Annotated in this window: 52 protein-coding genes, 1 tRNA gene and 1 pseudogene (2 of these 54 cut by a window edge); 28 read left to right on the top strand and 26 right to left on the bottom strand. The window is 72.6% G+C overall.

The window, feature by feature from the left end; all coding sequences use genetic code 11:
• Positions 1–165: the start of a GntR family transcriptional regulator gene (locus tag ACWD11_RS13665; RefSeq protein WP_451283031.1), read on the bottom strand. The gene continues 585 nt to the left of window position 1, outside the view; only the first 165 of its 750 coding nucleotides appear in the window; it begins with the start codon at positions 163–165; its stop codon lies off the left edge, out of view.
• A 27-nt stretch (positions 166–192) separates the two neighbouring features.
• Positions 193–1509, bottom strand: coding sequence for a homogentisate 1,2-dioxygenase (gene hmgA, locus ACWD11_RS13660; RefSeq protein ID WP_451283029.1), 1317 nt, complete (start codon positions 1507–1509; stop codon positions 193–195).
• A gap of 162 nt (positions 1510–1671) precedes the next feature.
• On the opposite strand from hmgA, the gene ACWD11_RS13655 reads away from it, so the two are divergent.
• The 11 genes from ACWD11_RS13655 (at position 1672) to ACWD11_RS13605 (ending at position 15246) form a co-directional block, all read left to right on the top strand.
• Positions 1672–2250 carry a hypothetical protein gene (locus ACWD11_RS13655; RefSeq protein WP_451283027.1) on the top strand — a complete coding sequence of 193 codons (579 nt, stop codon included), beginning with the start codon at positions 1672–1674 and terminating at the stop codon, positions 2248–2250.
• Positions 2247–2864: a TetR family transcriptional regulator gene (locus ACWD11_RS13650; protein ID WP_389419439.1), complete on the top strand. Its 618-nt coding sequence runs from the start codon at positions 2247–2249 to the stop codon at positions 2862–2864. Before ACWD11_RS13655 ends, ACWD11_RS13650 begins: the two co-directional genes overlap by 4 nt.
• 149 nt (positions 2865–3013) lie before the next feature.
• The gene (locus tag ACWD11_RS13645; RefSeq protein WP_451283025.1) at positions 3014–5248 is read left to right on the top strand and encodes a molybdopterin oxidoreductase family protein; all 2235 of its coding nucleotides are present in this window, start codon (positions 3014–3016) and stop codon (positions 5246–5248) included.
• A 135-nt stretch (positions 5249–5383) separates the two neighbouring features.
• Positions 5384–6772 carry a CitMHS family transporter gene (locus ACWD11_RS13640; protein ID WP_451283023.1) on the top strand — a complete coding sequence of 463 codons (1389 nt, stop codon included), beginning with the start codon at positions 5384–5386 and terminating at the stop codon, positions 6770–6772.
• Positions 6773–6796: 24 nt separating this feature from the next.
• Positions 6797–8053, top strand: coding sequence for an MFS transporter (locus ACWD11_RS13635; RefSeq protein ID WP_389419436.1), 1257 nt, complete (start codon positions 6797–6799; stop codon positions 8051–8053).
• Between the two features lie 101 nt (positions 8054–8154).
• Positions 8155–8757 carry a hypothetical protein gene (locus ACWD11_RS13630; RefSeq protein ID WP_389419435.1) on the top strand — a complete coding sequence of 201 codons (603 nt, stop codon included), beginning with the start codon at positions 8155–8157 and terminating at the stop codon, positions 8755–8757.
• Entirely contained in the window at positions 8747–10555 is a 1809-nt protein-coding gene (locus ACWD11_RS13625) for a class F sortase (protein ID WP_451283021.1), read from the top strand. Before ACWD11_RS13630 ends, ACWD11_RS13625 begins: the two co-directional genes overlap by 11 nt.
• Before the next feature lie 173 nt (positions 10556–10728).
• Complete coding sequence (locus ACWD11_RS13620; protein WP_389419433.1) at positions 10729–12078, top strand: ABC transporter ATP-binding protein; 1350 nt, start codon at positions 10729–10731, stop codon at positions 12076–12078.
• A gap of 19 nt (positions 12079–12097) precedes the next feature.
• Complete coding sequence (locus ACWD11_RS13615; RefSeq protein ID WP_451283019.1) at positions 12098–12601, top strand: DUF3574 domain-containing protein; 504 nt, start codon at positions 12098–12100, stop codon at positions 12599–12601.
• Between the two features lie 162 nt (positions 12602–12763).
• Entirely contained in the window at positions 12764–14149 is a 1386-nt protein-coding gene (locus ACWD11_RS13610) for an aldehyde dehydrogenase family protein (RefSeq protein WP_451283018.1), read from the top strand.
• 14 nt (positions 14150–14163) lie between these two features.
• Entirely contained in the window at positions 14164–15246 is a 1083-nt protein-coding gene (locus ACWD11_RS13605) for a Zn-dependent alcohol dehydrogenase (protein ID WP_451283016.1), read from the top strand.
• Positions 15247–15265: 19 nt separating this feature from the next.
• On the opposite strand, the gene ACWD11_RS13600 is transcribed toward ACWD11_RS13605, so the two are convergent.
• The 3 genes from ACWD11_RS13600 to ACWD11_RS13590 form a co-directional block, all read right to left on the bottom strand.
• Positions 15266–16306, bottom strand: a complete 1041-nt coding sequence (locus tag ACWD11_RS13600; protein WP_451283014.1) for a DMT family transporter — start codon at positions 16304–16306, stop codon at positions 15266–15268.
• Between the two features lie 76 nt (positions 16307–16382).
• Positions 16383–17093: an ArsR/SmtB family transcription factor gene (locus tag ACWD11_RS13595; RefSeq protein WP_451283012.1), complete on the bottom strand. Its 711-nt coding sequence runs from the start codon at positions 17091–17093 to the stop codon at positions 16383–16385.
• A 132-nt stretch (positions 17094–17225) separates the two neighbouring features.
• Positions 17226–17867: a TetR/AcrR family transcriptional regulator gene (locus ACWD11_RS13590; protein WP_389419427.1), complete on the bottom strand. Its 642-nt coding sequence runs from the start codon at positions 17865–17867 to the stop codon at positions 17226–17228.
• Between the two features lie 75 nt (positions 17868–17942).
• Here ACWD11_RS13590 and ACWD11_RS13585 point away from each other — a divergent pair, with 75 nt between their 5' ends.
• The 3 genes from ACWD11_RS13585 (at position 17943) to ACWD11_RS13575 (ending at position 20124) form a co-directional block, all read left to right on the top strand.
• Complete coding sequence (locus tag ACWD11_RS13585; RefSeq protein WP_451283010.1) at positions 17943–19094, top strand: acyl-CoA dehydrogenase family protein; 1152 nt, start codon at positions 17943–17945, stop codon at positions 19092–19094.
• Positions 19095–19181: 87 nt separating this feature from the next.
• Positions 19182–19427, top strand: coding sequence for a YiaA/YiaB family inner membrane protein (locus ACWD11_RS13580; protein ID WP_389419426.1), 246 nt, complete (start codon positions 19182–19184; stop codon positions 19425–19427).
• Positions 19428–19500: 73 nt separating this feature from the next.
• Positions 19501–20124 carry a TetR family transcriptional regulator gene (locus ACWD11_RS13575; protein ID WP_389419425.1) on the top strand — a complete coding sequence of 208 codons (624 nt, stop codon included), beginning with the start codon at positions 19501–19503 and terminating at the stop codon, positions 20122–20124.
• Positions 20125–20134: 10 nt separating this feature from the next.
• On the opposite strand, the gene ACWD11_RS13570 is transcribed toward ACWD11_RS13575, so the two are convergent.
• Positions 20135–20596 (bottom strand): MaoC family dehydratase, encoded by a 462-nt coding sequence (locus ACWD11_RS13570; protein WP_389419424.1) that lies wholly within the window; start codon positions 20594–20596, stop codon positions 20135–20137.
• Between the two features lie 101 nt (positions 20597–20697).
• On the opposite strand from ACWD11_RS13570, the gene soxR reads away from it, so the two are divergent.
• On the top strand, positions 20698–21174 hold the full coding sequence (soxR, locus tag ACWD11_RS13565) for a redox-sensitive transcriptional activator SoxR (protein WP_389419423.1): 477 nt from the start codon (positions 20698–20700) through the stop codon (positions 21172–21174).
• 52 nt (positions 21175–21226) lie between these two features.
• Here the strand turns inward: soxR and ACWD11_RS13560 are convergent, their stop codons facing one another.
• The 5 genes and pseudogenes from ACWD11_RS13560 to ACWD11_RS13540 all read right to left on the bottom strand — a co-directional run bounded on the left by ACWD11_RS13560 (position 21227) and on the right by ACWD11_RS13540 (position 26704).
• Positions 21227–22294, bottom strand: a complete 1068-nt coding sequence (locus ACWD11_RS13560; RefSeq protein ID WP_451283007.1) for an RNA ligase (ATP) — start codon at positions 22292–22294, stop codon at positions 21227–21229.
• Positions 22295–22384: 90 nt separating this feature from the next.
• The gene (locus ACWD11_RS13555; RefSeq protein WP_451283005.1) at positions 22385–23110 is read right to left on the bottom strand and encodes a 3-keto-5-aminohexanoate cleavage protein; all 726 of its coding nucleotides are present in this window, start codon (positions 23108–23110) and stop codon (positions 22385–22387) included.
• Positions 23111–23164: 54 nt separating this feature from the next.
• Positions 23165–23770, bottom strand: coding sequence for a hypothetical protein (locus ACWD11_RS13550; protein ID WP_389419420.1), 606 nt, complete (start codon positions 23768–23770; stop codon positions 23165–23167).
• 285 nt (positions 23771–24055) lie between these two features.
• Positions 24056–25378, bottom strand: a pseudogene (locus tag ACWD11_RS13545) (serine-threonine protein kinase).
• Between the two features lie 81 nt (positions 25379–25459).
• A complete protein-coding gene (locus tag ACWD11_RS13540; protein WP_451283003.1) occupies positions 25460–26704 on the bottom strand; it encodes an exo-beta-N-acetylmuramidase NamZ family protein in 1245 nt (414 codons plus the stop codon).
• A gap of 162 nt (positions 26705–26866) precedes the next feature.
• Here ACWD11_RS13540 and ACWD11_RS13535 point away from each other — a divergent pair, with 162 nt between their 5' ends.
• Genes ACWD11_RS13535 through ACWD11_RS13525 form a run of 3 tightly spaced genes read left to right on the top strand, consistent with a single transcriptional unit; the run spans position 26867 to position 29912 of the window.
• Complete coding sequence (locus ACWD11_RS13535) at positions 26867–27631, top strand: SDR family oxidoreductase (protein WP_451283001.1); 765 nt, start codon at positions 26867–26869, stop codon at positions 27629–27631.
• Positions 27628–29292, top strand: coding sequence for a class I adenylate-forming enzyme family protein (locus tag ACWD11_RS13530; RefSeq protein ID WP_389419416.1), 1665 nt, complete (start codon positions 27628–27630; stop codon positions 29290–29292). Before ACWD11_RS13535 ends, ACWD11_RS13530 begins: the two co-directional genes overlap by 4 nt.
• A 26-nt stretch (positions 29293–29318) precedes the next feature.
• On the top strand, positions 29319–29912 hold the full coding sequence (locus ACWD11_RS13525; RefSeq protein ID WP_389419415.1) for a TetR/AcrR family transcriptional regulator: 594 nt from the start codon (positions 29319–29321) through the stop codon (positions 29910–29912).
• Between the two features lie 6 nt (positions 29913–29918).
• Here ACWD11_RS13525 and ACWD11_RS13520 read toward each other — a convergent pair whose 3' ends face one another.
• The 3 genes from ACWD11_RS13520 to ACWD11_RS13510 form a co-directional block, all read right to left on the bottom strand.
• Entirely contained in the window at positions 29919–31133 is a 1215-nt protein-coding gene (locus ACWD11_RS13520) for an acyl-CoA dehydrogenase (protein WP_451282999.1), read from the bottom strand.
• 6 nt (positions 31134–31139) lie between these two features.
• Entirely contained in the window at positions 31140–32162 is a 1023-nt protein-coding gene (locus ACWD11_RS13515; protein WP_451282997.1) for a phosphotransferase family protein, read from the bottom strand.
• Between the two features lie 165 nt (positions 32163–32327).
• The gene (locus tag ACWD11_RS13510; protein WP_389419412.1) at positions 32328–32624 is read right to left on the bottom strand and encodes a hypothetical protein; all 297 of its coding nucleotides are present in this window, start codon (positions 32622–32624) and stop codon (positions 32328–32330) included.
• A gap of 112 nt (positions 32625–32736) precedes the next feature.
• On the opposite strand from ACWD11_RS13510, the gene ACWD11_RS13505 reads away from it, so the two are divergent.
• On the top strand, positions 32737–33699 hold the full coding sequence (locus ACWD11_RS13505) for an NADP-dependent oxidoreductase (RefSeq protein ID WP_451282995.1): 963 nt from the start codon (positions 32737–32739) through the stop codon (positions 33697–33699).
• Here ACWD11_RS13505 and ACWD11_RS13500 read toward each other — a convergent pair.
• The 4 genes from ACWD11_RS13500 to ACWD11_RS13485 all read right to left on the bottom strand — a co-directional run bounded on the left by ACWD11_RS13500 (position 33696) and on the right by ACWD11_RS13485 (position 36166).
• Complete coding sequence (locus tag ACWD11_RS13500) at positions 33696–34022, bottom strand: DUF202 domain-containing protein (protein WP_451282994.1); 327 nt, start codon at positions 34020–34022, stop codon at positions 33696–33698. The genes ACWD11_RS13505 and ACWD11_RS13500 overlap by 4 nt on opposite strands.
• Positions 34010–34402: a YidH family protein gene (locus ACWD11_RS13495; protein ID WP_451120786.1), complete on the bottom strand. Its 393-nt coding sequence runs from the start codon at positions 34400–34402 to the stop codon at positions 34010–34012. Before ACWD11_RS13495 ends, ACWD11_RS13500 begins: the two co-directional genes overlap by 13 nt.
• A 10-nt stretch (positions 34403–34412) precedes the next feature.
• Complete coding sequence (locus tag ACWD11_RS13490) at positions 34413–34937, bottom strand: NUDIX hydrolase (RefSeq protein WP_451282992.1); 525 nt, start codon at positions 34935–34937, stop codon at positions 34413–34415.
• A gap of 332 nt (positions 34938–35269) precedes the next feature.
• Positions 35270–36166, bottom strand: a complete 897-nt coding sequence (locus ACWD11_RS13485; RefSeq protein ID WP_389419407.1) for a DMT family transporter — start codon at positions 36164–36166, stop codon at positions 35270–35272.
• Between the two features lie 366 nt (positions 36167–36532).
• On the opposite strand from ACWD11_RS13485, the gene ACWD11_RS13480 reads away from it, so the two are divergent.
• The 4 genes from ACWD11_RS13480 to ACWD11_RS13465 all read left to right on the top strand — a co-directional run bounded on the left by ACWD11_RS13480 (position 36533) and on the right by ACWD11_RS13465 (position 40497).
• Positions 36533–37480, top strand: a complete 948-nt coding sequence (locus tag ACWD11_RS13480; protein WP_451282990.1) for a hypothetical protein — start codon at positions 36533–36535, stop codon at positions 37478–37480.
• 64 nt (positions 37481–37544) lie between these two features.
• Positions 37545–39089, top strand: coding sequence for an APC family permease (locus ACWD11_RS13475; RefSeq protein WP_451282988.1), 1545 nt, complete (start codon positions 37545–37547; stop codon positions 39087–39089).
• Positions 39090–39158: 69 nt separating this feature from the next.
• Positions 39159–39893, top strand: coding sequence for a molybdopterin-dependent oxidoreductase (locus ACWD11_RS13470; RefSeq protein ID WP_389419404.1), 735 nt, complete (start codon positions 39159–39161; stop codon positions 39891–39893).
• Complete coding sequence (locus tag ACWD11_RS13465) at positions 39877–40497, top strand: cytochrome b/b6 domain-containing protein (protein WP_451282986.1); 621 nt, start codon at positions 39877–39879, stop codon at positions 40495–40497. The genes ACWD11_RS13470 and ACWD11_RS13465 overlap by 17 nt, the downstream gene beginning before the upstream one ends.
• Before the next feature lie 78 nt (positions 40498–40575).
• On the opposite strand, the gene ACWD11_RS13460 is transcribed toward ACWD11_RS13465, so the two are convergent.
• Together ACWD11_RS13460 and ACWD11_RS13455 are read right to left on the bottom strand one after the other, a co-directional pair.
• A complete protein-coding gene (locus ACWD11_RS13460) occupies positions 40576–41973 on the bottom strand; it encodes a GntP family permease (RefSeq protein ID WP_451282984.1) in 1398 nt (465 codons plus the stop codon).
• 50 nt (positions 41974–42023) lie between these two features.
• A complete protein-coding gene (locus ACWD11_RS13455) occupies positions 42024–42551 on the bottom strand; it encodes a gluconokinase (protein ID WP_389419530.1) in 528 nt (175 codons plus the stop codon).
• Between the two features lie 143 nt (positions 42552–42694).
• Here ACWD11_RS13455 and ACWD11_RS13450 point away from each other — a divergent pair, with 143 nt between their 5' ends.
• Entirely contained in the window at positions 42695–43402 is a 708-nt protein-coding gene (locus tag ACWD11_RS13450; protein ID WP_389419401.1) for a FadR/GntR family transcriptional regulator, read from the top strand.
• 20 nt (positions 43403–43422) lie between these two features.
• On the opposite strand, the gene ACWD11_RS13445 is transcribed toward ACWD11_RS13450, so the two are convergent.
• The 4 genes from ACWD11_RS13445 to ACWD11_RS13430 all read right to left on the bottom strand — a co-directional run bounded on the left by ACWD11_RS13445 (position 43423) and on the right by ACWD11_RS13430 (position 49835).
• Positions 43423–43794: a YchJ family protein gene (locus ACWD11_RS13445; protein WP_389419400.1), complete on the bottom strand. Its 372-nt coding sequence runs from the start codon at positions 43792–43794 to the stop codon at positions 43423–43425.
• The gene (locus ACWD11_RS13440; protein WP_451282982.1) at positions 43791–45170 is read right to left on the bottom strand and encodes a M1 family metallopeptidase; all 1380 of its coding nucleotides are present in this window, start codon (positions 45168–45170) and stop codon (positions 43791–43793) included. Before ACWD11_RS13440 ends, ACWD11_RS13445 begins: the two co-directional genes overlap by 4 nt.
• Before the next feature lie 65 nt (positions 45171–45235).
• Positions 45236–49090, bottom strand: a complete 3855-nt coding sequence (locus ACWD11_RS13435) for a Pls/PosA family non-ribosomal peptide synthetase (RefSeq protein ID WP_451282980.1) — start codon at positions 49088–49090, stop codon at positions 45236–45238.
• A 657-nt stretch (positions 49091–49747) separates the two neighbouring features.
• A tRNA-Leu gene (locus ACWD11_RS13430) sits at positions 49748–49835 on the bottom strand.
• A 185-nt stretch (positions 49836–50020) separates the two neighbouring features.
• Here ACWD11_RS13430 and ACWD11_RS13425 point away from each other — a divergent pair.
• The 3 genes from ACWD11_RS13425 to ACWD11_RS13415 all read left to right on the top strand — a co-directional run bounded on the left by ACWD11_RS13425 (position 50021) and on the right by ACWD11_RS13415 (position 52718).
• Positions 50021–51346, top strand: a complete 1326-nt coding sequence (locus ACWD11_RS13425; protein WP_451282978.1) for a M20/M25/M40 family metallo-hydrolase — start codon at positions 50021–50023, stop codon at positions 51344–51346.
• A gap of 130 nt (positions 51347–51476) precedes the next feature.
• On the top strand, positions 51477–51710 hold the full coding sequence (chpH, locus tag ACWD11_RS13420; RefSeq protein WP_389419395.1) for a chaplin ChpH: 234 nt from the start codon (positions 51477–51479) through the stop codon (positions 51708–51710).
• Between the two features lie 171 nt (positions 51711–51881).
• Positions 51882–52718 carry a chaplin family protein gene (locus ACWD11_RS13415; protein ID WP_451282976.1) on the top strand — a complete coding sequence of 279 codons (837 nt, stop codon included), beginning with the start codon at positions 51882–51884 and terminating at the stop codon, positions 52716–52718.
• A gap of 64 nt (positions 52719–52782) precedes the next feature.
• On the opposite strand, the gene ACWD11_RS13410 is transcribed toward ACWD11_RS13415, so the two are convergent.
• Positions 52783–52971: a DUF5703 family protein gene (locus tag ACWD11_RS13410; RefSeq protein WP_005485166.1), complete on the bottom strand. Its 189-nt coding sequence runs from the start codon at positions 52969–52971 to the stop codon at positions 52783–52785.
• 47 nt (positions 52972–53018) lie between these two features.
• Here ACWD11_RS13410 and ACWD11_RS13405 point away from each other — a divergent pair, with 47 nt between their 5' ends.
• The gene (locus tag ACWD11_RS13405; RefSeq protein WP_389419393.1) at positions 53019–53723 is read left to right on the top strand and encodes a hypothetical protein; all 705 of its coding nucleotides are present in this window, start codon (positions 53019–53021) and stop codon (positions 53721–53723) included.
• A gap of 356 nt (positions 53724–54079) precedes the next feature.
• Here ACWD11_RS13405 and ACWD11_RS13400 read toward each other — a convergent pair whose 3' ends face one another.
• Positions 54080–55620 carry the 3' portion of a helix-hairpin-helix domain-containing protein gene (locus ACWD11_RS13400; protein WP_451282974.1) on the bottom strand. 586 nt of this gene lie beyond the right edge of the window, so only the last 1541 of its 2127 coding nucleotides appear in the window; its start codon lies beyond the right edge, outside the window; it ends in the stop codon at positions 54080–54082.

The raw sequence follows: 55620 nt of genomic DNA, 5'->3' as shown, positions 1-55620 counted from the left end.
CAGCACGCTCACGCCGTAGTGCCCCGCCAATTGCTCCTCGGTGGGCAGGCGCAGCGGGTCCTGGGGCCGGCGGCCGAGGATCGAGGCGCGCAGCGACTGCGACACCTGGTACCACAGCGGCAGCTTGCGGTTCAGGACGATGGAGTCCGGGGCGAAGGAGGTCACGTGGCCATCCGTACCGGCATGAGTTGATCAGTGCAAGGGGCGGAAGTGGCGTTCGAGACCCTGCCACACGTCGTCGTAGCGCCGCTGCAGGTGCTCCGCCTCGGCCGCATGCGCGGTCAGGGTCACCGGCCACCGGGTCTCGAACATGAACGCGAGCCCGTCGTCGATCTTCTGCGGCGTCAGCTCGGCGGCGCTCGCCCGGTCGAAGGTCTCCCGGTCCGGGCCGTGCGCCGACATCATGTTGTGCAGCGACCCCCCGCCCGGCACGAAGCCCTCCGCCTTGGCGTCGTAGGCGCCCTCGATCAGGCCCATGTACTCGCTCATCACGTTCCGGTGGAAGTACGGCGGCCGGAAGGTGTCCTCGCCCACCAGCCAGCGCGGCGCGAACACCACGAAGTCGACGCCGGCGAGACCGGGGGTGTCGCTCGGCGACGTCAGCACCGTGAAGATCGACGGGTCCGGGTGGTCGTACGAGATCGTCCCGATGACGTTGAAGCGGCGCAGGTCGTACACGTAGGGCACGTGGTTGCCGTGCCAGGCGACCACGTCGAGCGGGGAGTGGCGGTACGTCGCCCGCCAGAGGTTGCCGCAGAACTTGTTCACGACCTCCACCGGGCCCTCGACGTCCTCGTACGCGGCGACGGGCGCCCGGAAGTCACGGGCGTTGGCGAGGCCGTTGGCGCCGATCGGGCCGAGGTCGGGGAGCTGGAAGGGGGCGCCGTAGTTCTCGCAGACGTAGCCGCGCGCGGTGCCGTCCAGCAGCTCGACCCGGAAGCGCACCCCGCGCGGGATCAGCGCCACATGCCCCGGCTCGGCGTGCAGCAGCCCGAACTCGGTGCGCAGCAGCAGCCCGCCACGCTCCGGGACGATCAGCAGCTCGCCGTCGGAGTCGCTGAGGACGCGGTCCATCGAGGCGTTGGCGCTGTAGAGGTGCACGGCCATGCCGGTGCGCTGGGTCGCGTCGCCGTTGCCGCCGAGGGTCCACAGGCCGGCCAGGAAGTCGGTCCCGGGAGCGGGTTCCGGCAGCGGGTTCCAGCGCAGCCGGTTCGGATCGGGCACCGACTCCGTGAAGGGCGCGGTGCGCACCGGGCCGTTGTCCATGCGGGTGAACGCCGGGTGGGCCGCCGAGGGGCGGATCCGGTACAGCCACGAGCGGCGGTTGTGGGCCCGCGGCTCGGTGAACGCCGAACCGCTCAGCTGCTCCGCGTACAGCCCGAGTGGCGCGCGCTGCGGTGAGTTGCGGCCCTCGGGCAGGGCGCCGGGCACCGCCTCGGAGCCGTGTTCATTGCCGAATCCCTGGAGATACGACAGCCCCTCCGCGGTCTTCCGCGCGTCCCCGCTCATGATCGCTCCCTCGCCCTCAGTAATCCTATGCATCACCGTAGGATTGTGGCTCGGCGGACGCAAGAGGGGGACGGGTGGTACCCGGGTTCTCCTCATCAGGGACGACCGGAACCAGACCTCAGGGGGATCCGGGTTGTCGGACCGGTGTTCTACGCTCCGGGCATGTCGTGGACGCGGGCGCTGCTCGCCGCGCTCGCGGTCTGTGTCCTGCTGCTGACCGGATCCGTGGGCTGCGGCTCCAGTGGCACACAGGAACAGAAGAATGGCGAGTCGCCCTCGCCGGTCGGTGAGCTGCTCGACGACGCCGACGAGGAGGGCCGGCTCTACCGCGAGGTGGACGGGGACCAGGCGCCCGAGGTCGGCGTCGAGGTGCAGCCCAACGCCGACGAGAGCTGGGACGTGCGGCTGACCGTCCGCGACTTCCGCTTCTCGCCCGCCGGCACCAAGGAGGTGCCGGTCGCCGGACAGGGCCTGGCGCACCTCTATCTCGACGGCCGCCTGATCGCCAAGGTGCGCACCCCCGAGTACCGCCTCCCGGTCCACCTCGTCCCGCGCGGCACGCACCACGTCACCGCCCGGCTCTACGCGGACGACGGCACGGTGTGGGCGGTGGACGGGGAGCCGATCGAGAGCACGGCCGACATCACGGCCTCCGGAGCGGAGCCGGGACTGAGTGCAGGGGCCACCGGGGTCCGTACAGGAGGGCAAGGTTCACCGGACCGAGCCGGAAAGGCATCATGAAGCCCGTGCCCCACGCGACCTCGCTCCGCCGCGCGCCCGTCCAGCGACGCAGTGCCGAACGGCTCACCAGAATCCTCGACGCCTGCGCCGGACTCCTCGACGAGGTCGGCTACGACGGCCTGAGCACCCGCGCGGTCGCCCAGCGCGCCGGCGTCCCCATCGGCTCGGTCTACCGCTTCTTCGGCAACAAGCGCCAGATGGCCGACGCCCTCGCCCAGCGCAACCTCGACCGCTACGCCGACCGCGTCACCGAGCGCCTGGCGGGCGTCGGCGTCCGCGACTGGCGGACGGCCATGGACGTCGTACTCGACGAGTACCTGCTGATGAAACGCACCGCCCCCGGCTTCGCCCTGGTCGACTTCGGCAACCAGATACCGGTCGGCGCCCGCCGCGCGGAACCCAACCACCGAGTCGCCGACCGCCTCACCGACCTGCTGTCCGACTACCTCGACCGCACCCCCGACGAGGACCTGCGCCGCGTCTTCCTGGTCGCCGTGGAAACGGCCGACACCCTGGTCCACCTCGCCTTCCGGGTCGCCCCCGAGGGGGACGAACGGATCATCGGCGAGGCGAGGGAGCTGCTGCGGGCGTATCTGGCGAGGGTTCTGGACTGATCGGGGGGCGTGCCGCTGCCGGGGCTTCCCCGGGCTTCCCCGGGCGGGGTCTGCTCGACTGACCTCCACCAGCCCCTCCCCAGCATCCCTACCGGTCGGTATGCTCGCTCTCACGTCCGTGCGCCGCCGTCGCCGCCCCAGGAGGACCCGTGTCCCGCACCGCTCTGCGCATCTGTCCGCTGTGCGAGGCCACCTGTGGCCTGACGCTCACCGTCGAGGGAAGCCGGGTCACCGGGGCCCGGGGGGACCGGGACGATGTGTTCAGCCAGGGGTTCATCTGCCCGAAGGGGGCCTCCTTCGGGGCCGTCGACGGGGATCCGGACCGCCTCACCGGGCCCCTCGTGCGCAAGGACGGCGTCCTGCGCGAGGCCACCTGGGAGGAGGCCTTCGACGCCGTAGCCGCGGGGATCCGGTCCGTCGTGGAGCGGTACGGGCCGCACTCCGTCGGGATCGTCCTCGGCAACCCCAACGTCCACACCATGGCCGGCGGCCTCTACCCGCCCCTCCTGATCGGCGCCCTCGGCACCCACAGCCTGTTCACCGCGTCCACCGTCGACCAGATGCCCAAGCACGTGTCGAGCGGCCTGCTCTTCGGCGACGCCAACGCCATCCCCGTGCCCGACCTCGACCGCACCGACCATCTCCTCCTCATCGGCGCCAACCCCCTGGAGTCCAACGGGAGTCTGTGCACCGCCCCCGACTTCCCCGGCCGGCTCAAGGCCCTCAAGGCCCGCGGCGGCACCCTCACCGTCATCGACCCGCGCCGCACCCGTACGGCCAGGCTCGCCGACCGGCACATCGCCGTCCGCCCCGGCACCGACGCGCTGCTCCTCGCCGCCATGGCGTCCGTGCTGTTCGAGGAAGGGCTCGTGCGTACGGGGGAGTTGACTCCCCATCTTGAGGGGGTTGGCGAACTCCAGGAGGCGGTAAGGGACTTCACTCCCGACGCCGTCGCGGACGCCTGTGACGTCGACGCCGACACGATCCGCACGCTCGCCCGCGAACTCGCCGCCGCGCCGACCGCCGCCGTCTACGGCCGCATCGGCAGCTGTACGGTCGCCCACGGCACGCTGGCCAGCTGGCTCGTGGACGTCCTCAACATCCTCACCGGCAACCTCGACCGGCCCGGCGGCGCCCTCTTCCCGCAGGCGGCCACCGACCGCACGCTCCGCCCCGCCGGCCCCGGCCACGGCTTCCAGCTCGCCCGCTGGCACTCCCGGGTGAGCCAGTACCCGGAGGCCAAGGGGGAGTTGCCGATCTCCGCCCTCGCCGAGGAGATCGACACCCCGACCGAGCAGGGCGAGCCCGTCCGGGCGCTCGTCGCCATCGCCGCGAACCCGGTGCTCTCCACCCCCGACGGCGACCGGCTCGACAAGGCGCTGGACTCCCTGGACTTCATGGTCAGCGTCGACCCGTACCTCAACGAGACCTCGCGCCACGCCACGGTCGTGCTGCCGCCGCCCCCGCCCTCCCAGAGCCCGCACCACGACTTCGCGTTCAACACCCTCGCCGTGCGCAACCAGGTCCGCTACACCCGGGCCGCCGTCCCGCTGGAGCCCGGCCGCATGGCCGAGACGGAGATCATGGCCCGGCTGGTCCTCGCCGCGAGCGGGATGCACGGCGCCGACCCGGCCGCCGTCGACCAGCTGGTCCTCGACCAGACGCTCGGCAAGGCGGTCAAGGAGCCGCACTCGCCGGTCCACGGCCGCGATCCGCGCGAGCTGCAAACCCAGCTCAGCGGTGACTCGGGACCCGAGCGGCGGCTCGACATGATGCTCCGCCTCGGCCCCTACGGCGACGGCTTCGGCGCCCGGCCCGACGGGCTGAGCCTCGACAAGCTGCTGGCGCATCCGCACGGCATCGACCTCGGCCCGCTCCGGCCCCGGCTGCCGCAGCCGCTGAAGACCAGGAGCGGGAAGGTCGAGCTGCTGCCCCGGCCGATCGCCGACGACCTGCCCCGGCTCAGGCAGGCCCTGCGGCGCCGCCCCGACGACGGCCTCGTCCTCGTCGGCCGCCGCCATCTGCGCTCCAACAACAGCTGGATGCACAACGTGCCCGCCCTCACCGGCGGCAGCAACCGCTGCACCCTGCACATCCATCCCGACGACGCCGAACGGCTCGGCGTGCGGGACGGGGCGGACGTACGGCTGAAGGGGACCGGGGGAGAGGTCACCGCGCCCGCCGAGGTCACCGAGGCCGTGCGTCCCGGCGTGGTCAGCCTGCCGCACGGCTGGGGGCACGACCGGCCCGGGACCCGGCTGAGCCACGCGCGCAAGGAGCCCGGAGCCAACGTCAACCAGCTCCTCGACGGCAGCCTGCTCGACCCGCTGTCGGGCAACGCCGTCCTCAACGGATTCCCCGTCCAGCTCACCCCGGTGACCTGAGCAAAGCCCTGACCTGGAGTTTTGCGCTTATTGCTCGCACGTCAACGTCTTGTTAACGCGGTTTGCAGAGACCTAACGTCGTCGCACCGCCGGCCCTGGTGGGATGTTCAAGGGCGAACGTTAGGTATCCATTTCATGCTGACCATCCTCGGCTTCGCCATGATCGCGACCTTCCTGGTCCTGATCATGATGAAGAAGATGTCGCCGATCGCGGCGCTCGTGCTGATCCCGGCACTGTTCTGCGTCTTCGTCGGGAAGGGCGCCCACCTCGGTGACTACGTCATCGACGGCGTCACCAGCCTCGCCCCCACCGCGGCGATGCTCATGTTCGCGATCGTCTACTTCGGGCTGATGATCGACGTCGGCCTCTTCGACCCGGTCGTGCGCGGGATCCTGAAGTTCGCGAAGGCCGACCCGATGCGGATCGTCGTCGGTACGGTCGTCCTCGCGGCGATCGTCTCCCTCGACGGCGACGGCTCGACCACCTTCATGATCACGGTCTCGGCGATGTACCCGCTGTACAAGCGCCTGAAGATGAGCCTGGTGGTGCTGACCGGTGTCGCCGCCATGGCCAACGGCGTGATGAACACCCTGCCCTGGGGCGGCCCCACCGCCCGCGCCGCCACCGCGCTGAAGCTGGACGCCAGCGACATCTTCGTGCCCATGATCCCGGCGCTCCTGGTCGGCCTGCTCTTCGTGTTCGCCCTCTCGTACGTGCTCGGTCTGCGCGAGCGCAAGCGGCTCGGCGTGCTCACGCTGGACGAGGTGCTGGTCGAGGAGAAGGAGACCGAGACCGTGCTGGTCGGCGCGGGCTCCGGCCAGGGCACGCTGCCCACCGGCGCCCCCGGCCCCGGCACCGGCGCGGACGCCGAGGACGACGGCTTCCAGGGCCTCGACCCGAACCGGGCCACCCTGCGCCCGAGGCTCTACTGGTTCAACGCGCTGCTCACGGTCGTGCTCCTGACCGCCATGATCCTGGAGTGGCTGCCCATCCCGGTACTGTTCCTGCTCGGCGCCGCGCTGGCCCTCACCGTCAACTTCCCCCGCATCCCCGACCAGCGGGCCCGGCTCGCCGCCCACGCCGACAACGTCCTCAACGTCTCCGGCATGGTCTTCGCCGCCGCCGTCTTCACCGGCGTCCTCCAGGGCACCGGCATGGTCGGCAGCATGGCCACCTGGATGGTGGACGTCATCCCCGAGGGCATGGGCCCGCACATGGCCCTGGTGACCGGCCTGCTGAGCCTCCCGCTGACCTACTTCATGTCGAACGACGGCTTCTACTTCGGCGTCCTGCCCGTCCTCGCCGAGGCCGGTGCCGCGCACGGCGTCACGCCGCTGGAGATGGCCCGCGCCTCGCTGGTCGGCCAGCCGCTGCACATGTCGAGCCCGCTCGTCCCGGCCGTGTACGTCCTGGTCGGCATGGCCAAGGTCGAGTTCGGCGACCACACGAGGTTCGTGGTCAAGTGGGCCGCGGCCACCTGCCTCGTCATCCTCGGCGCGGGCATCCTCTTCGGCATCATCTGACCTACGGCCAAGGAGACTTCAATCATGGCGCCCGGTGGGAACCGCGGCTGGCTGCTCCGCCTCGTCATCGCCTTCAGCTTCGCGCAAGGGGCGGTGTCGATGGCCCGGCCCGCCGTCTCCTACCGGGCCCTGGCGCTGGGCGCCGACGAGCGGGCCGTCGGCGTCATCGCCGGGGTGTACGCGCTGCTCCCGCTGTTCGCCGCCGTCCCCCTCGGCCGCCGTACCGACCACGGCCGCTGCGCGCCCCTGCTGCCGGCCGGCGTGGTCCTGATCGCGGGCGGCTGCGCGCTGAGCGGACTGGCCGACTCGCTGGGGACGATGGCCCTGTGGAGCGGGGTGATGGGCCTCGGGCACCTCTCCTTCGTGATCGGCGCCCAGTCCCTGGTCGCCCGCCAGTCCGCCCCGCACGAACAGGACCGCAACTTCGGGCACTTCACCATCGGCGCCTCCCTCGGCCAGCTCGTCGGCCCGATCGCGGCGGGTGCGCTGATCGGCGGCCGGGACATGGCGGGCACCAGCGCGCTCGCGCTGCTCGTCGCGGGCGCGGGGGCGGCGGTCGCGCTCACCTCCCTGTGGCGCATCGAGGAGCGCCGTACGACGCCCAAGTCCCGTACGCGGCAAGGCGACCGGGTTCCCGTCCACCGCATCCTGCGCAGCCGGGGCGTGCCCGCCGGCATCCTGATCAGCCTGTCGGTGCTGTCCGCGACCGACGTCCTCACCGCCTACCTGCCGGTGGTCGGCGAACACCGGGGCATCGCCCCCTCGGTGATCGGACTGCTGCTGAGCCTGCGCGCCGCGGCCACCATCGCCTGCCGGCTGGTGCTGACGCCGCTGCTCCGGCTGCTCGGCCGCGCCGCCCTGCTGACGGTCACCTGTCTGCTGGCGGCCGTCCTGTGCGCGGGTGTCGCGCTGCCGGTGCCGGTGTGGGCGCTGGCCCTGATCCTCACCGCGCTCGGGTTCTGCCTCGGTGTCGGCCAGCCGCTCTCCATGACGACGGTCGTCCAGGCCGCCCCCGACGGCGCCCGCTCCACCGCCCTCGCCCTGCGGCTCACCGGCAACCGCCTCGGCCAGGTCGCCGCGCCCGCCACGGCGGGCCTGGTCGCGGGCGTCGCCGGAGTGGCGGCGCCGTTCGTGATGCTGGGCGCGCTGCTGCTGGCGTCGGCGGGGGTTGCCGCGCGGTCGCGGGGGGACGGGAAGGGTGAGCGCGGGGAGGGCGAGCGCGGGGAGGGCGCCTCGCCCCGCCGGTCCCGGGCGGCTGTGAGCCGTAAGAGGGATGACTGACGGGTCGTAGGGCGCGGCTTCGTCCCTTGATGCGCGAGATGTGACAAAGAGTCAGGTGCAGCGTGACTTGTACGACAATCATCTGACTCGGAGGACTGCGCATGCCCACCACGTCTCTGCCACGCCGCGCCGGAGCGCGCGCCGCCGCCCTCGCGGCCCTGACCCTCGCCGGGACGGCCGTAGGAGCCCCCGCCGCCCTTGCCCAGCCGGACATCGGGGACATCAAGATCCACAAGGTGGGCACCCCCCTCGACGACCAGCGCGACGAACCCCAGGTCTGCGACTTCTACCTCGCCGCGTTGAACTTCGCCCCCGGCGAGGTGGTCACCTGGACCGTCAAAACCCAGCCTCCGATTACGGGCGGCGGCCAGCTGCCCAACGCGTCGTACCCCGATAACACGGTCACCGTCGGGCAGACCCGCAGCGCGCAGACCATCCCGCTCGCTCTGCCCAACGGGCAGTACAAGCTCACCTGGAAGACCAACCTCGGTCACGGTGTGGGCAAGGAGAAGCTGTTCAACGTCAACTGCCCCGTGTCCAAGCCCACGGCGCCCCCCGTGCCGAACGGCGGTCCGCCGGCCGGTGGCGGCGGCATGGCGCGCGACGACGCCTTCGCCCCGGTCGCCGGCGCCGCCGCCGTGGGCCTGGCCGCGGTGAGCGGGGTGGTGTGGTTCCGACTCCGTCGCCGCCCGCATGGAGCGTAAGCGCTCCGCTGGGAGAGCCGGAGGCCGGGCCGGGGGTAGGAATGCCGGTACCGGGGCCAGGGGTGCCGGGGCCAGGAGTGGCGGTGCCGGGGCCGGGGGTGCTCAGGCCAGGAGTGGCGGTACCGGGGCCGGGAGAGCCGGGGCTGGGGCTGGGAGAGCCGGGGGCGGGGGTGCCGGTACCGGGGCCGGGGGTGCCGGGACCGGTGGGCGGTCGGGTGCGGCGCGGCCGTCGCGGTCGGCCGCATCCCACCGCGGAGCGGCACCCCGGCGCGGCCCCGCGCCCCTCGCGGGCGCCGGGCCGCGGGCCACCGCGCCGCGTCCGCCGGGACGCGGGCGCGGGCGCAAACCCTGGTTCCGGACGCGCGCCTACCGCCTGACGAGAACGGTCGCGTTGGCCGTCTCGCTGGTGGCGGGCGTCGCCTGGTGGGGCCAGGGCGAGGGGCCCGGCGGGACGGTGGCGGGCGGCGCGGCCGAGGCCGCCCGGCCGGGTTCCTTGCCGGGCTCCGGCGCGGCGCTGGTATCCGGTTCGTCGGCGGTCTCCGGTTCGTCGTCGGGCTCTGGTGCGCACCCGGATTCTGGTACGCAGTCGGGCTCTGGTTCGTCGTCGGGTCTCGGGGCGCGGGCGGGTGCCGGTGCGGTACCGGGCTCTGGTGCGCAGGCGGGTGCCGGTGCGGCAGCGGGCTCCGGTGCGCGGCCGGGCGCCGGGGATCGGACCGACGCGCGGGGTGCACCGCAGCAGCGACCCCAGGGGGCCGGTCAGCAGGGGGCGCCCTTGCAGCACCCGCTGGGGACCGACCCCAACGGGGTGGCGCGGCGCCCGGAGGGGACCCACGGGGGCGGGGCAGGCGCCCGGCAGCCGGAGGGGGCCGACCCGCGTGGGGCGGCCCGCCCCCCGGCAGGAGCCGACCCGCGTGGGACCACCCCTCGGCACCCCGCGGGAAGCGACCCGCGTGGGACCGCCCCACACCCGGGAGGGGCCGATCCGCGTGGCGCGGCCTCCCGGCACCCCGCGGGGAGCGACCCGCGCGGGACGGCGCCGCATCCATCAGGAGCGAACCCGCGTGACACGGGCCGCCTCCCGTCAGGAGCCAACCCACGTGACGTAGCCCGCCCCCCGGCAGGGGCCAACCCGCGTGACACAAGCCGCCCCCCAGCAGGGACCACCCCCCGCAACACGGCCCGCCCCCCGGCGGGGAGCGACCCGCGGAGTGGGGCGTCCCGGCCGTCGGTCGATCCGCGTCGCTCGGCCGCTCCGGCCTCGCCGGGGCCCAAGGCGAAGGCCGCCCCCCGCCCCCGGCCCGCGGTCCGGCCGCTCCCGCGCTCCCGGGCGACCCGCCTGTCCATCGGCTACCTCGACATCGACGCCCCGGTCATGGACCTGCGCCTGGACCGTCAGCACCGGCTGCCCGCACCCCCCGACGACGACCCCAACCTGGTCGGCTGGTACGCCGACGGGCCGTCGCCCGGCGAACAGGGCACCGCCGTCGCCGTGGGGCACCTCGACACCGACACCGGCCCCGCCGTCTTCTCCGGACTCACCGAACTGCGCCGCGGACGCACGGTCGAGATCCGGCGCGCCGACGGACGGACCGCCGTCTACGCCGTCGACGCGATCAAGTCGTACGAGAAGGACCGTTTCCCCAGCAGCGAGGTGTACGGCGCCCGCAGCCGCCCCGAGCTGCGGCTGATCACCTGCGGCGGGAACTACGACCGCAAGACCGGCTATTCGGGCAACGTGGTCGTCTTCGCCCACCTGGTGAAGGTCCGCGAGGCCCCGGCCGCCCCCGCCCGGCGCTGAATTCGGCCGTCCGCTTTCTCACTTGCTGGACGGCCACGTCCGATCCCGCCCATTCTCTTCCCCCGGCCGCCTACATTCCGTTAACTTCCGTGACCCACAGGCCCCGTACGACCCGCACGGGGTGTCAAGCCGCGGAGTACCAGGGCCGCACGTAGCCCCCGGGGGCACCCCTCATGACACGCGCCATCTCTCTGCACGACGTGAGCAAGAGTTACACCAAGGGCGTCCGCGTGGTGGACCGGCTCACGTTGGACATCGAGCCCGGCGAGTTCCTCGTCCTGCTCGGCCCCTCCGGCTGCGGCAAGTCGACGGTGCTACGAATGATCGCCGGACTCGAGGAGATCGACGAGGGCGAGCTGCGGCTCGACGGCGAATGGGCCAACGACCTGCCCCCGTCCGGCCGGGACATGGCGATGGTCTTCCAGAACTTCGCCCTCTACCCCAGCATGACCAGCCGCGACAACATCGGCTTCCCGCTGCGCATCGAGACTCCCGGCGAGGACCCCCGCCCCCGGGTGGACGCCACCGCCCGCATGCTCGGCATCGAGGACCTGCTCGACCGGCTGCCCGCCCAGCTCTCGGGCGGCGAACGCCAGCGCGTCGCCATGGGCCGGGCCATCGCCCGCCACCCCTCCGCCTTCCTGATGGACGAGCCCTTGTCCAATCTGGACGCCAAGCTCCGCAACCATCTGCGCGCCGAGATCACCAAGCTCACCCGTGAGCTGGGCGTCACCACGGTCTACGTCACCCATGACCAGGGCGAGGCCATGTCGCTCGGCGACCGGGTCGCCGTCCTGCGCGGCGGGGTGCTCCAGCAGATCGGCACCCCGCGCGAGGTCTACGCCCTGCCCCGCAATGTCTTCGTGGCCGCCTTCATCGGCATCCCGCGCATCAACCTGCTGCGCGGAGTCGTCCGCGCCCCGCTCGACGGGGCGATGACCATCAGCCTCGGCAAGCAGTTTCTGCGGTTGCCCGAACCCCTCTCCCAGGACCACCAGTTGCTCCGGGTCCAGCAGGGCCGCGAGGTCATCGTGGGCCTGCGCTCGGAGTCCGTACGGATCGCCAAGCCGGCGGAGGCCCGGCCGGGGGAGGTGCTGATCACCGGGCTGGTGGAGCATGTCGAGTTCCAGGGACACGAGGTGCTCGTGCACTTCAACACCGGGTCCCGCCCGGCCGTCGTGCCCGAGCTGGAGGCCCCGCGACCGCTGGGACGCGTACGGCGGCGCAGGCGGGACGGCGGCACGGTGCTGAACCGGCTCCGGGAGCGGGCGGGCGCGCTGCGGGCCGGGCCGGTGGTGGTGCTGGAGGACCCGCGTGACACCCGCCCCGAACGCCCGTCCGAGCCCGTCCCGCCCGAGGGCCGGCTGCCCGGCGACCTGATCGTCCGCACCACCCCCGACATCGACCTCCGGCACGGCATGCAGGTGCCGCTGCTGGTCGACATCGCCCACCTGTTCGTCTTCGACCAGCACGGCGAACGGATCTGCCCGGCACCGGCGCGGCTGCCGGACCTGGAGGAGTAGCGGCCGTAAGGGATGGGGCATGAAACTCCCCATGACACCCACCCCGCAGCCCGCCGCGAAGCCCACCCCGAAGACCGCCGTGACCCGCGGCCGCGCCGTCCTGGTGACCGCCGGCCTCCTGCTCGCCATGGCCGCCCCCACCGCGTACGCCACCCTCGACGACGGCGAGACCACCGCCGTCCCGCAGCGGGGCGAGCCCTACGTGGAGAGCAGGCTCCTGTTCGGCACCGAGCGCCCGGGCGGCGGCCCGGCCGTCACCGACGAACAGTTCATGAACTTCGTCGACGAGGAGGTCACCCCCGACTTCCCGGACGGCCTCACCGTCCAGACCGGCCGCGGCCAGTGGCGGGACGCGAGCGGCACGATCGAGAAGGAGCGGTCGTACGAGCTGATCCTGCTGTATCCGGTCGAGGCGGCGCGGACCAGTGACCGCAAGATCGAGGAGATCCGCCGGGCCTACGAGAAGGAGTTCGGGCAGGAGTCGGTGGCCAGGGTGGACGACCGGGCACGGGTCGACTTCTGAGCTCCTTCGGGGCAGGGTGAGCCGTGCCACGGCGGCAGCCCTGGTGCCGTAAAACTATCGGCGCTAGTTTAGGGGCGGTTCGCTGACGCCGGTAAGGGGCGCGGGGAACTGCGCGACCGGCCCCCACGCACCCGCAGCCGCACAACGCCCGGAAGGAACCCGATGAAGGCACACGACGGCTTCTACATCGACGGAGCCTGGCACCCCGCCCCCGGCCGGGACACGATCGACGTCGTGAACCCGGCCGACGAGCAGGTCATCGGCCTCGTCCCCGCGGGAACCGCGGAGGACGTGGACACCGCCGTACGCGCCGCGCGCAGCGCACTCTCGGGCTGGGCCGCCACCCCGCCCGCCGAACGCGCGGAGCGCCTCGCCGCGCTGCGGGACGTCCTCACCGCCCGCAAGGACGAGATCGCCGAGACGGTCACCGCGGAGCTCGGCTCGCCGCTCGCCTTCTCCCAGGCGGTCCACGCCTCCGTACCGATCGCGGTCGCGGGCTCGTACGCCGAGCTCGCGGCGACGTACGCCTTCGAGGAGAAGGTCGGCAACTCCACCGTCCTGCACGAGCCGATCGGCGTGGTCGGCGCGATCACCCCCTGGAACTACCCGCTCCACCAGATCGTCGCCAAGGTCGCCCCCGCGCTCGCCGCGGGCTGCACGGTCGTCCTGAAGCCGGCCGAGGACACCCCGCTGACCGCCCAGCTCTTCGCCGAGGCGGTGCACGAGGCCGGGGTGCCGGCGGGCGTCTTCAACCTGGTCACCGGTCTCGGCGGGGTCGCGGGCCAGGCCCTCGTCGAGCACCCGGGCGTCGACCTGGTCTCCTTCACCGGTTCCACCGCCGTCGGCCGGCAGATCGCCGCGACGGCCGGCGCCGCGGTCAAGAAGGTGGCCCTCGAACTCGGCGGTAAGTCCGCCAACGTCATCCTGCCGAGCGCCGACCTCGCCAAGGCGGTCAACGTCGGCGTCGCCAACGTCATGTCCAACTCCGGCCAGACGTGCAGCGCCTGGACCCGCATGCTCGTGCACACCTCCCAGTACGACGAGGCGGTCGCCCTCGCCTCCGCCGCCGCCGCGAAGTACGGCGAGCGCATCGGCCCGGTGGTGAACGCGCGGCAGCGCGAGCGGGTGTGCGGCTACATCGACCAGGGAGTCGTCGAGGGCGCCCGGGTCGTCGCGGGCGGCACCGAATCCCCGCGCGAGCAGGGCTACTTCGTCAGCCCGACGGTCTTCGCCGACGTCACCCCCGAGATGACGATCGCGCAGGAGGAGATCTTCGGGCCGGTCCTGTCCATCCTGCGCTACGAGGACGAGGACGACGCCCTGCGCATCGCCAACGGCACCGTCTACGGCCTCGCGGGCGCGGTGTGGGGCGACGAGACGGAGGCGGTGGCCTTCGCCCGCCGGATGGAGACCGGCCAGGTCGACATCAACGGCGGCCGCTTCAACCCCCTCGCCCCCTTCGGCGGTTACAAGCAGTCGGGCGTCGGCCGGGAGCTCGGCACGCACGGTCTCGCCGAGTACCTGCAGACCAAGTCCCTCCAGTTCTAGAGGAGTTCACCGCCATGGTTCGCGCCGCTGTCCTGCCCGCCGTGGGCGCTCCGCTGGAGATCGCCGAGATCGACCTGCCGGACCCGGGCCCCGGCCAGGTCCGCGTCCGGCTCACCGCCGCGGGCGTCTGCCACTCCGACCTCTCCCTGTCCAACGGCACGATGCGCCTGCCCGTCCCCGCCGTCCTCGGTCACGAGGGCGCGGGCACGGTGGTCGCGGTCGGCGAGGGCGTCACCCGGGTGGCGCCGGGCGACGCGGTCGTCCTCAACTGGGCGCCCGCCTGCGGCAGTTGCCACGCCTGCGGCCTGGGCGAGGTCTGGCTGTGCGCCAACGCCCTGAGCGGCGCCGCCGCTGTCTACGCCCACCGCGCCTCCGACGGCACCGACCTCCACCCGGGCCTGAACGTCGCCGCGTTCGCCGAGGAGACGGTCGTCGCGGAGTCCTGCGTCCTGCCCGCCCCCGACGGCGTCCCGCTCACCGAGGCGGCCCTGCTGGGCTGCGCGGTGCTCACCGGCTACGGCGCCGTCCACCACGCCGCGCAGGTGCGCGAGGGGGAGACGGTGGCCGTGTACGGCGTCGGCGGAGTGGGCCTCGCCGCGCTCCAGTCGGCCCGGGTCGCCGGCGCCTCGCGGATCGTGGCGGTGGACGTCTCCGCGGCCAAGGAGGAACTGGCCCGGGCGGCCGGGGCCACCGAGTTCGTGATCGCCTCGGAGAACACCGCCCGCGAGATCCGGGGCCTGACCGGCAAGCAGGGGGTGGACGTGGCGATCGAGTGCGTGGGCCGCGCGTCCACCATCCGCACCGCCTGGGACTCCACCCGGCGCGGCGGCCGTACGACCGTGGTCGGCATCGGCGGCAAGGACCAGGTGGTCACCTTCAACGCCCTGGAGATCTTCCACTGGGGCCGCACCCTCTCCGGCTGCGTCTACGGCAACGCGGACCCTGCGCGGGACGTCCCGGTGCTGGCCGAACTCGTCCGCGAGGGTCGCCTGGACCTCGGGATGCTGGTGACCGAACGGATCGGCCTGGAGGGCATCCCGGCGGCGTTCGACAACATGCTGGCGGGCAAGGGCGGCCGGGCGCTGGTCATGTTCTGAGGGCCTGGGGGGCGCCGGTTCAGTCGGTCCCGGCCCGTCCGGCGGCGGGCGACGAGGCCGGTTCAGAACCGACCGGGAGCCCGGGGACGACACCCTCGGCGCTCCCGGCGTCCTCGGTGCTGCCCGTGTCCTCAGCGCTCCCGGCGTCCTCCGTGCTCCCCGCGTCCTCCGCGCCCGAAGACGGCCGCGACCGCGACACCGCCACCCCCAGCAGGCACAGCGCCCCGCCCACCAGTGTCAGCGCCCCCGGCACCTCGCCCAGCGCCAGCCACGACATCAGCACGACCAGCGCGGGCACCGCGTACGTCGTCGCCCCCATCCGGCCGGCGGTCGTCCGCGCCAGGGCGTACGCCCACGTCGTGAAGGCGAGCGCGGTCGGAAAGACGCCCAGGTAGACCATGTTGAGCGTGGCCGACACCGGCGCCTCGGCCGCTTCCGTGACCAGCTGACCGGCGAACGGCAGGCACAGCACCGCGCCCACCAGGCATCCGAACGTCGTCACCTGCAAGGGGCTCGCATGCGTCAGGGCCGGCTTCTGCGCGACGACGCCCCCGGCGTACCCCACCGCCGCCAGCAGGCACAGCACCACACCGAGCAGCGACGAGCCGCCCCCGCCTGACATCGACAGCCCCACGGTCACCGCCCCCGCGAAGGACACCGCCATCCCGGCCAGCAGCCGCGGCGGCATGACGTCCCCGAGCAGCCGGGCCCCGAGCAGCGCGATGAGGATCGGCCCGATGTTCACCACCAGCGCCGCCGTACCGGCGTCCACCTGCTGCTCGCCCCAGTTCAGGGCCACCATGTAGAAGCCGAACCACAGCAGCCCGGATATCCCGATCCCCCGCCACGCCGGCCGGGGCGGCCATCCCGCGCGCCGGACGAGGCAGATCGCGCCGAGCACCAGCGCCCCCGCCAGCAGCCGCCCCAGCGCCAGCGCGCCCGGCGAATACGCGGCACCCGCGCTGCGGATCGAGACGAAGGCCGAGGCCCACAGGACGACGGTGACGGTGGCGGCACCGGCGGCGAGCAGGTCGGTACGGCGGTGGGCGGCGTTCATCATGCTCCAGAGGCTAGGCGGGCCGTTCTCCGAGGGCTCGCGGATTTCGGACGGGGGGTGCGGTGCCCTGCCGGGGCGCTCAGCGCAACGCCGTCGCGTCCATCCCCAGCAGTTCGGCCAGCGCCCGCTCCCCGGCCGCCGTCACCTTCACCGCCCGCTCGGACCCGATCCGCACGCACCACCCCGCCTCCAGCGCATGCCGGCACACCGCCGCGCCCGCGACCCCCGCCAGATGCGGACGCCGCTCGGTCCAGTCGAGGCAGGCCCGCGCCAGCGGCCGTCGGCTCGCCCGGTCCAGCCGGATCCCGGCGGAGTCAAACCACGCCACCCCCGCGTCCGTGAGCGCGAACCCGGTGTCCTGCCGCAGCAGCCCGCGCGCGGTGAACGCGTCGGTCACCGCGATCCCGAGCCGCCCGGCCAGATGGTCGTAACAGGTCCGCCCGCGAGCCATCGCCGACCCGGCACCGGACTGCCGCAGGGTCCGCGGCCGTACGACCGCCTGGGGCGCCACCTGCGCGGCCAGGTCCTCCACCAGCTGCGCGGCCCGGGCATCGGCGAGCCGCACATACCGGTGCCGCCCTTGCCGCTCCTCGACGAGCAGCCCACCGGCGACGAGCTTGCCCAGATGCTCACTGAGCGTGGACGCGGCCACCCCCGCATGCCGGGCCAGCTCCCCGGCGGTCCAGGCCCGCCCGTCGAGCAGCGCGAGCAGACAGACGGCCCGGGTCTCATCGGCGATGAGAGAGGCCAGCCGAGCCAGATGAGGCGCGCGGGGATCACGGTCGGTCATGACAACCAGGATGGGGCCCGAGCACTTCGGTCACGACCGAACCGGGGGCACTGGAACTCCTCAAGGGGCGCGGGGCAGTGTCGACATGCGGCTCCGCCGCGTGGGCGCGACCAGCCCCCACCGCCCCGCAGATCAAGACGACCGGACAACCCCTTCGTACTGCCGCTCCAGCCCTTCCAGCAGCGCAGCCAACCCCGTCTCGAACGCCCGCTCGTCGATCTTCTCCTGCCGCTCGGCAAGAAGATGCGCCTGCCCCAGATGCGGATAGTCCGCGGGGTCGTACGCACTGACGTCGTCGACGAATCCGCCCGCGAACGACCCCAGCGCGGACCCCATGATGAAGTACCGCATCAGCGCCCCGATCGACGTGGCCTGTGCCGGCGGCCACCCCGCCGCCACCATCGCCCCGTACACCGCGTCCGCGAGCCGCAGCGCGGCCGGCCGCCGCCCGGGCCCGCGGGCCAGGACGGGCACGATGTTCGGATGGTCCCGCAGGGCCGCCCGGTAGGAGACCGCCCAGTCGTGCAGCGCGGTCCGCCAGTCCCGCCCGTCCTCGAACATCGACAGATCGACCTGCGCGCTCACCGAGTCCGCGACCGCCTCCAGGATCTGGTCCTTCGTGCGGAAGTGGTTGTACAGGGACGGCCCGCTCACGCCCAGCTCCGCGGCGAGCCGCCGGGTGGAGACGGCCGCGAGGCCCTCGGTGTCCACGAGCACCCGCGCCGTCTCGACGATCCGGTCGGTGCTCAGCAGGGGCTTGCGCGGTCGGGCCATGGCGCACATAGTAGGGCTGCACAGAAACTAGCAGTGCTAATTTAAATGTACGGCTTTCCATTGGGGTGACTCGGTATGAACCTGGAGCTCAGCGAGGAGCAGACCGCCGTACGGCAGCTCGCCCGGGACTTCGTGGCCCGCGAGATCGCCCCGCACGTCGTCGCCTGGGACCGGGCCGAGGAGGTCGACCGGGGCATCGTCAATAAGCTCGGCGAGGTCGGCTTCCTGGGCCTGACCGTCGACGAGGAGTACGGCGGCTCCGGCGGCGACCATCTCGCGTACTGCCTGGTCACCGAGGAGCTGGGGCGGGGCGACTCCTCGGTGCGCGGCATCGTCTCGGTCTCCCTCGGGCTGGTCGCCAAGACGATCGCCGCCTGGGGGAGCGAGGAGCAGAAGCGGCAGTGGCTGCCGGGCCTGACCTCGGGCGAGCAGGTCGGCTGCTTCGGCCTCACCGAGCCGGGCACCGGCTCCGACGCCGGCAACCTCACCACCCGGGCGGTCCGGGACGGCGGGGACTACGTCATCAACGGCACCAAGATGTTCATCACCAACGGCACCTGGGCCGATGTCGTCCTGCTCTTCGCCCGCTCCACCGACGCCCCCGGCCACAAGGGCGTCTCCGCCTTCCTGGTGCCGACGGACACCCCCGGACTGTCCCGCCGCACCATCCACGGCAAGCTCGGCCTGCGCGGCCAGGCCACCGCCGAACTCGTCCTGGAGGGCGTGCGGGTGCCCGTCTCCGCCCGGCTCGGCGAGGAGGGCAAGGGCTTCTCGGTCGCCATGTCGGCGCTGGCCAAGGGGCGGATGTCGGTGGCCGCGGGGTGCGTGGGTCTGGCCCAGGCCGCGCTGGACGTGGCGGTGCGGTACGCGGGGGAGCGGGAGCAGTTCGGCAAGACGATCGCCCATCACCAGCTCGTCCAGGAGCTGATCAGCGACATCGCCGTGGACGTCGACGCCGCCCGCCTGCTGACCTGGCGGGTCGCCGACCTCATCGACCGGGGGCAGCCCTTCACCACCGAGTCCTCCAAGGCCAAGCTCTTCGCCTCGGAGGCCGCGGTCCGCGCCGCCAACAACGCCCTCCAGGTCTTCGGCGGCTACGGCTACATCGACGAGTACCCGGCGGGCAAGCTGCTGCGCGACGCCCGGGTGATGACCCTCTACGAGGGCACCAGCCAGATCCAGAAGCTGGTCATCGGCCGCGCGCTGACGGGTGTCTCCGCCTTCTGAGGACGACGGCTGAGGGCGATGACTGAGTACGTCGGCTGAGTACTTCGGCGGATGTGGCGCGGCCCACGTCCGCCGAAGCTTGTCCCCATGAGTGACACACCGGTCAAGCAGAACACGGCCGCCTTCTACGGCCAGTCCGTCGCCTCGTTCGCCGTCGCCATGGCGGCCACCGCCATCGGCATCTACCAGCTGGAGGCCGACCCCTGGGTCCGCGCCTTCCTCGGCATAGCCGTCCTCTACCTGGTGACCTCCGCCTTCACCCTCGCCAAGGTCATCCGCGACCGGCAGGACGCGTCGACGGCTCATTCCTACAGCCCGTTCGAAAAGCTCTGAACGGCTGCTCTAAGCGCCCGCTCACCGTCGGCGGTATGGTGGTCCCTCTGTCATCGAGAGGGGCGAGCGAGCGATGAGTACGGCGGAGGAGACGGCCGGCGGCGAGGGGTCGGCGTGGGGCGAGGTCACGCCCGACGCGGCCCGGCGACTGCTGATCGCCGCGGTGGAGGCCTTCGCCGAGCGTGGCTACCACGCCACGACGACCCGGGACATCGCGGGCCGGGCCGGGATGAGCCCGGCGGCGCTCTACATCCACTACAAGACCAAGGAAGAGCTGCTGCACCGGATCAGCCGGATCGGGCACGAGAAGGCGCTGGAGATCCTGCGCACGGCGGCGGCGGGCGAGGGCAGCGCGACCGAGCGGCTCGCGAACGCGGTGAGCTCCTTCGTCCGCTGGCATGCCGGCGGCAGGACGACCGCCCGGGTGGTGCAGTACGAGCTGGACTCGCTCGGCCCCGAGGCCCGCGCCGAGATCCTCGCGCTGCGCCGGCAGGTCGACGCCGAGGTGCGGGGCATCATCGAGGACGGGGTGGCGTCCGGGGAGTTCGACGTGCCGGACGTCAAGGGCACCACCCTCGCCATCCTGTCGCTGAGCATCGACGTGGCGCGCTGGTTCAACGTGCAGGGGTCCCGGACCCCCGACGAGGTCGGCGAGCTGTACGCCGACCTCGTACTGCGGATGGTGGGCGCGAAGTAGGCCCCGGCGCCTACAGGTAGTAGCGCGCGACGGACTCGGCGACGCAGACCGGCTTGTCGCCGCCCTCGCGCTCCACGGTGAAGGCGACGGTCACCTGGACACCGCCGGTGACGTCGTCGACCCCGGCGATCCTCGCGGTGGCGCGCAGCCGGGAACCGACCGGGACGGGGGCCGGGAAACGGACCTTGTTGGTGCCGTAGTTGACGCCCATCTGCACGCCCTCGACCTTCAGCAGCTGCGGACCGAACAGGGGCAGCAGCGACAGGGTGAGGTATCCGTGGGCGATGGTCGTCCCGAACGGGCCGGCGGCGGCCTTCTCGGGGTCGACGTGGATCCACTGGTGGTCACCGGTCGCCTCGGCGAACAGGTCGATCCGCTTCTGGTCGACCTCCAGCCAGTCGGTGTACCCCAACTGCTCGCCGACCGCCGCCTTCAGGTCGTCGACGGAGGTGAAGCTCCTCGGTTCTGCCATGTCCCTGGCCTCCCAAAAGTCTAAGCGACTGCTTAGCATGCTCGGGTGCGGGCTCCCTGTCAACGGACCTGCCGTCCGCCGGGGTGGGTAGGCTCCGAGGGGTGCCCCAGATTCCCGAGAAGATCCACGAGCTCACGGTCGGCCAGCTCGCCGCGCGCAGCGGCGCCGCCGTCTCCGCCCTGCACTTCTACGAGGCCAAGGGCCTGATCACCAGCCGCCGCACAACGGGCAACCAACGCCGCTACGGCCGGGACACGCTGCGCCGGGTCGCCTTCATCAGGGCCGCTCAGCGGGTGGGCATCCCGCTGGCCACCATCCGCGACGCGCTCGCCGAACTCCCCGAGGGACGCACCCCGACCCACGAGGACTGGGCCCGCCTCTCGGAGTCCTGGCGCGCCGAACTCGACGAACGCATCACCCGCCTGAACCGCCTGCGCGACCACCTGACCGACTGCATCGGCTGCGGCTGCCTCTCGCTGGACACCTGCGTCCTGTCCAACCCGGACGACGCCATCGGCGAACGCCTCACCGGTTCCCGACTCCTGGCGGAACGCCGGGCCGGGGCCAAGAAGGACTAGGCCCTCTCGTACGGATCACCCCGGCTCGTACGGATCACCCCGGCGTCGCGGGTCACTCGTACTCCGTGCCGCCCTTCCGGGTCAGGTACGCCGGGCTGACCGCCTTCGCGATGGCCCGGCCGCCGGTCACCGGGCTGTACCGCTCCACGGCGGGCCGTATCACCACGCCCTCCCGCAGATGCAGCTCACGCCCGGACACGGTCTCCCGGCCGCTCGCGATTTCCAGCACCCGCGCGCTGTCGTACGGCCCCTCGTGCAGCCGGGGTACCAACGGCAGCGCGTCACCGACCAGTTCCGCGGCGTCCAGCCACCGCACCGAACCGTCGATCTCCGCCGCCACGTCGAACACGGCGTACCCCAGGGACTCCCGCCGGCCGTCGGCCCCGTACGTCAGGTCCTGGACCCCCGCCCCGTACACCTCACCGAAGATCCCGACCCGCCGCGCCCCCAGCCGCTCCGCGACCCGGGCCGCCGCCTCGGCGACCCGGTGCCCGTGCACGGCCCGCCAGTACAGATTGCGCGGATCCTCCTTCAGCGCCAGCGACTTGGCACCGAAGCCCTTGGAGGACACGTACACCCGGGACTCCTCCGCCACATACGTCACCAGGCACGCCGACCCGTGCAGCTTCTCCGTCAGCACCACCGGCTCACCCGTGGCGAAGATCTCCGGGTACCGCTGGATGTTCTCGATGTCCACCCACGGCAGCAGCTCCGGCGCCGACTCCACGTCCCCGGACATCGACGGCGGTATCGGCGGCACCCACTTGGTGATCCCCAGCCGTTCCGCGAAGTCGGTACCGTCCGCCGCCGCCCGCACCAGGTCCACGTCCGCCAGCGCCGAGGGCCGGCACACGATCCCCTGCGACAGCTCCCCGCGCAGCCGAACCGCCTTCACCCGGTCCGCGGTGCCGCCCGCCAGCCGCCCCGTCAGCCCCAGTTCCTCGATCAGCGCGGCCGGCAGCACCGACTGCTCGGGGATGTACACGGCCGCCTCGCCGCTGCGATAGGCGCCCTTCGCCACCACCGCCCGGTACAGGCCCACCTGGGCCAGTTCGAGGGCGTCGGCGTTCGGATGCTCATGGACGGTCAGCACTTCGGCGGTGACGCGCAGCGTCGACATCGGTGACTCCCGGGTTCTTGCGGTCAGTTGGGTCTCATCGCCTCCAACTGTCCGGAGGGGAAAGGTGTGGAGCCACTCAATTAGGACCTGTTAACGTCCCGGGGGGTACTCGATCAGGCTCTGGGTGACCAACTGGGCGTTGGATGAGGCCCGTTCGCCGGACGGGAGCAGCAGCGTGTCCTCCAGGCCCACCCGGGTCGACAGCCCCAGCCGCGCCGCGAGTCGCAGGACCGGCCACGCACCGCCGTCCTCACCGTGCAGCAGCACCGGTCGGCCGAAAGCGGACCCCAGCTCCGCCAGCAGACTCCGCGCACTGGCCTCGGCCGTCTCCGGGGAGGTGTCCGTCACCTCCGCCAGCACCCGCAGCACCTTCGGCCCGAGCGGCGAACGAGCGAACCGGGCGGCCCCGTCGGTCCCCGACCAGACACCGGCCTCCACCCCGACCCCCCGGTCGATCAGGGCCGACGCGACCTCCTCCGCCCCCGGCTCGTGCCAGTTGACCGAGGCGTGATCCGGCAGCACCGTCCAGGACCGGACCCGGGAGACCCGTACCGCGGGATCCGGCTCCGCCCACGCACCCGTCGTCACCCCGACGGGCACCGGCACCCGCGCCCTGATCGCCTCCAGCGTCGCCGCCACGATGCGCGGGGACAGGCTGTCCCGGCCGCAGGGCGTCTTGGGATGGACATGCACATCCGTGGCACCGGCGGCCACGGCCACGGCCTCGGCCGCGGACTCGGCCATCGCCTCCGGTGACAGCGGCACCGACGCGCCGTCGGCCGCCGACCGGGCTCCGTTCAGACAGACCTGCACCATGCCGGAATCATCTCTCGGGTGGGGGTGCGGCATCCCCGTCGCACCCCCGTCGTACTAGGCCGTCATCAGCAGCCGACGTTCGCGCCGGGCGGCCGCCAGGGCCTCCGGCGTCAGCACGGGACGCGGGACCACGATCCCGCAGCTCGCGCAGACCGGGCCCGAGGAGGGTTCATGGGCCAGGTCGTACTTCCAGGTCAGCCGCTCCCCGCCGCACACCGGGCACTCTTCCCCCGGGTCGCGCTCCAAGGCGGAGATCAGCCGGCGCAGCACCTCGGCCAGCGGCTCACGGGGGTGCACCCGCGGGTCGTCGCACCACGCCACTCCGAAACCGCCCCAGGTCAGCCGGTGCCAGTCGTCGACACTCCCCGGCCTGCGCAGTCCGTCGTGCTTCTCCTTCTTGCGCCGGTGGGCGAATTCGACCTCGTAGGCGAGCCAGACCGAACGCGCCTCCTCCAACTCCTCCAACGCGGCCACGAGCCGCGCCGGATCGGGGGACCGGTCCTCCGGACCGAACCCGGCCCGCGAGCACAAGTGGTCCCAGGTCGCCCTGTGCCCGTAAGGGGCGAACCGTTCAAGGCACTTGCGCAGCGAATAGCGGCGTAGCGCCAGATCACAGCGCGGGTCTCGTACCTGTCTCGCCAGACTCCGGAAACCGGCCATCGCCCTGCACCTCCGTCACACGTGCACCTGTACTTCGGTCACTTCGGCGTCGCGCCGCACGGACTTCGTGCGACGTTGACGAATAGACGTATCGACACGCGATTCGGCTCCATCCGTTGTGCGATGGTCCCCAACAGCCGGTCCGCGTGCTTCCCCCGCACCGCACTCGACACACTGAGAACTCCCGGCGGATTGCACGGGTTCCAGGAGACGGCATCCGTATGCATACTCATTCCGGTCTTTTGCCGCCACCGGTCCTTTTCCGCCGCTTTCCCGGGCGGCGGATCAGCGCACGCGGCCCGCCGCCAGCACCAGCCGGGCCAGCTCCGGGTGCACGATGTCGCTGTGCGCCCCGGCCGGCGGACCCCCGCGCCGGACCACCGCGGCGGCGTCGACGTTCACGCACCCCGCCGTGGGCAACGGCCCGCGCAGCGCCTCGGCGAGCTTGAGATGCCGGGTGCCGGGCACCGCCTGCACCCCGTCGAAGCCCAGCGCGCCCCACTTGGCGCCCAGCGCCCGGCCGACGTCGAATCCGTGGAACTCCCGGTCGTGGCCCGCCATGCGCGAGGCCAGCGGATACATCGTGCCCAGGGCGTCGTCGTGCCGGGAGAAGCAGCACACCAGAGGCCCGTCGATACGGTGGTGCTGCCCCTGGAGCACTCCGCCCCCGCGCGCGTCGTGCGGCAGCCTGGCCGAGAAGGCGTAGTGCGAGAAGGCCCCTTGGAGCAGCGTCACGGACTTCACCGTCCGCACCCCCTGGGGCAGCCCGCGCAGCGCGAACGACACCAGCCGCCCGCCGAAGCTGTGCCCGACCAGATGCACCCGCACCCCGGGCGACCGCGCGGCGAGCTGTCCGATCACCCTGCCCAGGCCCCGCTCGCCCACCGTGCCCGCCCGCCGCTTCATCGCGAAGTACGTGGCCTGCCGCAGCAGTTCATGCGCCCCCTCCCAGGGGCCGGGCAAGGTGAAGGAGGCGTCCGGGGCGGCGTCCGGCGACTCCAGCCACGCGAGCGCCCGCGCGAACTCCTCGCACCGCCCGGCCGCGGTCCCGTCGAACATCACCGGCGCGTCCTGCGGCGCGCCCTGCGCCAGCGTGTCCGCCGCGAACAGCGTCTGCGGGCCCGGCGGGACCAGGTCGACCAGCAGCCGCACCAGCCGCCCGAACTCCTCCAGTTCGGCCTCCTCGCGCGACCGCCGCTCCAGCAGCCGGGCGAGCCGGTCGATCACGGTCGCCCGCCCGGGGAACGTCTCCAGCAGCGCGTGCCGGGTGTCCTTGTCGAGGGCCGGGCGCGGAGCGAGTTCGGCCGCCACGGCGCGCGGGAAGTCGGGGATCGGCTCGTCCGCGAACCGCATCGCCGGCCACACCACGCCCACGTAGCCGACGCGGGCACCCGGCGCGAGGCTGGGGACCGGTGCGAAGAAGCGGTCGTAGAGCCGCGTCGCCCCCGGGCGGTCGTTGTTTCAGCCGTGCGCGAAGACCAGCAGATCCCGCACCCCGTGCCGGGCGGCTCCGGCGAGCAGCCGGTCCCGGGCGCGGGCGTCCGGATCCCCGTCCGCGTCGAAGACCAGTTCCCAGTAGGGGGATACGCTCACTGCCGGTCGTGCCATGACGGACTCCTCCGTCCCCCGTGGCGGTGCGATGTGGGCGTATCGTCCCGCCACGGGGCGGAGTTGGCCATACGGCACGGGTCACCGGTAGAGGAGGTGTTCCTTTCGCATCCTCCGGAACGCGGCCAGTTCCTCCTGCCAGCCCGCCACCACCTCGTCGGTGCTCGCGCCCGCGTCGATCGCGGTGCGGACCTGGGTGGAGCCGGTGAGCCTGTCGATCCAGTTGTCGGGGCGCCAGGCGAAGCCCGGGAAGGTCCGCCTGGCGGTCACCAGGAGACCGATCCCGGTGCGGACGGGGTCGTAGGCGGCCCGGTCGTGGACGTGGACCTGCACCCCGCCGACGGTCTTGCCCTGGAACTTGGAGAAGGTCGGCGTGAAGTACGCCTCCCTGAAGTGCACGCCGGGCAGGCCGAGTTCGTTGGCCGCGGCGGCCCAGCGGCGGTCGATGCCCTCCGCGCCGAGGAGTTCGAAGGGGCGGGTGGTGCCCCGGCCCTCCGAGAGGTTCGTGCCCTCGAAGAGACAGGTGCCCGAGTAGACGAGGGCGGTGTCGGGCGTCGGCATGTTCGGGCTCGGGGGGACCCAGGGCAGTCGCGCGGCGTCGAAGAACTCCGAGCGCCGCCAGCCCGTCATCGGCACGGTCTCCAGGGGGACCGGGGTGGCGAGGAACTCGGCGTTGAACAGCAGGGCCAGCTCGGCGACCGTCATGCCGTGCGCCTGCGCGATCGGCTGCCGGCCGATGAAGGTGGCGAACTCCTTGTGCAGGACCGGGCCCTGTGCGGAGCGGCCGGTGACCGGATTGGGGCGGTCCAGCACGACGAAGCGCTTGCCCGCCAGCTGCGCCGCCTCCATGCAGTCGTAGAGCGTCCAGATGTACGTGTAGAAGCGGGCGCCCACGTCCTGGATGTCGAAGACGACCGTGTCGACGCCGGACGCGGTGAAGATGTCGGCGAGGGGCCGGCCGCTCTTGAGGTACGTGTCGTAGACGGGCAGGCCGGTGGCCGGGTCGTCGTAGCGGCCTTCCGAGCCGCCTGCCTGGGCGGTGCCGCGGAAGCCGTGCTCGGGCCCGAAGACGGCGCTCAGGTTCACTCTTTCGTCGGCGTGCATGACGTCGACGATGTGGCGGGCCTCCCGGGTGATGCCGGTCGGGTTGGTGACGATGCCGACGCGTTGGCCGTCCAGGACGGCGTATCCGTCGGCCACCAGGCGTTCGAAGCCGGTGTGCAGCCTGCGGCCGCCGGTCTCTGCGGCGGCCGCGGTGGTCGTGGTGGTGGCGGTGGCCGCCAGGGCCGGGGTTGCGGCTAGGAGAGTTCGTCTCGTGAAGCGCATGGACGGCACCGTAGGGGTTGGCGCGGCTGTTCGTAAGCTGCGGCGGAGCCGCAAATCCGTCCCGCCCCGCGCCCCCTGCCCGGACGCAGCCGCACCCTTCCTTTGTTACATACCGACTGGTTAGTCTGTCCGTGCCGACCGAGCCGCAGTCGAAGGAGACCGATGGTGGAAGCCTTGCAGGATGCCGGAGTCGTTGTCACGGGAGCGGGCGGAGGCATCGGGGCCGCTCTCGCCCGGCGGTTCGCGGGGGCCGGGGCCCGGGTCGTCGTGAACGACCTGGACGCCGGCAAGGCCGAAGCCGTCGCGCAGGAGATCGGCGGCATCGCCGTACCCGGTGACGCCTCCGCGGTGATCGGGGCGGCCCAGGACGCCCTGGACGGGGTCGTCGACGTGTACTGCGCCAACGCCGGCGTCGGCTCCGGCGGGTCCGAGGCCGCCGGGGAGGACGTATGGGCGCTCGCCTGGGACGTGAACGTCATGGCTCATGTCCGGGCCGCCCAGGAACTCCTCCCGGGCTGGCTGGAGCGGGGAAGCGGGCGGTTCGTCTCCACCGTGTCCGCCGCCGGCCTGCTCACCATGATCGGGGCCGCGCCCTACAGCGTCACCAAGCACGGCGCGTACGCCTTCGCCGAGTGGCTGGAGCTGACCTACCGGCACCGCGGGATCAAGGTGCACGCCATCTGCCCGCAAGGAGTACGCACCGACATGCTCACCGCCAGCGGCAGCGCGGGCGACCTGGTCCTCCAGCCGACCGCCATCGAGCCGGACGACGTGGCCGACGCGCTCTTCAAGGGCATCGCCGAGGACCGGTTCCTGATCCTCCCGCACCCCGAGGTCGCCGGGTACTACCAGGGGCGGGCCGCGGATCCCGAGCGCTGGCTCGGCACCATGAACCACATCCAGCGCAAGTGGGAGGCCACGCGATGAGCGCCTCCTACGCCGACAAGCCCTGGCTCGCCCTCCTCGACGACGCCCAGCGCGCCCCGATCGACCCCGACGACTCCCTGGTGCACGCCCTGCGCCGGGCCACCGCCGAGCATCCGGACCGCGACTTCCTCGCCTACTTCGACGGCCGGCTCTCCTACCGCGAGGCCGACGCGCTGAGCGACTCCGTCGCCGGGCACCTGGCCGCGCGCGGGCTGGAGCGCGGCGAGCGGGTGGCCGTCCTGCTGCAGAACTCCCCGCTCTTCGTGCTCGCCGTGCTCGGCGCCTGGAAGGCGGGCGCGACCGTCGTGCCGGTCAACCCCATGTACAAGTCGGGGGAGATGGCACACGTCCTGCGGGACGGCGAGGTGGCCGCGCTGATCTGCTCGGACCGCGCCTGGCAGACGTACCTGCGCGAGACCGCCGCCGACTCGCCGGTGCGGATCGTGCTCACGGGCTGCGAGCTGGACTTCCAGACCCGGGGCGACGAGCGGGTGCTGAACTTCGAGCGGCTGCCGCAGGCCGCCGACGCCGACGACCTGACGGCCGTCGCCCGCGCCGGGCACCCCGCTCCCGAGGGGCGCGATCCGCTGCCCTCCGACCTCGCCCTGATCAGCTACACCTCCGGCACCAGCGGCGCCCCCAAGGGCGCCACCAACACGCACGGCAACATCATGCACAACGCCGAGCGGCAGCGGACCGGGCTGCCGCTGCCCGAGGCGCCGGTGTACTTCGCGCTGGCCCCGCTGTTCCACATCACCGGCATGGTCTGCCAGTTCGGCGCCTGCCTCAACAGCGCGGGCACCCTGGTGCTGGCGTACCGCTTCGAGGCCGGTGTCGTGCTGGACGCGTTCGCCGAGCACCACCCGCACTACACCGTCGGCCCGTCGACCGCCTTCATGGCGCTGGCCGCCCACCCGGCCGTGACCCGGGAGCACTTCGCATCCTTCCGGATCATCTCCTCGGGCGGCGCGCCGCTGCCGCCCGCGCTGGTGGAGAAGTTCCGGGCCGGCTTCGGGCCGTACATCCGCAACGGCTACGGCCTCACCGAGTGCACCGCGCCCTGCGCCGCCGTGCCGCCCGCCCGGGAGGCGCCGGTCGACCCGGCCTCCGGGACGCTCGCGGTGGGCGTGCCCGGCCCCGACACGCTCGTGCGGATCGTCGACGACGAGGGCGCCGAGGTGCCCATCGGGGAGCAGGGCGAGATCGTGGTCAGCGGGCCGCAGGTGGTCCCCGGGTACTGGCGGCGGCCCGAGGCCACCGCGGAGACCTTCCCGGGCGGTGAGCTGCGCACCGGTGACATCGGGTTCATGGACCGCGAGGGCTGGTTGTACGTCGTCGACCGCAAGAAGGACATGATCAACGCGTCCGGGTTCAAGGTGTGGCCGCGCGAGGTCGAGGACGTGCTGTACACCCATCCGGCGGTACGCGAGGCGGCCGTGGTCGGGGTGCCCGACGGGTACCGCGGGGAGACCGTGAAGGCGTACATCAGCCTGCGGCCGGGCGCCGAGCCGGACCCGGATGAACTGGCGGTGTACTGCAAGGAGAGACTGGCCGCCTACAAATACCCGCGCCAGGTGGAGATCCTGCCCGACCTGCCGAAGACGGCGAGTGGGAAGATCCTCCGGCGGGAGCTGCGCTCCCGCGCGCACGACAGCCAGTGAGAACTCGAAAGGCAGGTGGCGGCACAGTGCCCAGGACGACGGACGCGGACGGCACCCCCGTCCCGCAGCGGCTGCTGGCCGCCGCCACCCGGCTCTTCGCCGAGCAGGGCTACGACCGGACCTCGGTGCAGGAGATCGTGGAGGCGGCAGGCGTCACCAAGGGGGCGCTGTACCACTACTTCGGCTCCAAGGACGACCTGCTGCACGAGGTGTACGCGCGCGTGCTGCGCGTCCAGCAGGAGCGTCTGGACGCCCTCGCGGGCGCCGACGAGCCGGTGGAGAAGCGGCTGCGGGCCGCGGCGGCCGACGTCGTCGTCACCACGATCGACAACCTCGACGACGCGTCGATCTTCTTCCGCTCGATGCACCATCTGAGCCCCGAGAAGAACAAGCAGGTGCGCGCCGAGCGCCGGCGCTACCACGAGCGCTTCCGCGCGCTCGTCGAGGAGGGCCAGCAGGCCGGGGTCTTCTCCACCGCGACCCCGGCCGACCTGGTGGTGGACTACCACTTCGGCTCCGTCCACCACCTGTCGACGTGGTACCGCCCCGACGGGCCGATGAGCCCCCAGGAGCTGGCCGACCATCTGGCCGACCTGCTCCTGAGGGCACTCAGGCCGTAAGGGTCCTCACCGGTACTTCTTCAGCTCCCGGCGCGCCAGCGACCGCTGGTGCACCTCGTCCGGCCCGTCCGCGATCATCAGCGTGCGGGCGCTCGCGTACAGCTCGGCCAGCGGGAAGTCCTGGCTCACCCCGCCCGCGCCGTACAGCTGGATCGCGCGGTCGATGATGTCGACGACCGCGCGCGGGGTAGCGATCTTGATGGCCTGGATCTCGGTGTGGGCGCCCCGGTTGCCGACGGTGTCCATCATCCAGGCCGTCTTCAGGACCAGCAGGCGCAGCTGCTCCACGGTGACCCGCGCGTCCGCGATCCAGTTGTGCACCACGCCCTGCTGGGCCAGCGCCTTGCCGAACGCCGTACGGTCCACCGCCCTGCGGCACATCAGCTCGATCGCCCGCTCGGCCATGCCGATCAGCCGCATGCAGTGGTGGATACGGCCGGGCCCGAGGCGGGCCTGCGCGATGGCGAAGCCGCCGCCCTCCTCGCCGATGAGGTTGGCCACCGGCACCCGCGCGTGGTCGAAGTCCACCTCGGCGTGGCCGCCGTGCGAGTGGTCCTCGTAGCCGAAGACCTGCATGGCGCGCCGGACGGTCACGCCCGGGGTGTCGCGCGGGACGAGGACCATCGACTGCTGGCGGCGGGGGTCCTCGCCGTCCGGGTCCGTCTTGCCCATCACGATGAAGATCTTGCAGTCCGGGTTCATCGCCCCGGAGATGTACCACTTGCGGCCGGTGATGACGTACTCGTCTCCGTCCCGCTCGATGTGGGTGGTGATGTTGGTGGCGTCGGAGGAGGCCACCTCGGGCTCGGTCATCGCGAACGCCGAGCGGATCTCACCCGCCAGCAGCGGCTCCAGCCACTGCTTCTTCTGCTGCTCGTCGCCGAACTGGTACAGCACCTCCATGTTGCCGGTGTCCGGCGCCGCGCAGTTCAGCGCGGTCGGCGCCAAGTGCGGGGAACGGCCGGTGATCTCGGCGAGCGGGGCGTACTGCAGGTTGGTCAGTCCGGCGCCGTACTCGGTGTCCGGGAGGAAGAGGTTCCACAGGCCCTGCCGGCGCGCCTCGGCCTTCAAATCCTCGACCACGGCCGGGGTGTCCCAGGGCGAGGCCAGCGCGGCGCGCTGCTCCTCCGCCACCGCCTCGGCCGGATACACGTACTCGTCCATGAAGGCGAGCAGCTTGCCGCGCAGCTCCTCGGTGCGTGCGTCGAACGCGAAGTCCATGTGCCGTCAGCCTTCCTGAAGGGTGGTCAGACCGTGCTCGATGAAGACCGGGACCAGGTCGCCGATGCGGTCGAAGCCGCGTCCGACCGTCTGGCCCAGGGTGTAGCGGTAGTGGATGCCCTCCAGGATCACGGCGAGCTTGAACCAGGCGAACGCCGTGTACCAGGAGACCGCGGAGACATCGCGCCCCGAGCGCGCGGCGTACCGCTCGATCAGCTCGGCCGGATCCGGGTGCCCCGGGGCCTCGGCGGTGGTGGAGACGGGGGAGTCGGGCATGTCCAGCGGCAGGCTGTACATCACCAGCAGGCCCAGGTCGGTGAGCGGATCGCCGAGGGTGGACATCTCCCAGTCGAGGATCGCCTTGATCCGGTCGTCGCTGCCGATCAGGACGTTGTCCAGGCGGTAGTCGCCGTGGATCACCGTCGGCGCGGGGGAACCGGGCAGCCGGCGTCCGAGGGTGGCGTGCAGTTCGTCGATGCCGGCCAGGTCACGGTTGCGGGAGGCGTCCAACTGCTTGCCCCAGCGGCGCAGTTGGCGGTCGAGATAGCCCTCCGGGCGGCCGAAGTCCGCGAGGCCCACCTCGGCGGGGTCCACCGCGTGCAGGTCGACGAGCGTGTCCACCAGCCCGAGCACCGCCTGCCGCGTGCGTTCGGCACCCAGCGGGGCCAGTTGGCCCGCGGTGCGGTACGGGGTGCCCTCGACGAACTCCATGACGTAGAAGGACGCCCCGAGTACGTCCTCGTCCTCGCACAGCAGCACCGGCTCCGGCACGGGGACGTTCGTCGGGTGCAGCGCGCTGATCACCCGGTGCTCGCGCTTCATGTCGTGCGCGGTGGCGAGGACATGGCCGAGCGGAGGCCGCCGTACCACCCAGCGGGCGGTGCCGTCCGAGACGGCGTAGGTGAGGTTCGACCGTCCACCCTCGATCAGCCGGCCGGTCAGCGGGCCGTGCACCAGGCCGGGGCGCTCGCGCTCCAGCAGGGCGCGCAGCCGGTCGAGATCGAGTCCGGGCGGGTGGTCGGGGCTCATCGGGGCTCCTACGGGCAGGTGAACGAGTCCCGACCAATGATGCCGACCGGTCGGTATGTCGTCCAGGGGGTGAGCCCAAAGTGATCGGAGCCACGATAGGCCGACAGCTCCCCGCGCAGGGCGACGGGGAGCTGTCGGAGGGTGCCTTCCGGCCGGGACGGCGGGTCAGTGGTCGTCCCAGTGGCCGGCGTGGGCCGCGTGCCGGTGGCCGTCGTGCAAGTAGTCGACGTGGTCGCCGTGCAGGACGCTCTCGTGCCCGCAGCCGTCTCCGTGCCGGTGGTCGTGGCCCTCGTGGGTGGCGTGGCCGTCCGGCTCGCACTCGTCCCAGTGGCCGCCGTGCTCGCGGTGCAGATGACCGCCGTGCGCGTAGTCCACGTGGTCGCCGTGCTGCACCTCGGTGTGTCCGCAACCGGGTCCGTGGGAGTGGGCGTGGGAGGCGTGTTCCTGGTGGGGGGTGGTCATGGTGCTCACCTTCGGAGGTGCGGGGGATGACGTCGGACAGGCTGCCACGCGAACGGCGCATATGCGCTCATTCGGCTTGCGTGGCGTCCGGGTACCCCGGAGGGTCGGAGCCATGAAGGCGATCAGCTACTCCCGCTACGGCGGCCCCGACGTGCTGGTCCACGGCGAGCTGGCCGACCCCAAGGTCGGACCCGACTCGGTGCTGGTCAAGGTACGGGCCGCGGCCGTGAATCCGGTCGACTGGAAGTGTCGCGAGGGGCTGCTCGACGGTGCCCTGCCGGCGGTCTTCCCGGTGGTGCCGGGATGGGACCTGTGCGGGGTGGTGGTGCAACCGGGGGTCTCGGTCACCGAGTTCGGCGTCGGCGACGAGGTCATCGGGTACGTGCGCGAGGACTTCCTGTCCCGCGGCACCCTCGCCGAGTACGTCGCGGCTCCGCTGCGCACCCTCGCGCGCAAGCCGCGCAACCTCACCTGGGAGGAGGCGGCCGGACTGCCGCTGGTCGGGCTGACCGCGTACCAGGTGCTGGTCAAGGTGCTCCAGGTCAGGCGCGGAGAGACCGTCCTGGTGCACGCGGCGGCCGGCGGGGTCGGCTCCATCGCCGTCCAGCTCGCCCGGCACCTCGGCGCCCGGGTCATCGGCACGGCGAGCGCCCGCCACCACGACTACGTCCGCGGCCTGGGCGGTGAGCCGGTGGAGTACGGCGAGGGCCTGGTCGAGCGGGTACGGGGCCTGGCCCCCGAGGGCGTGGACGCCGTCCTCGACACCGTCGGCGGCGACGCGCTGAAGGTGTCGGCGAACGTGCTGAGCCCGGAGGGGCGGCTGGTGTCCCTCGCCGACGCGGAGGTCTTCGACTACGGCGGCCGCTACTACTTCGTCCGCCCCGACGCCGAGGACCTGCTGCGGCTGACCGAGCTGGCCGAGCAGGGCGTGATCACGGTCCACGTCTCGGAGACGTACCCGCTGGAACGGGCGGCGGAGGCCTACCGGTCGAACGAGGAGGGACGCACCAGAGGCAAGATCGTGGTGACGGTTCCCTGGGACGAGGACTCCCCTCAGTCCCGGCCGTCGCCCTAGAGGATCAGCAGCGCTCCGCACACCGCCAGCGCGACCGTGCACAGGACCGCGGCCGTCGCGTGCCGGGGCGCGAGTGCCGCCGGTGCCGGGCTCGCCGCGAGGGTGCGGATGCGGCGGTTGGCGACCGCGAGGAAGCCCAGCCACAGCACACAGCACAGGGCGCACACCGCGATCCGCGGCGCCGAGACCCCGCCGTGCAGGGCCGTCTTCACGGCGAGCACCGCGGCGACGGTGCCCGCCAGGGTCGTACGACGCCACGCCAGCCGGGTCCGCTCGGGCTGGAGCCCCGGGTCCCGCGCCGGCGGCGGGGTCACCCCTCCCATCCGACCAGCACCACCACGACCATCGCGAGCGCCACCACCGCGACCACCACGCTCAGCAGCGCCGGGAACCGGGACACCGGCAGATCCTCGCCGCGCCGCATCGCCCGCTCACAGGCCACCCAGTGATTGACCGCGCGCAGGGAGCACAGCACGCCCGCCGCGAGCAGCGCGAGCGCGAGCCCGACCCGCCAGCCCCAGCGCAGGTCCGGCAGGAACTGGTCCACCGCGAAACCGCCACCGACCAGCGCCATCGCGGTGCGCAGCCAGGCCAGGAAGGTGCGCTCGTTCGCCAGCGAGAACCGGTAGTCCGGCGTGCCGCCCTCCCGCCGGATCTCCTCGGGCGCGAACCACAGCCGGACGTTCCGTACGAATTCGATCACGTCCCGGACCCTACCGGGAGCCCTCCGCCGCCCGGTGCGCCCGCAGCCGCTGGTACGCGGCGAGCCCGTCCGGCACCCACTCCCAGTCGTCGAGGTGCGCCACCACCTCCGGCTCCGGCAGGAAGGCGTGCCACGCCACCTCCTCCACCTGGGGGTTCACCGGCAGCTCGCAGCGCACCTCGTACACGGCCGACCACCAGCCGTGCCCGGCGTCGTCCTCGTAGAGGAACTTGAAGAGGAACCGCGGCTCCGGCAGCCCGGACACCCCCAGCTCCTCCTCGGCCTCCCGCAGGGCCGCCTGCGCGTAGGACTCGCCCGCGCCGACGACACCGCCGACGAACATGTCGTACAAGGAGGGGAAGACCAGCTTGGTCGGGGTGCGGCGGTGCACGAAGAGGCGGCCGTCGGCGTCCCTGGCCTGGATGAACACGCACCGGTGCCGCAGACCCTCGGCGTACACCCGGCCGCGCGGGGCCACGCCGATGACCTGGTCGTTCTCGTCGACGACGTCGAGGATCTCGTCAGCTGCGCTCATGGGGCCATCCAAGCGCATGGGGCCGTCGTAGCCGATGGGGCCCTGCCCGCGCATGGGGCCCTCCCCGCGCATGGGGCCGCCCAAGCTGATGGGGCCCTCCCAGGTCATGGGGCCGTCCTAGCTGATGGGCCCTTCCCCGGCTATGGGCCCTTCCCCGGCTATGGGCCCTTCCCCGGCTATGGGGCCGTCCTAGCTGATGGGCCCTTGCCCGGTCATGGGGCCGTCCAAGCTGACGGGCCCCTCCCCGCTCATGGGCCCCTCCCCGCTCAGGGCCGTCCGAGCGCACAGGCCCACCCGAACTCATGGGGCCCACCCGAGCAGGGCCCGTCACGTCAGGCGCTCGGCTGGAGGGCCCGTGCCCGTTCCCGGACCGCCTGGCCGGACGGCATCGCCGGGTGCAGGCCGAGCAGGACGATGCCCACGACGACCGCGGCGAGCCCCGCCGACTCCCAGGCCAGGGCGCCCGCGTCGGTGCGCAGCCGGTCGCCGAGGAAACCGACCCCGCAGGCGATGCCGGCCAGCGGCTGGGCGGCGGTCAGGGCGGGCAGCGACACACGCAGCGACGCGGTCTCGAAGGCGCTCTGCACCAGCACCAGACCGGTGATTCCGAGCACCAGCACGGCGTACGGCTGCCAGCCGGTCAGCACCGCGACGAGACCGCCCTCGCCGAAGCGCTGGCCGGTCACCCGGGTGAGGGCGTCCTGGACGCCGTAGAGCAGACCGGCCGCCGTGGCGAGCAGGGCCGGCCCGGAGCCGAGGCGCGAGCGCCTGGCGTACGCGGTGAGCAGCAGCGCCGTGCCGGTCATCACGCCGATGATCAGCCACTGCCGGAACGGGTCCGTCGGCGCGGCGCCGCCGGTCGGCTCGCCGGCCACGATGAACGTCGCCACGCCCCCCGCGAGCAGCAGCAGACCCAGCCAGCCCTGCCGTCCCAGGGACTGCTTTGTCCGGTACCGGGACAGGGCCATCGCGAAGAGCAGGTTGGTCGCGAGCAGGGGCTCCACCAGGGACAGCCGGCCCTGGCCGAGCGCGACCGCGCCGAGCGCCATGCCGGCCACCATCAGGGCGATGCCGCCGAGCCAGCGCGGCACCTTCACCAGGTCCAGCAGGAGGCGCGGGGAGAGGAAGTCGCTGAGCGGGGCCTTCTGGGCGGCGTCCTGCTGGAGGACGAAGCCGAAGCCCAGGCAGCAGGCGGCGCTCACGGCGAGAATCAGAACCTGAAGCGACACGCGACGTTCCTCGATCGTTCGGCCGGGGCTCGGGAGGCGTACCGCGCGATGGCCGACCGTGTCTTTCCCGGGAGCCGGTGCGCCCCTGGGAGCGATGGACTTCCCGTCATGGTCCGCGCCCGGCGCCGGAAACACCATGGCCTACGCCACAGGTACGGTCCAATCCCACGATCCGGACGATCACAAGCCCCGCAACACGCCACAACTGCCTCATCCGTCACAGGAGTTGACGCGTGTAACGCGTCGGCGGCCCTTGACGCGAAGCATTGGCGGGGGGTTGGCTGTGTGTGATCGCTTGATGGCGAACCGAAACCATGGCAAACCGAAACCAGACGTCGACCCGCGTCGCGTGAGGATGTTCCCGCGGTGTCTCCACCCCTACCCCTGGGCCGCGGCCGCAAACGCGCGGCCCAGACGCCGGACGGCGCCCTCGACGACCTTGACCTCAGCGCCGCGCGGGCGGCACTGGCGCAGGGCCGGTGGCAGAGCGCCCGCTCCCTGCTCGCGCACACCGCCGACGACTGGGACAGCCGGGGCCACCGCGTCACCGTCCTCGCCCAGGAGACCTACAGCGCCCCTTGGGCCCGCGAGTGGCTGCTCGCCGAACCCGAGTCCGCCGACGCCCGCGTCCTGCTCGCCCTCGCCCAGGTCCAGCGCGCCCTGCGCGGCAGGGAGAAGCCGGACCGCGCCCGCGAGGCCTGCCACACCGCGGCCGCGCACGCCCCGGCGGACCCCACCCCCTGGCTCGGCCTGCTCATGCTCACCCGGGGCACCGGCACCGAGGAGGAGGCGCTGAAGCTCTTCGAGGAGGTCCGCGCCCGGCACCCCGACCACCACCACGCCCACCACCTGATGGTCGCCCGGCTCGCCGAGCGCCACCCGGCCCTGGGCCCGGACCCGCTGCACGAGGTCTACGACTTCGCCAACGGCGCCGCCGACCGCGCACCCGCCGACTCCCCGCTCGCGATCCTGCCCGTCATCGCGCACGCCGAGCGCTACCGGGTGCTGGCCGCCGCCGGGCACGAGCCCGCCGACCCGGCCGCCTCGGGGCACTGGGTCGGCCGCCGGGCCCGCCAGGTGATGAAGGCCGCCTTCGACTGGTGGCTGGAGTGGGAGCACGAGGGCCATCCGCGCCGCCTGGTCGACCTGAACTTCCTCGCCCACGCCAAGTACTGCGAGGGCCGGGGCGCCGAGGCCGCCGCCCTGTTCCACCGCATCGGCGATCACGTCACCCCGGCGCCCTGGTCGTACCCGGACCGCGACCCCTACCCCGCCTTCCGTGCCGCCCGAGACAGCGCGCTCGGCACGATGTGAACCACCCGCACGCCCCGCACCGCCACCCTCCTCACCCCCGCCACTCCCGAAAGGATCACCCCCGATGACCACGGGCAGTTCGAGAACGAGCAGTCCTCCCGCCGACGGCGGCATCAGCACGTTCAAGGGCCAGGACCGGGCCCTGCGCGCCGACCGGCTCGGCACCCTCGGTCTGCTGCTGTCCGTGCTCGCCGCGACCGCACCGCTCATGGTGGTCGCTGGTGTCATGCCCACGACTTTCGGGGTCATGGGCATCACCGGGCAGCCGCTGCTCTTCGTGATGCTCGGCGTGGTGCTCGCCCTCTTCAGCGTCGGGTACGCCGAGATGAGTCGGCACGTGCACAACGCCGGCGCCTTCTACGCCTACATCTCCCGGGGCCTCGGCGGCACCGCCGGATCCGGCGCGGCCCTGGTCGCGCTGGTCGCCTACAACGCCCTCCAGGTCGGCATCTACGGCATCTTCGGGTTCGAGGTCTCCAGCCTCTTCGCCACCTACCTGGAGATCGAGCTCGCCTGGTGGATACCGGCCCTCCTGGCCGTGCTCCTCGTCGGCGCGCTCGGCCTGCTGAAGATCGACCTCAACGCGCGCGTGCTCGGTGTGCTGCTCCTCATCGAGGTGGCGCTCGTCGTGATCTTCGACATCGCCGCCCTCGGCGACCCCGGCCCCGAGGGCCTGTCCCTGGCCGCCTTCGACCCGGACACGCTCAGCGGCGCCGGCATCGGCACCGCGCTCTGCTTCTGCGTCGCCGCCTTCCTCGGCTTCGAGCAGGCCCCCGTCTACGCCGAGGAGACCAGCCGCCCGCACGTCCTCGTGCCGCGCGTGATGTTCCTGGCCATCGGCGGCATCGCCGTCTTCTACACGATCAGCTGCTGGGCGATCACGGTGGCCACCGGCCCCGACGCGGTGGTCGGCACCGCCCAGGAGCAGAGCGCCGGAATGCTGTTCTTCCTCACCGAGGGCCTGCTCGGGGAGACCTTCACCGACGTGCTGCACATCCTGTTCGTGACCGGCATGTTCGCCGCGATGGTCAGCTTCCACAACGTCGTCGCCCGCTACGCCTTCGCCATGGGCCGCGAGGGTCTGCTGCCCGCCGTCTTCGGCCGCACCAACAGCGCGAGCGGCGCCCCCGGCACCGGCTCCCTGCTCCAGACGGTGATCGCCCTGGTGGTGGTGAGCGCCTTCGCGCTCGCCGACGACAAGCCGACCGGTGACCCGACCGCGCCGGTGCTGCACCTGTTCACCTGGATGGGCAACGTCGGCGCGCTCGGCGTCACGCTCCTGATGGCCATCGCCTCGGTGTCCGTCGTGGCCTTCTTCGTCCGCCGCGGGGCCGCGGGCAGCCAGTTCTGGCGGCTGACCGCCGCCGGGCTCGCCACGGTCGCGCTGTGCTTCATCGTCGTCTACACCGTCAAGGACTTCGACGTCCTCGTCGGCTCGGGACCCGGCTCGTCCCTGCACTGGATCCTGCCGGGCATCATCGCCCTCGCCCTGGTCGTCGGCCTGGCCCAGGGCCTCGTCCTGCGCGCCCGCGACCCCGAGGCGCACGCCCGCATCGGCCAGGGCAACGAGGCGTTCCAGCTGGAGAAGGCGTCGGAGACGACGAACTGAGATTACGGAACCCTGACGGGCACTTGCGGCCTCTGGCCCACCCCGGGCCACGGGTGCTCGAATGAACAGGTGAACCCCGACGACCCCGCAGGGCCCGAGGAGCGCGGCACGCCGATCGGTCGCCGCGTCCTCCTCGGCACCCTGGGCCTGGGCGCCCTCGGCGTGGCTGCCGCGCCCGTCCTCCAGCGCGGCCTGGAGTCCTTCCTCGCCGGTGCCGCCGAACGGGACCCGACCGGACTGACCGGGCTGCTCCCCAACGGCGGCGGCTTCCGCTACTACTCGGTCGCCTCCTCCGTGCCGCGCAAGAACGCCGGGAACTACCGCCTCACCGTCGACGGACTGGTGGACCGCCCGAGGTCCTACACCCTCGCCGAGCTGCGCGCGCTGCCGCAGACCCGCCTGGTCCGCGACGTCCAGTGCGTCACCGGCTGGCGCGTCCCCGACACCCCCTTCGAGGGCGTACGGCTGTCCCGGCTCCTGGACGCGGCGGGGGTGCGCCCCTCGGCCGGGGCGGTGCGCTTCACCTGCTTCGACGGCGTCTACACCGAGAGCCTCACCCTCGACCAGGCCCGCCGCTCCGACGTCCTGGTCGCCCTTCGCATGCGGGACAAGGACCTCGGCCACAGCCACGGCGGCCCGGCCCGCCTCTATGTGGCCCCCATGTACTTCTACAAGTCCGCCAAGTGGCTCTCCGGCATCACCGTCACCGAGGACGTGCGCCCGGGCTACTGGGAGGAGCGCGGCTACGACGTCGACGCCTGGGTGGGCCGCTCGAACGGACGCGACGATGAGCCCACGGACTGAGCCCCCGCCCGCCCCGACGCTCCGCCGCTTCGGCCGGGCGACGCGGTGGGTCCACCGCACCACCGCACTCCTGATGGGCCTCTGCGTGGCCACGGCGGCCTGCCTCTACGTCCCCCAGCTCGCGGAGCTGGTCGGCCGACGCGCCTTGGTGGTCCGCGTCCACGAGTGGGCTGGCCTCGCCCTGCCGGTCCCGCTCCTGGCGGGCCTGGTCTCCCGCGCCCTGCGGGCCGACCTGGGCCGGCTGAACCGCTTCGGCCCCCATGACCGCCGCTGGCTGCGCGCCGCCCTGCGCCGCGACCGGACCCCCGGAGCCCGGCCCGCCGCCAAGTTCAACGCGGGCCAGAAGCTCTACGCCTCCTGGATCGCGGGCGCCACGCTGGTCATGCTCGGCACCGGCCTGATGATGTGGTTCACCCACCTCACGCCCCTGACCTGGCGTACCGGTGCCACCTTCGTCCACGACTGGCTGGCCCTGACCCTCGGCATCGTCCTCGGGGGCCACATCGGCATGGCCCTGGCCGACCCGGAGGCCCGCCGCGGCATGCGCACCGGCTCGGTGAGCCGGGAGTGGGCACAGCGGGAGCACCCGTTGTGGCGGCCGTGACCAGCAGGGCCCGCCCCCTCCTCGATACCGAGGACGGGGCGGGCCCAGCGGTGCCGTAAGGCCGCTGCATCAACGCCGCTACATCAACAGCGACAGCAGCAGCACGATGCCGCCCGCGACCACCGAGATGATCGTCTCCATCACCGACCAGGTCTTGATGGTCTGGCCGACGCTCAGCCCGAAGTACTCCTTCACCAGCCAGAAACCGGCGTCGTTGACATGGCTGAAGAAGAGCGAGCCGGCGCCGATGGCGAGGACCAGCAGGGCCGTCTCACCGGTGGACATGCCCGCCGCGAGCGGCGCGACCAGGCCCGCCGCCGAGACCGTGGCGACCGTCGCCGAACCGGTCGCCAGCCGGATCGCCACCGCGATCAGCCAGGCCAGCAGCAGCGCCGGGATGGACCAGTCCTCGGATATCTCCAGGATCATCTGTCCGACCCCGGAGTCGATCAGCGTCTGCTTGAAGCCGCCGCCCGCGCCGACGATCAGCAGGATGCCGGCGATGGGCGCGAGGCCCTTCTCGACCAGGCCGGAGACCCGGTCCTTGCCGAACCCGGCCGGGCGCAGCAGCGTGAAGATGCCCATCAGGACGGACGCGAGCAGGGCGATCAGCGGGGAGCCGATGACGTCGAAGACGCGCTGGGTGGTGTTCTCGGGGTCGTCGATGATGATGTCGACGAGCGCCTTGGACAGCATCAGCACGACCGGCAGCAGGATCGTGGCGAGGGTGGCGCCGAAGCCGGGGCGCTTCTCCAGCTCCTCCGAGGCGCGCTGCGGGATCATCCGGTCGGGGGCCGGGACGTCCACCCAGCGGGCGGCGTACCGGGAGAACAGCGGACCGGCGATGATCACCGTCGGGATGGCGACCAGGACCCCGAGGGCCAGCGTCACGCCCAGGTTGGCCTGCACCGCGTCGATCGCGACCAGCGGGCCGGGGTGCGGCGGGACCAGGCCGTGCATCACGGACAGACCGGCGAGCGCGGGGATGCCGATGCGCATCAGGGAGTAGTTGCCGCGCTTGGCGACCATCAGCACGACCGGGATCAGCAGCACCACGCCGACCTCGAAGAACAGCGGCAGACCGATCACCGAGGCGATCAGCACCATCGCCCAGGGCATGGACCGGCCGCTCGCCCTGGCGAGGATCGTGTCGACGATCTCGTCGGCGCCGCCGGAGTCGGCGAGCATCTTGCCGAGGATCGCGCCGAGGGCGATCAGCACGCCCACGCCGGCGACGGTGGTGCCGAGCCCGGTGGTGAAGCTGGTGATCACCTTGTCCAGCGGCGCTCCGGCGAACGCGCCCAGCGCCAGCGACCCGATGGTCAGCGACAGGAAGGCGTGCAGCTTGAACTTGGTGATGAGCAGGACGATGACGGCGATGCCCGCCAGCACGGCGATGCCCAGCTGGGCATGACCGGCCGAGGTGATGGGCTCGACGGTGTCCGCTGCCAGCAGCTCGGCGTTGAGTCTGGTCACGGGGGGATTCCCTTGCGGTTATGGGGGTGGGGAGAGGGGAGCGTGGGGGGTTACGACGCCGGGTCCGGCGGAGTGCCGAGGGCGTCCAGCGCGGCCACGGCACGCGCGGTGATCTCCTCGGGCGTGCCCGAGACCTCCACCACGACGCCCGCCTCGTCCGCCTGGAGCGGCTGGAGGGTGGCGAACTGCGAGTCCAGCAGGGCCGTGGGCATGAAGTGGCCCTTGCGCTGCCGCATCCGGTCCTCGATCAGCTCGCGGCTGCCGGCGAGGTGGACGAACACCACCCCGGGAGCGGCGGCCCGGAGCCGGTCGCGGTAGGACCGCTTCAGCGCGGAGCTGCTGACCACGCCGCCGAGCCCCGTCCGCTTGTGCGCCCAGGCGCCGATGGCATCGAGCCAGGGCCACCTGTCCGCGTCGTCGAGCGGGGTGCCGGCCGACATCTTGGCGATGTTGGCCTGCGGGTGGAAGTCGTCACCCTCGGCGTAGGGGACGCCGAGCCGGGCGGCTATCAGCGGACCGATCGTGGTCTTGCCCGTTCCGGCGACGCCCATCACCACGACGACGTAGGGGGTACGCATCACTGCCTCGCTGTCTTCCTCGACATACGACGTCGCCATCTGACGTCGGCCACACTGAAACCCATTAGGTACGACGAATTCAAGAGCCTGTGACAAATAAGTCTGACTTTTTGTTCCTGTGAGCTCCCCCGTACGCTGTGTGCATGAGCACAACCGGCCGGGGGCTGCACGGACAGGTACTCGAATCCCTCGGCCCCGCGATCACCGCGGGTGAGTACCCCCCGGGCAGCGTCCTGCGCACCGACGAACTTGCCCAGCAATTCGACGTCTCACGCTCGGTGATGCGCGAGGCGGTCCGCGTCCTGGAGTCCATGCACCTGGTGGAGTCCCGCCGCCGGGTGGGCGTGACCGTCCGCCCGAAGTGCGAGTGGAACGTCTACGACCCCCAGGTCATCCGCTGGCGGCTGGCCGGCGCCGACCGTCCCCACCAGCTGCGCTCGCTCACCGTGCTGCGCTCCGCGATCGAGCCGGCCGCCGCGGGCCTCGCCGCCCGGAACGCCACCGCCGAACAGTGCGCCGAACTCACCGAGTGCGCCCTCGGCATGGTCGCCAACTCCCGCGGCCACCAGCTGGAGGGCTACCTCTTCCACGACATCGCCTTCCACCGGGTCATCCTCACCGCCTCCGGCAACGAGATGTTCGCCCGCCTCGGAGACGTGGTCGCCGAGGTCCTCGCCGGCCGCACCCATCACGAGGTGATGTTCGAGGACCCCGACCCCGCCGCCGTCACCCTGCACGTCCAGGTGGCGGAGGCGGTCCGCGCCCGCGACGCGGCCCGCGCCGAACACCTGGTCCGCGAGATCACGGTCGGCGCCCTCCAGGAACTGGACATCCTGGCCCCCGGCCCGTAGCCCGGCCTACCGGTCCCCGCCTACTGGTCCAGGAACTCCCCGTCCACGTACACCCACGCCCCGTCCACCCGCTCGAACCGGCTCCGCTCGTGCAGCGAACCGCCCCGGAAGGACGCCCGGAACGTCACGGTGCCGGTGGAGTGGAACGCCGAGCCCTCGGTGGCCGCCAGGATCTCCAGACCGGTCCACCGCATCGACGGGTCCAGGTCGAGCCGCGCGGGCCTGGTCCGCGGATGCCACGTCCGCAGCAGATACCGCACGTTCCCCTTCACGAAGGCGCTGTACCGCGACCGCATCAGCGCCTCGGCGGTCGGGGCCGCGGCGGCACCCGAGTGGAAGCGGCCGCAGCACGCCCCGTACGGCTCGGCCCCACCGCAAGGACACCGGCTCATGCGGAGGCTCCCGTGCTCGGCGGATACGGCGGCTTCACCGGCAACGACGTCACCGGCGCCGGCAACGGCGGCAGCGCCGTGCCGTACAGCCATGCCTCCAGCAGTTCCTCCAGGGGCTCGCTCGCGAACCGGGCCACGTGCGCGGTGAACGTCGTCGTGCTCACCGCCCCGCCCCGGTGCAGCCCCGTCCAGCCGCGCAGCATGCGGAAGAAGGCGTCGTCGCCCATCGCGCAGCGCAGGGCGTGCACGGTCAGCCCGCCGCGCTGGTAGAGACGGTCGTCGAACATCAGCTTGCGGCCCGGATCGGCCAGCTTCAGATCCTGCGCCTGCGCGGCCAGCGACCGGTGCGCCACGGCGGCGAGCTGCTGCGCCGTACGCCCGCCCGACCGCTCCGACCACAGCCACTCGGCGTACTTCGCCAGCCCCTCGTTCAGCCAGATGTGCCGCCAGTCGGCGATCGAGACGCTGTTGCCGAACCACTGGTGGGCCAGCTCGTGCGCGACCAGCCGCTCCCAACCCCGCGCCCCGTCCACGTGGTTGGCGCCGAACAGCGACAACCCCTGTGCCTCGACGGGCACATCGAGCTCCTCCTCGGTCACCACGACCGCGTACTCGTCGAACGGGTAGGGCCCGAACAGCTCCTGGAACAGCTCCATCATCTGCGGCTGGCGCGCGAAGTCCCGGGAGAACCGGGGGAGCAGCTGCGCCGGGATGTGCCCGTGCTGCGGCACCCCGCCGGGGCCCGGGTCGCCCAGCAGCACCGTCTGGTACTTGCCGATCGACAGCCCGACCAGATAGCTGGACGTCGGCGCGGACTGCTCGTACACCCAGGTCGTCGTCGACGCCTTGGTCGTCCGGGTGAGCAGCCGGCCGCCCGCGACCACCGCGTACGCCGAGGGCGTCGTGACGGACATCTGGTACGACGCCTTGTCCGCCGGGCGGTCGTTGCACGGGTACCAGGACGGCGCCCCGACCGGCTGGCTCGCCACCAGCGCCCCGTCCTCCAGCTCCTCCCAGCCGAGCCCGCCCCAAGGACTGGCGACCGGCTTGGGGTTGCCCGACCAGTGCACCTCGACGGTGAACGCGGCCCCGGGCCGGAGCGCCTTGGCCGGCTTCACCCGCAGCCGCCCGCCGCGGTGCGTGTACTGCGCCTGACGGCCGTCCAGCCGGACCCGGCCGATCCTGAAGTCGGCCAGGTTCAGCTGGAACTCGGCGAGCGGCGACCGGCCCGCGATGGCGTTGATCCGGGCCGTCCCCGACAGCCGGTTGGGGCCCGGGCGGTAGTCCAGCGCGAGTTCGTACCGGTGCACCCGGTAACGGGAATCACCGTTGTCGGGAAAGTACGGGTCCGCACCCACGGACTGCTGAACTGCCACTGCTGCGTCTGCTCCCTGCGCTGCGCTCGTACGACGTTCCTCGTCCCCCGGCGCCACGGCGCCGGTCAACGCCGCCACGACTCGATCGGGTTGCCCAGCCAGCGCGTGTCGTCGGGAACGGACTCCGCGGCCATCACCAGCGACGCGGGACCCAGCGTGGTGCGGGCCCCGATCGTGCTGCCGGGCAGGACGATTCCGCCAGGACCCAGCGTCGCGCCCTCACGGAGGACCACAGTATCCGTCCGCAAGATCCGGTCGTGGAAGAGGTGCGTCTGCAGCACACAGCCCCGGTTCACCGTCGCCGCGTCCTCCAGGGTCACCAGATCCGTCTCCGGCAGCCAGTAGCTCTCCACCCACACGCCCTTGCCGATCCGCGCCCCCATCCCGCGCAGCCACGCCGTCAGCACCGCGGTGCCCGGCACGGACCCGGCCAGCCACGGCACGGCCAGCACCTCCACGAAGGTGTCGGCCAGCTCGTTGCGCCACACGAACCCGCTCCACAGCGGATGCTCCCCACCATGGTGCCGCCCGACGAGTGCCCACTTGGCGAGGATCGAGACCAGCCCCGCCGCCGCGCCCGCCGCGAGCAGCACCAGGCCGCCCAGCGGCCACGCCCAACCGCCCAGCGCGCACAGCGCCGCCACCGTCAGCACGGCCAGCCCGGCCGAGCAGAACACCGGCACGATCCGGCACAGCTCCACCGCACCGCGCGCCCACAGCAGCCGCGCCGGCGGATCGTACGTCCGGCTCCGGTCGCCGCCGCCCGCACTGCGCGGCAGCTTCACCGGCGGCAGACCCAGGTAGGAGGTGCCCTTCTTGGCCTTCTTCGGCGTCGCCGACAGCACCCCGACCAGACCGTCGTCCGGCACGCTCCGCCCCGGCGCGGTCATCCCCGAGTTGCCGAGGAACGCCCGCCGCCCGATCTCCGCGCGCCCGATCCGCACCCAGCCGCCGCCGAGCTCGTACGGCGCCGTCAGGGTGTCGTCGGCCAGGAAGGCACCCTCGCCGACCGTGGTGAGGCCGGGCAGCGCCAGCACCGTGGAGACCTCGGCACCCTTGCCGATCCGCATGCCGAGCAGCCGCAGCCACACCGGCGTGGCCAGCCCGGCGTACAGCGGGAACAGCGTCTCCCGGGAGCGGTCCATGAGCTGCGTGACCGTCCAGGCCTGCCAGCCGACCCGGCTGTGCGTGGCGTACGTGCCCTCGCTCAGCCCCACACTCAGCAGCCGTACACCGATCAGGATCAGCAGCGCGTACGTCAGCCCGAAGACCAGCGTGGCCGGCACCAGCGCCAGCGCGGCACCCGTGAGGGGGGCGTCGGCGTCGACGAGCGGATAGGCCACCCCGAGCGCCGCGGCCCCCGACACCACCGGCAGCGCACTGAGCGCCAGCCCGCTCACGCCGTACATGCCCCGCCAGAACGCGCTGCGGCGCGGCCGGTCCTTGGGCCAGTTCCGCTTGGCCCTGCCCAGCTTCACCGCGGGCGCCCCCGCCCAGCGCTGACCGGTCGGAATCCCTCCGGTCACCGCGGAACCCGGCGCCACCTCGGCCCGCTTGCCGACCCGGGCGCCCGGGAAGAGCAGGCTGCGCGTGCCGACCACGGCATGCGCGCCCACCTTCACGGCGCCGATCTCCAGCCGGTCACCGTCCAGCCAGTACCCGGACAGGTCCACCTCGGACTCGACGGCCGCGCCCCGGCCCAGCTTGAGCATGCCGGTGACCGGCGGCAGCGCGTGCAGATCGACGTCCGGCCCGACCTTGGCACCCAGCGCACGGGCGTACCGCTCCAGCCAGGCCCCGGTCAGCGAGGTCGCCCCGCTGAACTCCGCGAGCCGCTCGGCGGTCCACAGCCGCAGGTGCACACCGCCCCCGCGCCGGTACCGGCCGGGCCGCACGCCCCGCAGCAGCAGCCGGGCCCCGCCCGCGGCGATGGCGAGCCGCCCCGGCGGGCTGAAGAACACCAGCGCTCCGGCCACCACCAGCCACCAGGGCGCGGTCGGCAGCCAGCCGTACCCGGTCAGGACGTTGCCCAGCGCGGCCAGCGGCACCATCCAGCGCAGCCCGAGCAGCGTGAACAGGGGCAGCAGCACGAGGAGCTGGACCGCCTGCGCGCGCCGGGGCACCGGGGCGATGGTCCGCCGGGAGCCGTCGCCCTGCGCGGACTCCTCCAGGTGCCGGGCCAGCTTGCGCAGGGTGGGCTGCTGGTAGATGTCGAGGACGGCCGCGCTCGGGTAGCGCTCGCGCAGCCGGGTGGTGAGCTGGGCGGCGGCCAGGCTGCCGCCGCCGATCGCGAAGAAGTCGTCCCGGGCATCGGTCACCGGGATGCCGAGGACCTCCGTCCACTGCTCGGCGAGCCACGCCTCGGTGCCGTAGAGCCGCTCCGCCTTGCGGCCCGTCTCCAGGCCCTCCAGCGGCCAGGGCAGCGCGTTGCGGTCCACCTTGCCGCTCGTGCGGGTCGGCAGGTCCGCGACCGGCGCCAGCAGCGGCACCAGCGCGGCCGGCAGTTCGGCGCGCAGCTTCTCGACGGCGGCCGCCTGGTCCCAGCCGTCCTGGGTGACGACGTACCCGACGAGGAGCTGGTTGCCGCTGCGGGCGGTGCGCACGGCGGCCGCGGCGCCGGCGACCCCGGGCAGCGCCTGGAGCGCCGCGTCGACCTCGCCCAGCTCGATCCGCCGCCCGCCTAGCTTGATCTGCTCGTCGGCCCGCCCGAGGAAGATCAGCCCCTCCGGCTCCGCCTTCACCAGGTCACCGCTGCGGTACGCCCGGTCCCAGCCCAGCGACGTCAGCGGCGCGTACTTCTCCGCGTCCTTCCCGGCGTCCAGGTACCGGGCGAGCCCGACCCCGCCGATCACCAGCTGGCCGCTGCCGCCCATCGGCACCGGCTCCCCGGACTCGTCGACGACGGCCAGCTCCCAGCCGTTCAGCGGCAGCCCGATCCGGATCGGTTCCTCGCCCGACATCAGCGACGCGCACGCCACCACGGTCGCCTCGGTCGGCCCGTAGGTGTTCCACACCTCGCGGCCCTCGGTCACCAGCCGCTGCGCCAGCTCCGGCGGGCAGGCCTCACCGCCGAAGATCAGCAGCCGGACCTCGTTGAGGGTGTCCGGCTCCCAGAGCGCGGCCAGGGTGGGCACCGTGGAGACCACGGTGATCTCCTGCTCGACCAGCCACGGCCCCAGATCGGCGCCGCTGCGCACCTGCGACCGGGGCACCGGCACCAGACAGGCGCCGTACCGCCAGGCCAGCCACATCTCCTCGCAGGACGCGTCGAACGCGACCGAGAGCCCCGCCATCACACGGTCCCCGGGCCCGATCGGCTCCTCGGTGAGGAACAGCGCGGCCTCGGCGTCCACGAACGCGGCGGCGCTCTCGTGGCTGACGGCGACACCCTTGGGCCGGCCGGTCGAACCGGAGGTGAAGATGATCCACGCGTCGTGCTCCACGCCGGGCCGCCCGGCGGGGACCTCCGAGCGGCTGTACGCGGTGATCTCGTGCCCGGCCCCGATGACGGCCCGGACGTCCGCCTCGCCGAAGACCAGCTCGGCCCGCTCGTCCGGGTCCTCCGCGTCGACCGGCACATAGGCGGCACCGGCCGCGAGCACCGCCAGGACGGCGACGTACAGATCGTTGGTCCCGGACGGCACCCGCACGCCCACCCGGTCACCGAGTCCGACCCCGGCCCCGGCGAGCAGCCGCCGCACCCGCGCCACCTCGGCCGCCAGCGCCCGGTAGGTCAGCCGCGTGGTGCCGTCGTCCAGGGCGAGTTCGTCCGGAAAGGAGCGTACGGACGCGTCCAGGATGTCGACGAGCGTACGCGGAGAGGCCGCCGGGCCCCCGGAGAAACGTGCCGTATCACCGAACCGCTCACGGATCTCTTCGTCGAGCAGACCGAGAGCGCTGCTCTCGTACATGGCTGCCATCGGGTCCTCGCGTCTCGATCCCGGAAGCCTCCGGGGCGCCGGCGGGCCCGCAGTGCGCCTGGGGTTGTCCGGTCCAGCTCCGTAACAAGCCGGAAATTTTAGTACGACGCTATGTCCGCCCCCTTCCGGCGGCCACCCGGAATCGATCTTCCGGGCCGTGCGGCTGTCGTGGGCACGCCGATGACCTGGCGTTTCGCGAGGGCGGGAGAGATGCCCCACACAGAGCGCCAGACCGACCGCGGTGCGTGTCCACCGGGCGAAACGCTTGATGAACGTCAGTGCCGTGTCGGCGACTTGTGTCGACCTTCACCTCGGTCCACGGGTGGATGTTGGCCGCCGCCTGGAACGGCGGCTCGCCCGGCGCCGGCACCGCGAAGGTGTCGCACAGCTCGCGCGCCTCCTCCTCGCTCACCGCGTCGGCGAAGGAGTAGCGGAATTGCTCGAACGTCAGCGGCACCGCACGGTGGAGGTTGGCATCACGGCCGGCGATTGGGGTGCCTGCGCCTCCTCGAGGACGGCCGCCCACCGGTCCCAGCTGATGGACAGCAGCCACAGCCCGTGCCGCCTGCCCCAGAGCGCATGACGCGCAGGAGTGCACCGTGCAACGCGAAGTGCCGGTCGGGATCGCTCCCGGCCGGCACTCGATGCTGCAACAGCTGGTGTCCGAGGGGGGACTTGAACCCCCACGCCCGATAAAGGGCACTAGCACCTCAAGCTAGCGCGTCTGCCATTCCGCCACCCGGACAAGGTGTCTGTCGTGCGGGGTTACCCCCGCGGCGACAGAGAAAACATTACCAGGCTTTCGACAGTGGCCGATCACCCCCCGTCCCGCCGTGAACGGCGTGCGACGGGCCGGGGCGGGCTTGGGCCCGGCCCGTCGCAGGAGGAGGATGAGGGGGACCACCAGCAGTGACAGTGGGAGGAACCAGCGTGAGCGGGACGGACACGGCCAGCAGCGTCACCGGCGAGGACGAGGTCGTGGACCTCTGCCGCGAGCTGATCCGGATCGACACCAGCAACTACGGCGACCACTCGGGCCCGGGCGAGCGCAAGGCCGCCGAGTACGTCGCCGAGAAGCTCGCCGAGGTGGGCCTCGAACCACGGATCATCGAATCGCACCGGGGGCGCGCCTCCACGATCGCCCGGATCGAGGGCGAGGACCCCTCCCGGCCCGCGCTCCTCATCCACGGCCACACCGACGTCGTACCGGCCAACGCCGCCGACTGGACCCATGACCCCTTCTCCGGCGAGATCGCGGACGGCTGTGTGTGGGGGCGCGGCGCCGTCGACATGAAGGACATGGACGCCATGACCCTGGCGGTCGTGCGCGACCGGCTGCGCAGCGGCCGCAAGCCGCCGCGCGACATCGTGCTCGCGTTCCTCGCCGACGAGGAGGCGGGCGGCACCTACGGCGCCAAGTACCTGGTGCAGAAGCACCCGGAGCTCTTCGAGGGCGTCACCGAGGCGATCGGCGAGGTCGGCGGGTTCTCCTTCACCGTCAACGAGAAGCTGCGGCTGTACCTGGTGGAGACCGCCCAGAAGGGCATGCACTGGATGCGGCTCACCGTCGACGGCACCGCCGGTCACGGCTCGATGACCAACGACGACAACGCCATCACCGAGCTGTGCGAGGCCGTCGGGCGGCTCGGTCGGCACACCTGGCCGGTCCGGGTCACCAAGACCGTACGGTCCTTCCTCGACGAGCTCTCCGACGCGCTCGGCACCGAACTCGACCCCGAGAACATGGACGAGACGCTCGCCAAGCTCGGCGGCATCGCCAAGATGGTCGGCGCGACCCTCAGGAACTCGGCGGCGCCCACCATGCTCGGCGCCGGCTACAAGGTCAACGTCATCCCCGGCCAGGCCACCGCGCACGTCGACGGACGCTTCCTGCCGGGATACGAGCAGGAGTTCCTCGCCGACCTCGACCGCATCCTCGGCCCGCGGGTGAAGCGGGAGGACGTGCACGCCGACAAGGCCCTGGAGACCGACTTCGACGGGCGGCTGGTCGACGCCATGCAGAGCGCCCTGAGCGCCGAGGATCCCATCGCGCGGGCCGTGCCGTACATGCTCTCGGGCGGCACCGACGCCAAGTCCTTCGACGACCTCGGCATCCGCTGCTTCGGTTTCGCGCCGCTGCAGCTGCCGCCCGAGCTGGATTTCGCGGGCATGTTCCACGGGGTCGACGAGCGGGTGCCGGTGGACGGGCTCAAGTTCGGCGTACGGGTGCTCGACCGATTCCTCGACGCGTCCTGAATTTCGCGCGCCTGTGCGGAATCGACTGAGAAGAGTGAATCCGACCATAAGCTCGTAGCTCCATTAGTTCTTCCTCGTTACAGGTGATGCGATCCGCTGTTTGGGATCGCATTGCCAACTAGGAGGAATAATGATCAAGAAGATCGTCGCCGCTGCGGCTGCCACCGGTGGTCTGGTTCTCGCGGGTGCGGGCATGGCCGTCGCCGACGCCGGTGCCCAGGGTGCCGCGGTGCACTCCCCGGGCGTCCTGTCCGGCAACGTGGTCCAGGTTCCCGTGCACATCCCGGTGAACGTGTGCGGCAACACGATCAACGTGATCGGGCTGCTGAACCCCGCCTTCGGCAACACCTGCGTGAACAAGTGACGCTGCCTTACTGAGGTTCCGTACGACACCGTCGGTCCCGGAGCGCGTGCCATGCGCTCCGGGACCGACCGGTCTTTGCTTGAATTCATGCGGGTCATGAGTTCGTGCGGTTTATGCGTTCATGTGGGCCATGTTCGTGTGGGTCACGAGGGGGAAGGCAGGGAATTCAGCATGCGACAGGTCACCCGCAAAGGGCTGATGACCGTGGCCGCCGCGACCGGGGTGATCGCCGCCGCGGGAGGGGCCGCGCAGGCGGACTCCGGCGCGAGCGGCTCCGCCGCGCGCTCGCCCGGAGTGCTGTCCGGCAACACGGTCCAGGCGCCGGTGCACGCACCGGTCAACGCCTGCGGAAACACGGTCGACGTCGTCGGGGTGCTCAACCCGGCGGCGGGCAACACCTGCGTCAACAAGGGGGGCGGCGCACGCGGGGGCTACGGCGACCGGGGCGGCTCCGGGGGCGCGCACTCCGGCGGTCACGCCGCCGATTCACCCGGTGTGGCATCGGGCAACCATGTCGAGGTGCCGGTGTACGCGCCGGTCAACGTCTGCGGCAACAGCGTCGACGTCATCGGGGTCGGCAACGGCACCACGGGCAACGACTGCGGGAACGGCGGCGGTGGGCACAACCCGCCGGGGGGCGGGCACGGGAACCCGCCGGGTACGCCGGAGCGGCCGGGGCATCCGGGCGGGCCGGAGAACCCGGGGAGCCCCGGGAGCCCCGAGCACCCCGGCAACTCCGGAAACCAACCCGGCAATCCGAACAATCCGGGTGATCACGGCGATCCGGGCGGTACCGATGGCCGCGGAACCCCGGACACCCCGTCCGCCTCGCGTGGGCTGACCCCGCGGGCCGACCTGCCGGGAGCCGGGTCCGTCACCGAGCCCGGGGGCCTCGCCTCGCTCGCCGCCACCGGCAGCGAGCTGCCGCTGGGACTCGCCCTGCCCGTGGGCGCGGGCGCGCTGCTGGCGGGCGCGGTGCTCTACCGCAAGGCGCGGGCCTCGGCCTGAGACGCCGCGCACGACGGAGCGGGCCCCGCCGTCCCGGCGGGGCCCGCTCCGTCTCCGTCCGCTCTCACCACGTGGCGCGCACCTGGCGGATGATCCTGCGGCGCAGCCGCACCCTGCGGCTTCCGTCGCGCAGCAGGCTCAGGCGGTCCAACTCCCAGTGTCCGTACTCTGCATGGTCCGTCAGCAGACGTGTGGCGTCCTTGCGGGAAACCCCGCGCGGTACGTACACGTCGACAAATTCGTATTCCGGCATCGCATCTATTGTGCGGGCTGGGCCCCGGTACGGATAGCGTCTGCACTATGTCTGATGCTGCGCAGCCCACCGCTGCCGAGGTACGCGCCGCCGCCGAGGCGGTCAAGACCGCGCTCGACCGCCATCTCGCCGCGGTCGAACGCAGGTCGGGCGAGGACGACCCGGCCGTCTACGAGGCGTTCAACCACCTGGCCACGGCCGCAGAGGCGTACGACGAGCTGCTCTACGACCGATACGACGAGGTCACGCCCTTCGAGATCCCCGGCACCGAGGACGCTCTGCCGCCCTACGCCGGCCCCGAGGAGCCGAACGCGCTGAGCGTGCTGATCCGCCGCGACTACGCCGTGGTGGAGCCGCAGCGGCTGCTGGCACAGGCACAGCGGATCGAGGCCGCGGACTACGACGAGGGCACGGGCTCCGGGGCCTCCGGCACCGTCCACGGGGCGCTGGGCCTTCTCTTCGGCGAGTTCGAACCCGACGAGATCGCCTCCCGGCACAAGGAGTTCGGCCTGGAGGAGGGCGACTCCACGCTGTGGGTGACCGCCGCCGACGAGCCGGCCGATCCCGGCGAGTGGCTGGAGGCCCCGTTCGAGCAGGTCGATCCGCACAAGGCGGTCTGCCGCTTCGACGTCAGCGCGGTGTTCGACGACGATCTCGACGTCGAGGACCCGGACGACGAGCCGGACGACGTCCTCGACGCGGAGCTGGTGGACGAGGACGAGGACCTGGAGCCGCTCGACGCGGAACGCTGAGCGAGGATCCTGTACGGCACGAAGGGCGGGCGGCGGCCGGAGCGGACCGCCGCCCTTCGCGTACCGCGGCGCCGCCGCCGGGTCCGGCCTCCGTCTCGACGCGCACGCTGCCCGCCGAGGCTCTGACGGTGGGCGTGGGCCTCGCGTTGCGCGTGCCGCGGCGCTGGCGCCGGGTCCGGCCTCCGTCTCGACGCGCACGCTGCCCGCCGGGGCCCTGGCGGGCAGCGTGGGCCTCGCGCTTCTCCTGACCGGCAGCCCGTGGCGCTGCACCACGGGCTCGCGCGGTGGTGGGGTGCCGCGGCGCGGCCGGGGCCTGTTGCCCTGGCCTGGGACCCGCACGGTGGTCGCGGGTGCCGCTACCGGGCCTCGGTCGGCGCCTGCGGTGCCAGCAGCTCCGCCAGCCGGGTCGTCCGGGGCTTGGCCGGGACCTCCGCCACGGCACGGGCCAGGGCCTGCTCCACGCCGTGCACCACGGACAGATGCCGCTCCGCCCGGCCGAACGCCGTGTACACCCAGGGCCGGCTGAGCGCCCCGGCCGCGTCTCCGGGCAGCACCGCCACGACGGCCGGCCACCGTCCGCCCGCCGCCTGATGCGCGGTGAGCGCCCAGCCGTGCCGCACGGACTGCTCCACCCGCTCCTTGGGCACGACGACGTCCTCGCCCGCGCAGGACAGGTGCAGCCCCTCGGCGTCGGCCGTCACCACCCGGCCCATGAGGGTCCGTCCGAGCACGGGGGAGTAGGCGATCCGGTCGCCGGGGTCGAAGCCGCCGAAGCGGCCGGGGCCGGGATTGAGCCGCTCCTTGAGCGCCGCGTTGAGCGCACGGGTGCCGACCGCGCCGCCATGACCCGGCGTGATCACCTGGGTGTCCTCGGCCGGGACGCCGATCGCGCGCGGCACCGAGTCCGCGACGAGCTGCACGGTCCGGTGCACGGCCTCCCCGGCGTCCCGCACCGGCACGATCACGACCTCCTTGCCGGGCGCCTCGCCCTGGTTCAGCTCGCCGACGCCGATGCCCGAGACCAGCTCGCCGAGCGGCCCGGGGTCCGGCCGCCGCGAGGCGATCTGCGGACACACCCGCGCGGCGAGCAGATCCGCGAACACCCGCCCGGGCCCCACGGACCACAGCACCCCGGGATCCCCGGCCAGCACCAGCCGGGCCCCGTCCGGCAGCGACTCGGCGACCAGCGCGCCCGTCTCCACGTCCAGCTGAGGCGCGTCGAGCACGACCAGCAGATCGAGATCCAGCGCCCCCTCCGGGTCCCGGCCCGGCCCCTCGGCCCCGGAGAGCAGCCCGGCCACGGTGGTGACACCCGCGCTCTCCTCCAGCAGCGCCGCGAACCGGTCCCGGCCCAGCGGACCGTGGGCCGCCGCCCAGGCGCGCAGCCCCATGCCGCGCGCCGCGCGCACCAGCGCCGCGGGCTCGGCGAGCGAGGCCGCACCGCCGGTGTGCAGGACCAGCGCGTGCCCGGCGACCGCCCGGATCAGCTCACCCGCGGAGCCACCGGCAGCGGCGGCCTCCTCCCAGGCGCCCGCGGAACCGTCCTGCTTGGGCACGGAGTTGATCAGACGGCCCAGACCGTCGGCGAGGCTCTCCTCGGCCAGGGCGTACCGCTCGAGGCCGACCAGGACCCGGACGGGCCGCTCCTCCTCGCCGTCCTCGGCCGCTTCCTCGGCCGCCGGTTCCTCGTCGAGGCCGTCCTGGAAGGCCAGCGCCTCGCCCTCCGCGAGACTGCTCTGCACCGCGGCGTCCGGGTCGGGCATCCCTTGCCGGGCCAGCGCGGCGGTCAGCGTCGGCATCTCCAGGGCCGTGTGCCCCGCCAGCGCCGCCTGCTCCAGCAGCCAGACGGTCAGCGCCCGCCCCCGCCGCTCGTCGTCCGGACCGCACGCGGCACCCA

It is taken from the genome of Streptomyces sp. NPDC002776 (assembly GCF_053592195.1).
This window is presented reverse-complemented; position numbering and strand designations above follow the sequence as displayed.

What these genes read in the sequence shown, in the direction of transcription:
- ACWD11_RS13650 (WP_389419439.1), top strand. Translation starts at nt 2,247, where the DNA reads ATGAAGCCCGTGCCCCACGCGACCTCGCTCCGCCGCGCGCCCGTCCAG.
- ACWD11_RS13625 (WP_451283021.1), top strand. Translation starts at nt 8,747, where the DNA reads ATGGAGCGTAAGCGCTCCGCTGGGAGAGCCGGAGGCCGGGCCGGGGGT.
- ACWD11_RS13510 (WP_389419412.1), bottom strand. Translation starts at nt 32,624, where the DNA reads ATGACCACCCCCCACCAGGAACACGCCTCCCACGCCCACTCCCACGGA.
- ACWD11_RS13405 (WP_389419393.1), top strand. Translation starts at nt 53,019, where the DNA reads ATGTCTGATGCTGCGCAGCCCACCGCTGCCGAGGTACGCGCCGCCGCC.
- ACWD11_RS13575 (WP_389419425.1), top strand. Translation starts at nt 19,501, where the DNA reads ATGAGTACGGCGGAGGAGACGGCCGGCGGCGAGGGGTCGGCGTGGGGC.
- ACWD11_RS13540 (WP_451283003.1), bottom strand. Translation starts at nt 26,704, where the DNA reads ATGCGCTTCACGAGACGAACTCTCCTAGCCGCAACCCCGGCCCTGGCG.
- ACWD11_RS13520 (WP_451282999.1), bottom strand. Translation starts at nt 31,133, where the DNA reads ATGGACTTCGCGTTCGACGCACGCACCGAGGAGCTGCGCGGCAAGCTG.
- ACWD11_RS13475 (WP_451282988.1), top strand. Translation starts at nt 37,545, where the DNA reads ATGACCACGGGCAGTTCGAGAACGAGCAGTCCTCCCGCCGACGGCGGC.
- ACWD11_RS13610 (WP_451283018.1), top strand. Translation starts at nt 12,764, where the DNA reads ATGAAGGCACACGACGGCTTCTACATCGACGGAGCCTGGCACCCCGCC.
- ACWD11_RS13635 (WP_389419436.1), top strand. Translation starts at nt 6,797, where the DNA reads ATGGCGCCCGGTGGGAACCGCGGCTGGCTGCTCCGCCTCGTCATCGCC.
- ACWD11_RS13535 (WP_451283001.1), top strand. Translation starts at nt 26,867, where the DNA reads ATGGTGGAAGCCTTGCAGGATGCCGGAGTCGTTGTCACGGGAGCGGGC.
- ACWD11_RS13580 (WP_389419426.1), top strand. Translation starts at nt 19,182, where the DNA reads ATGAGTGACACACCGGTCAAGCAGAACACGGCCGCCTTCTACGGCCAG.
- ACWD11_RS13560 (WP_451283007.1), bottom strand. Translation starts at nt 22,294, where the DNA reads ATGTCGACGCTGCGCGTCACCGCCGAAGTGCTGACCGTCCATGAGCAT.
- ACWD11_RS13555 (WP_451283005.1), bottom strand. Translation starts at nt 23,110, where the DNA reads ATGGTGCAGGTCTGTCTGAACGGAGCCCGGTCGGCGGCCGACGGCGCG.
- ACWD11_RS13630 (WP_389419435.1), top strand. Translation starts at nt 8,155, where the DNA reads ATGCCCACCACGTCTCTGCCACGCCGCGCCGGAGCGCGCGCCGCCGCC.
- chpH (WP_389419395.1), top strand. Translation starts at nt 51,477, where the DNA reads ATGATCAAGAAGATCGTCGCCGCTGCGGCTGCCACCGGTGGTCTGGTT.
- hmgA (WP_451283029.1), bottom strand. Translation starts at nt 1,509, where the DNA reads ATGAGCGGGGACGCGCGGAAGACCGCGGAGGGGCTGTCGTATCTCCAG.
- ACWD11_RS13655 (WP_451283027.1), top strand. Translation starts at nt 1,672, where the DNA reads ATGTCGTGGACGCGGGCGCTGCTCGCCGCGCTCGCGGTCTGTGTCCTG.
- ACWD11_RS13490 (WP_451282992.1), bottom strand. Translation starts at nt 34,937, where the DNA reads ATGAGCGCAGCTGACGAGATCCTCGACGTCGTCGACGAGAACGACCAG.
- ACWD11_RS13615 (WP_451283019.1), top strand. Translation starts at nt 12,098, where the DNA reads ATGAAACTCCCCATGACACCCACCCCGCAGCCCGCCGCGAAGCCCACC.
- ACWD11_RS13605 (WP_451283016.1), top strand. Translation starts at nt 14,164, where the DNA reads ATGGTTCGCGCCGCTGTCCTGCCCGCCGTGGGCGCTCCGCTGGAGATC.
- ACWD11_RS13585 (WP_451283010.1), top strand. Translation starts at nt 17,943, where the DNA reads ATGAACCTGGAGCTCAGCGAGGAGCAGACCGCCGTACGGCAGCTCGCC.
- ACWD11_RS13640 (WP_451283023.1), top strand. Translation starts at nt 5,384, where the DNA reads ATGCTGACCATCCTCGGCTTCGCCATGATCGCGACCTTCCTGGTCCTG.
- ACWD11_RS13465 (WP_451282986.1), top strand. Translation starts at nt 39,877, where the DNA reads ATGAGCCCACGGACTGAGCCCCCGCCCGCCCCGACGCTCCGCCGCTTC.
- ACWD11_RS13515 (WP_451282997.1), bottom strand. Translation starts at nt 32,162, where the DNA reads ATGAGCCCCGACCACCCGCCCGGACTCGATCTCGACCGGCTGCGCGCC.
- ACWD11_RS13410 (WP_005485166.1), bottom strand. Translation starts at nt 52,971, where the DNA reads ATGCCGGAATACGAATTTGTCGACGTGTACGTACCGCGCGGGGTTTCC.
- ACWD11_RS13505 (WP_451282995.1), top strand. Translation starts at nt 32,737, where the DNA reads ATGAAGGCGATCAGCTACTCCCGCTACGGCGGCCCCGACGTGCTGGTC.
- ACWD11_RS13435 (WP_451282980.1), bottom strand. Translation starts at nt 49,090, where the DNA reads ATGGCAGCCATGTACGAGAGCAGCGCTCTCGGTCTGCTCGACGAAGAG.
- ACWD11_RS13450 (WP_389419401.1), top strand. Translation starts at nt 42,695, where the DNA reads ATGAGCACAACCGGCCGGGGGCTGCACGGACAGGTACTCGAATCCCTC.
- ACWD11_RS13595 (WP_451283012.1), bottom strand. Translation starts at nt 17,093, where the DNA reads ATGACCGACCGTGATCCCCGCGCGCCTCATCTGGCTCGGCTGGCCTCT.
- ACWD11_RS13570 (WP_389419424.1), bottom strand. Translation starts at nt 20,596, where the DNA reads ATGGCAGAACCGAGGAGCTTCACCTCCGTCGACGACCTGAAGGCGGCG.
- ACWD11_RS13445 (WP_389419400.1), bottom strand. Translation starts at nt 43,794, where the DNA reads ATGAGCCGGTGTCCTTGCGGTGGGGCCGAGCCGTACGGGGCGTGCTGC.
- ACWD11_RS13600 (WP_451283014.1), bottom strand. Translation starts at nt 16,306, where the DNA reads ATGATGAACGCCGCCCACCGCCGTACCGACCTGCTCGCCGCCGGTGCC.
- ACWD11_RS13550 (WP_389419420.1), bottom strand. Translation starts at nt 23,770, where the DNA reads ATGGCCGGTTTCCGGAGTCTGGCGAGACAGGTACGAGACCCGCGCTGT.
- ACWD11_RS13620 (WP_389419433.1), top strand. Translation starts at nt 10,729, where the DNA reads ATGACACGCGCCATCTCTCTGCACGACGTGAGCAAGAGTTACACCAAG.
- ACWD11_RS13590 (WP_389419427.1), bottom strand. Translation starts at nt 17,867, where the DNA reads ATGGCCCGACCGCGCAAGCCCCTGCTGAGCACCGACCGGATCGTCGAG.
- ACWD11_RS13415 (WP_451282976.1), top strand. Translation starts at nt 51,882, where the DNA reads ATGCGACAGGTCACCCGCAAAGGGCTGATGACCGTGGCCGCCGCGACC.
- ACWD11_RS13455 (WP_389419530.1), bottom strand. Translation starts at nt 42,551, where the DNA reads ATGCGTACCCCCTACGTCGTCGTGGTGATGGGCGTCGCCGGAACGGGC.
- ACWD11_RS13500 (WP_451282994.1), bottom strand. Translation starts at nt 34,022, where the DNA reads ATGGGAGGGGTGACCCCGCCGCCGGCGCGGGACCCGGGGCTCCAGCCC.
- ACWD11_RS13530 (WP_389419416.1), top strand. Translation starts at nt 27,628, where the DNA reads ATGAGCGCCTCCTACGCCGACAAGCCCTGGCTCGCCCTCCTCGACGAC.